Here is a 57,671-nt window from a genome sequence, read left to right on the forward strand (position 1 = left end):
GAGGAACTTGACCACAACCGCAGATCCGAAACATACCTAGCAGGCGGGTCAATTCTAGGTGGAAACGCCGGGTCAGTTCTCAGTGGCAATCAACACCCTCAGCGATCACAGCCGGATGGATAGGCACCCAGCGGCCTTTGTGGGTCTTGGTGGTGCGCTCGCCCTCGGCTTTGATGTGGACAAACCAGTGGCCTTCGATCTGCTCAAAGTCCTCGGGTCTGAGCTGGGCGGCCTCTCCGACACGCATTCCCGAGTATGCCATCAACCACGGCACCCAACGCCTCTCCGGCTTGGTCTCATTGCGGCTGGCCTTCAGGATAGCTTGGGCCTGTGCGAGGCTGTATGTCCGCTTGGCGCTATTGACCTCCTCTTTATCCGGGAGGTTCAGATGCTCCAGTGGCAGGCCGGTGGGGTAGAGCTGGCCGCTGCTCTGGCGCTGACCCCATTTGCATATTGCTTGGAGTGCAGCTCCCTTGTCCCGCACCGTGGTCCTTGAGGGACGGGGCTCTGCTTTAAACAGGTGGTCCATCCAGCGGGTGACCTCGCCGGGGGTAATGGTGGTGGCGTCCTCGCTATGCCGGTAGGCCGCAAACTCACTGGCGATGCGCCGGTACTTCTTGAGAGTCGCTGCCGACTTGCCCCGACGCGAGGCCATAAGGGACTCCTTGTCCCGGCTCCGCTTTTCCTCTTCGTCTATAATGTCAGAGAAGGTGGTGGTCTTGGTTGCTGCCTTTCGCGTACCCGGCTCGAAAGGTGGCAGTGCCCGCAGGCGCTCCTCCAGTTGATTGAGCTCCCGGTAGTCGAGCCCTAGTGTCTGCTCCAAGCCTCCCCGTGCCTCTGCCAACTGGCTGAGCATGAGGAGGTTTAGCTGGGCCTCATCAACAGCAGTGATGGGCTTGCCGTACTCATCCTTGACCGCTTGGGCTTCAGGGGTGACTTGTTGCTTGAGCCCCTCGGCCAAGGCCGGGGCAATGTCCGTGAGGAAGTAGCCGAACCTTCCGCTTTTTGCGTAGTCGGCTAGCAGCTTCCGGCTTAGCTCGTTGCGTTGCTCATCGTTCGCCGCAAGGAATCGCTTGAGGAATTGCAGGAAGTCAGTCCGCTCCTCTTCTGAGACCGCTTCAAGGGCTGCGCTGGTGTGCTGACCAAAATGGTGAGCTGGTGGCACCTGCAAAGGGAGAGGCGGCGGGGTGAACTCCGGGGTTGCCTTGTGGGTCTCGACAAAGCGCCGGGTGACTTCTCCGACCATCGCGGCCATGTCTGTATGTGTGAGGGTGGGAGGTGCGCCCGCAAGCGTTTGCCGCCAGCTTTCCCAAACTGAGTCCACCGCATCGCGTACTTTGGGGTAACGGCGCTGGGCTTCCTTGGGGTCTCGGGTTTGAAGGGAGCGGTGAACCTCGCCCCTGTATTTGATGCCGAGTGCTTTGAGTCGGCTCTTTGCCCGCTTCAGGTCCGAAGGCGTGTCCCGTCTGAAATAGAAAATTCCAGATTTCGGGTGTCGCCACGGGCCGCTCATGATCCACCTTCGTCGTATCAACACGTAGATGCCTTTCGTAGCAGTCCGGTGTAAGGAAAGCTAACGAAAACACTAACTTATTGCTTTTGAAGGAAGAAAACTGGTGGGCGATGAGAGGCTCGAACTCCCGACATCCTCGGTGTAAACGAGGCGCTCTACCAACTGAGCTAATCGCCCGCCCGTGTTGGTGAGGCGTGAAATAGGCGGATAGGACGAAAATCGCAAGAGGGTTTTTGCCGAATTTGCGTTTTTTTTCAAAAAGCCTGTGAATGACGCAGACGGCCCCGCAGGGCGCAGGAATCGATCCGTGCGGATTCGTTCGCGGGCGAGGGGAAAAGTGCAGTCGGGCGAACCGGAGCCGAGGCCGGTGAACATTTTTTCCGATGAGGATTTTGCCGGTTTTCCGGCCCTTCCAAAGCGGCCCGCGCAAAAAAATCAGAAATGCGAGATATGTCGCTTGACAGTAGCAGGCGTCCCCCTTAAACAGCCGCTCACGCCAGACAGACAAGCGCTCACGAAAACAAGCGCTTGCCCCTGAAACGGCCAAATGCGCGGGTGTAGCTCAGCTGGTTAGAGTGCCGGCCTGTCACGCCGGAGGTCGCGGGTTCGAGCCCCGTCACTCGCGCCATTTTCTCCTTCCCCTTCATGTTTTTCATCTTCTGCTGCATTGCGGCGCGGCAATATGATTTGTCGCGGGCGACTGGTTGGTCCTGTTCGCCAGGGCGCGGCGATTCCCGCGCGAACGAAGTTCGTCCCGGCTGACCTTGGCTCCGGACTTGCGGACCGTCATGGCGGCGTGCTGCGCTTCTTTCAAAGCGCAGCAAATTGCCGCACCTTGTTCAAAAGCCCGCAGGCGACGTAAAACCGCCGCATTCCCTTACCGAAAGATTGTTGCAGCGCCATGAAATGAAGTCGCAATGGCTTGCGCGAGCGCGTCGGCTGCGCTAACCACAACCCCGACATCTATCAATTTTCGGTCTCGCGGTTTATCCTGCGGGGTGCGCTGACCCGGGCGCCACCAAACGGCAAGGGTGTTTTTATGGCTGAAGTCCTCAGTTCCTACGTTCCGATCGTCATCTTTATCGCCATCTGTCTCATCATCGGGCTCGCCCTGATGGTCGCGCCCTTCGCGTTGGCCTTCAAGGCGCCCGATGCGGAAAAGCTTTCGGCCTATGAATGCGGCTTCAACGCATTCGATGACGCACGCATGAAGTTCGATATCCGCTTCTATCTTGTCGCGATCCTGTTCATCATCTTCGATCTCGAAGTGGCCTTCCTGTTTCCCTGGGCGGCATCCTTCGGCGATATCGGCTGGTTCGGCTTCTGGTCGATGATGGTGTTCCTCGGCGTGCTGACGATCGGCTTCATTTATGAATGGAAAAAAGGAGCACTCGAATGGGAGTGAGCCAGGACGAAACGCTGGTCGCGCCGGTTCCCAAGGGCGTGGTCGATCCGATGACGAACAAGCCGGTCGGCGCTGACGACCGCTTTTTCGGCGAAATCAACAATGAGCTTGCCGACAAGGGTTTCCTTGTTACCTCTTCCGCGCAGCTGATTACCTGGGCGCGCACCGGTTCCCTGATGTGGATGCAGTTCGGTCTGGCCTGCTGCGCTGTTGAGATGATGCAGATGTCGATGCCGCGCTATGACTGCGAGCGCTTCGGCTTTGCCCCGCGCGCTTCACCGCGCCAGTCGGACGTGATGATCGTTGCCGGCACGCTGACCAACAAGATGGCGCCTGCGCTTCGCAAGGTCTACGACCAGATGCCTGAGCCGCGCTATGTCATCTCCATGGGCTCCTGCGCCAATGGCGGCGGCTATTATCACTATTCCTATTCCGTTGTCCGCGGCTGTGACCGGGTTGTGCCCGTCGACATCTATGTGCCGGGCTGTCCGCCCACGGCGGAAGCGCTGCTTTACGGCGTTCTCCTTCTGCAGAAGAAGATCCGCCGGACCGGCACGATCGAGCGATAGCGGCGGGAGAGAGTTATGAGTGAAGCTTTGAACGATCTCGGCGCCCATATCCGCGAAGCCTGCGAGGGCGTGACGGATACCCGCATCGCCCATGGCGAGCTGACCGTTTTCACCACGCCGGCGGCGATCGTTGATGTCGCGAAATTCCTGCGCGATGACGGCCAGTGCGCTTTCGTCAACATCATCGATGTCTGCGGCGTCGACTGGCCGGGCAGGGCTCAGCGTTTTGATGTCGTCTATCATCTGCTGTCGCCGACCCAGAACATGCGCATCCGCGTCAAGGTCGCGGTCGAGGAGGATGAAGTGGTCCCCTCGATCACGTCGATCTTTCCGGGCGCCGACTGGTTCGAGCGCGAGACCTGGGACATGTACGGCATTCCCTTCTCCGGCCATCCGGATCTGCGCCGCATCCTGACCGACTACGGTTTCGAGGGCCATCCGCTGCGCAAGGATTTCCCGACGACCGGTTTCGTCGAGCTGCGTTATGACGAGGAAGCCAAGCGCGTGATTTACGAGCCTGTCGAACTTCGCCAGGAATTCCGCAGCTTCGATTTCCTGAGCCCCTGGGAAGGACCCGAATATGTCCTGCCCGGTGACGAGAAGGCGAGCTGAGGAGGGCGTGATGGCTGAACGGCTTTCCGGCGGCTGCATCTGCGGAGCGGTTCGTTTCGCCGCAACACCCGCAAGCGACGAGATGGGGGTCTGCCATTGCAGCCTCTGCCGGCGCTGGAGCGGCGGCGCCGGCTTTCTCGGCGTCGACTGCGGCACGGCCGTTGAGGTCGAAAACGAAGATATGCTTGGCGTCTACAAGTCGTCGGATTACGGCGAGCGCGTTTTCTGCAAGACCTGCGGAACGACGCTCTTCTGGCGCATGCAGGATGGCTCCGATATCGTCGTCTCCGCCCAGGCCTTCGATCAGCCCGAACGCTTCCGCTTCACCAGCGAGATTTTCGTCGACGAAAAGCCGGACAATTACGCCTTCGCCAACGATACCAAGAAGCTGACGTCCGCAGAGTTCTTTGCGGCTTATGCTGCACAACAGGATCCATCGGCATGACTGAACATAATGTCCGCAACTTCACGATCAACTTCGGCCCGGAACACCCGTCCGCCCACGGCGTGCTGCGTCTGGTTCTGGAGCTGGACGGCGAGATCGTCGAACGCGTCGACCCGCATATCGGCCTGCTTCACCGCGGAACCGAGAAGCTGATCGAGACCAAGACCTTCCTTCAGGCCGTGCCCTATTTCGACCGGCTGGACTACGTGGCGCCGATGAACCAGGAGCACGCTTTCGCGCTTGCCGTGGAGAAGCTGCTGGAAGTCGAGATCCCGATTCGCGGCCAGCTCATCCGCGTGCTGTTTTCCGAAATCGGCCGCGTTCTCAACCACCTTCTGAACTGCACCACCGCAGCCATGGACGTCGGCGCGCTGACGCCGCCGCTCTGGGGCTTCGAAGAGCGCGAGAAGCTCATGGTGTTTTACGAGCGGGCCTGTGGCGCGCGCATGCATGCGGCCTATTTCCGCCCGGGCGGCGTGCACCAGGACCTGCCGCCAGAACTCGTCGAGGATATCGGCAAATGGTGTGAACAGTTCCCGGCCAAGCTCAACGATATCGAAGCGCTTCTGGCGGGCAACCGCATCTTCAAGCAGCGCAATGTCGATATCGGCAATATCACGCTCGAGGACGCTTTCGCCTGGGGCTTTTCCGGCCCGATGGTGCGCGGTTCGGGCGCTGCCTGGGACCTCAGGCGCGCGCAGCCCTATGAATGCTATTCCGATCTCGATTTCGACGTGGTGATCGGCAAGAACGGCGACTGCTACGACCGCTGGGTTCTGCGCATCAACGAGATGCGCGAATCGGTGAAGATCATGAAGCAGTGCGTCGAGCGCCTTCTGGGCGATGCCAAGACCGGCCCGTTCAATTCGATGGACGGCAAGGTCGTGCCGCCGAAGCGGGCGCAGATGAAGCGTTCGATGGAAGCGCTGATCCACCACTTCAAGCTCTATACCGAGGGCTATCACGTGCCGGAAGGCGAGGTTTATGCCGCCGTCGAGGCGCCGAAGGGCGAATTCGGCGTCTATCTCGTTTCCGACGGCACCAACAAGCCTTATCGCTGCAAGATCCGCGCCCCGGGCTTTGCCCATCTTTCGGCGATGGACTTCATGTCGAAGGGCCATCAGCTTGCCGACGTCACCGCCATCATCGGGACGCTCGACATCGTGTTCGGTGAGGTGGACCGGTGAGCGCTGACGCCTTTCAAATTTCAAGAACCGCTTTTTGCTGTCCCGGACCGGTTGAAGGCCGGTGCCAGAACATGGGATATGCGAAAGCCGTGACCAGAACCTCCGAAGAGGTATAAGAGAGCATGTCCGTTCGTCGACTAGCCGATGAGAATGTCCAGCCTGCCGCTTTCGCGTTTTCAGACGAGAATGCCCGCTGGGCCGAAGCCACGATCAAGAAATATCCCGAAGGCCGCCAGCAGTCCGCCGTGATCCCGCTTTTGATGCGGGCGCAGGAGCAGGAAGGCTGGGTCACGCGCGCGGCGATCGAGAAGGTCGCCGACATGCTGTCCATGCCGCTGATCCGGGTGCTCGAAGTCGCGACCTTCTATACCCAGTTCCAGCTGAAGCCGGTTGGCACCAAGGCGCATATCCAGGTTTGCGGCACGACGCCCTGCATGCTGCGCGGCGCGGGAGACCTGATCAATGTCTGCAAGAAGAAGATCGGCCCCGCAGCGCTCGAGCCGAATGCCGAGGGCACGCTTTCCTGGGAAGAGGTCGAGTGCCAGGGCGCCTGCGCCAACGCGCCGATGGTGATGATCTTCAAGGATGCCTATGAGGACCTGACGCCGGAACGGCTGGAGGAAATCATTGATGCCTTCGAGGCAGGCCGCGGCGATGAGATCAAGCCCGGACCGCAGATCGACCGCTGGTTCTCCGCGCCGGAAGGCGGGTTCACCTCGCTCACGGACGATGATGATGATGACGCCGGTGCGGACGACGAGACCGATGAGGGCGCCGGTTCGCCGGAAGCGCTCGACGGCGCTGAAGGCGATCGTCCCCCGGCTGCCGACCAGAAGCCGGAAGAGCCCGATGACCTGAAGATGATTTCCGGCGTCGGTCCGAAGATCGAGAAGCTTCTGAACGATATCGGCATCTACAAATTCGAGCAGATTGCCGCATGGACGCCGGGCGAATGCGCCTGGGTGAATGCCTCGCTGAAGCTTGGCGGCCGCATCGAGCGCGATGAATGGCTGCGCCAGGCGAACGTTCTCGCCAAGGGCGGGATCGAGGAATATGAAAAAGTGTTCGGCAGAACAGCGCGCTAGGAGTGAAGCATGTTAAAAGACAAGGACCGCATCTTCACCAACCTCTACGGCCATCGCGACAAGTCGCTGAAGGGCGCCATGGCGCGCGGCTCGTGGGACAATACCAAGGCGCTGGTCGACAAGGGCCGTGACTGGATCGTCCAGGAGATGAAGGATTCCGGTCTGCGCGGTCGCGGCGGCGCGGGCTTCCCGACCGGTCTCAAATGGTCGTTCATGCCCAAGGATGACCGTCCGCACTATCTCGTTGTGAACGCTGACGAATCCGAGCCCGGCACCTGCAAGGACCGCGAGATCATGCGTCATGATCCGCATCACCTGATCGAGGGCTGCCTGCTTGCCGGCGTCGGCATGGGCGCGCATACGGCCTATATCTACATTCGCGGCGAATTCATGCGCGAGCGTGAGGCGCTGCAGGCGGCGATCGACGAGTGCTACGCGGCCGGCCTTCTCGGCAAGAACAACAAGTGCGGCTGGGACATGGACGTTTATGTCCATCACGGCGCTGGCGCTTATATCTGCGGCGAGGAAACGGCGCTTCTGGAAAGCCTGGAAGGCAAGAAGGGCCAGCCGCGGCTGAAGCCGCCGTTCCCGGCCAATATGGGCCTCTACGGCCTGCCGACGACGGTGAACAATGTTGAGTCGATCGCTGTCGCGCCGACGATTCTGCGCCGTGGCGCAAGCTGGTTCTCATCCTTCGGCCGTCCGAACAATGTCGGCACCAAGGTGTTCATGGTCTCCGGCCATGTGAACCGTCCCTGCGTGGTCGAGGAAAGCCTCGGCATCACCTTCCGCGAACTGATCGAGAAGCATTGCGGCGGCATTCGCGGCGGCTGGAACAATCTTCTGGCGGTCATTCCCGGCGGCGCGTCCTGCCCGGTGGTCAAGGGCGAGGACATGATGGACGTGCAGATGGACTTTGACGGTCTGCGCGAGGTCAAGTCCTCCTTCGGAACCGGCGGCGCCATCGTCATGGACAAGTCGACCGACATCATCAAGGCGATCGCGCGTCTGGCGGAATTCTTCAAGCATGAGAGCTGCGGCCAGTGCACGCCGTGCCGCGAAGGCACCGGCTGGATGTGGCGCGTGATGGAGCGCATGGTCGAAGGCCGCGCCCAGAAGCGCGAGATCGACATGCTGTTCGAAGTCACCAAACAGGTTGAAGGCCACACGATCTGCGCGCTCGGCGATGCCGCAGCCTGGCCGATCCAGGGCCTGATCCGCAATTTCCGTCCGGAAATCGAAAAGCGGATCGACCAGTACACCGCCAACGCCACGTCGGACGGCGCGGTGATGGAAGCGGCCGAATAAGAACATGATTGCCGGTCCCGGTCGGGCGGGGCGGGCGCAAAACCTTGAAAGCCGGTGCGGAGCACGGGCGAAGCGGGAAGAACGGATATGGTAAATCTGATTGTAGACGGCAAGGAAATCGAGGTTCCCGACCACTACACGCTGCTGCAGGCGGCTGAGTCGGCGGGCGCCGAAATCCCGCGCTTCTGCTTTCACGAGCGGCTGTCGATTGCCGGCAATTGCCGCATGTGCCTCATTCAGGTGAAGGGTGGACCGCCGAAGCCGGCAGCCTCCTGCGCCATGGGGGTCAAGGACATTCGCGGCGGACCGGACGGTTCTCTGCCGGAAATTTATACCAAGACGCCGATGGTGAAGAAGGCGCGCGAAGGGGTGATGGAGTTCCTGCTCATCAACCATCCGCTTGATTGCCCGATCTGCGACCAGGGCGGCGAATGCGACCTGCAGGACCAGGCCATGGCCTTCGGCATCGACGCCTCGCGCTATCAGGAAGACAAGCGCGCCGTCGAGGACAAGTATATCGGCCCGCTGGTGAAGACGGTGATGAACCGCTGCATCCACTGCACGCGCTGCGTCCGCTTCACCACGGAAGTGGCCGGCATTTCCGAGCTTGGCCTGATCGGCCGCGGCGAGGATGCCGAGATCACCACCTATCTGGAACAGGCGATGACGTCGGAACTGCAGGGCAATGTCGTCGACCTCTGCCCGGTTGGCGCGCTGACCTCCAAGCCCTTCGCCTTCACCGCCCGTCCGTGGGAGCTGAACAAGACCGAGTCCATCGACGTGATGGATGCCGTCGGTTCCGCGATCCGCGTCGATACGCGCGGCCGCGAAGTGATGCGCATCATGCCGCGCGTCAATGAAGAGGTGAATGAGGAGTGGATCTCCGACAAGACCCGCTTCATCTGGGACGGCCTGCGCACCCAGCGCATCGACAAGCCCTATATCCGAGTCAACGGCCGCCTGCAGGCATCGAACTGGAATGATGCCTTCGCCGCCATCAAGTCGGCGGTCGACGGCGTTGCCGGTGATCGCATCGGCGCGATTGCGGGCGATCTGGCAAGCGTCGAGGAAATGTACGCGCTGAAGGGCCTGATGGCTTCGCTCGGCTCGGCCAATATCGACTGTCGTCAGGATGGCACGAAGCTTGACCCGGCCAATGGCCGCGCGAGCTATCTCTTTAACCCGACGATCGAAGGCATTGAAAATGCTGACGCTCTTCTGATCATCGGCGCAAACCCGCGCTTCGAGGCTTCGGTGCTTAACGCCCGGATCCGCAAGCGCTTCCGCAAGGCCAATTTCCCGATCGCCGTGATCGGCGAGCAGGCGGACCTGCGCTACGATTATGAGTATCTCGGCGCCGGCCCGCAGACGCTGTCGGATCTCGCCTCCGGTTCGCTCGCCTTCCTCGATGTGCTGAAGAAGGCCGAACGTCCGATCATCATGGTCGGGCAGGGCGCGCTTTCGCGCGAAGACGGCGCGGCCGTGCTGGCCAAGGCGGCTCAGCTTGCCGGCGATGTCGGCGCCGTGACGGCGGACTGGAACGGCTTTGCCGTGCTGCATACCGCGGCCTCGCGCGTCGGCGGCCTCGACATCGGCTTCGTGCCGGGCGAAGGCGGCAAGGATGCGGCCGGGATGCTCGGCGATACGGATGTTCTCTTCCTGCTCGGCGCCGACGAACTTGATTTCTCCGCCAAGAAGGCCGGCTTCACCGTCTATATCGGCTCGCACGGCGATGCCGGCGCGATGAATGCCGATGTGGTTCTGCCGGCGGCAACCTATACGGAAAAATCGGGAACCTACGTCAATACCGAGGGTCGCGTGCAGATGACCAACCGCGCCGGCTTTGCGCCGGGTGACGCGCGCGAGGACTGGGCCGTGCTCAGGGCGCTTTCGGGCGTCCTCGGCAAGACGCTGCCTTACGATTCACTGATGGCGCTGCGGGCAGCCCTTTACGGCGAGTATCCGCACCTCGCCGCGCTTGACGCGATCGCTGACGCTGATATCAAGGCGGTCGAAACGGCGGCATCGAAGGGTGGGGATCTCGCAGAAGCCGGTTTCGTCTCGCCGATCACCGATTTCTACCTGACCAACCCGATTGCCCGGGCCTCTGCCGTGATGGCCGAATGCTCGGCGCTGGCGCGCAATAATTTCAAGGCAGCGGCGGAATAAGGACCGAACAATGGATTCTTTTGTCTCAACCTATCTCTGGCCCGGACTGATCATGGTCGGTCAGTCGCTGCTGCTGCTGGTCCTTCTGCTTGTCGGTATCGCCTTCATCCTGCTCGCCGACCGCAAGATCTGGGCTGCCGTGCAGATGCGTCGCGGCCCGAATGTGGTGGGTCCCTTCGGCCTGTTCCAGTCCTTTGCCGACCTGTTCAAGTTCGTGCTGAAGGAGCCGATCATTCCGGCGAGCGCCGACAAGGTCGTGTTCCTGCTGGCGCCGCTGATCTCGGTGACGCTGGCGCTGGCGACCTGGGCGGTGATGCCGGTTGCGGACGGATGGGTGATCGCCAACATCAATATCGGCATCCTGTATATCTTCGCCATTTCCTCGCTTGAAGTTTACGGCGTGATCATGGGCGGCTGGGCGTCGAACTCGAAATACGCCTTTCTCGGCTCGCTGCGTTCGGCGGCGCAGATGGTGTCCTATGAAGTCTCGATCGGCCTCGTCATCGTCACCGTGTTGCTGACCGTCGGATCGCTGAACCTGTCGGACATCGTCTTCGCCCAGACGACTGGCCTCGGCACCATGCTTGGCCTGCCGAACTCGTTCCTTGACTGGAACTGGCTGGCGCTGTTCCCGATGTTCATCGTGTTCTTCATCTCGGCGCTGGCCGAAACCAACCGTCCGCCCTTCGACCTTCCGGAAGCCGAATCCGAACTCGTCGCCGGCTTCATGGTCGAATACGGCTCGACCCCGTACATGATGTTCATGCTCGGCGAATATGCGGCCATCGTGCTGATGTGCGCGCTGACGACGACGCTGTTCCTCGGCGGCTGGCTGCCGATCATCGATGTCGCGGTGCTGAACTGGATCCCGGGCGTCATCTGGTTCCTGATCAAGGTTTGCCTCTGCTTCTTCATGTTCGGCATGGTGAAGGCATTCGTGCCGCGCTACCGCTACGACCAGCTGATGCGTCTCGGCTGGAAGGTCTTCCTTCCGCTGTCGCTCGCCATGGTCGTCATCGTGGCCTTCGTTGTTAAACTGACCGGCTGGGTGGGCTGATTGATGGTGCTTTTCGAAGTGCCGGATTGGAGAATTTGAAATGGGTTCTGTTGCTCAGGCTTTCAATGCCGTCTTCCTGAAGGAGTTCGTCGGCGCGTTCTTTCTGACGATGCGCTACTTCTTCGCCCAGAAGTCGACGGTCAACTATCCCTTCGAGAAGGGACCGGTGAGCCCGCGCTTTCGCGGCGAGCATGCGCTGCGCCGTTATCCCAACGGCGAGGAACGCTGCATCGCCTGCAAGCTGTGCGAGGCGATCTGTCCCGCCCAGGCCATCACCATCGAGGCCGGTCCGCGCCGCAATGACGGCACGCGCCGCACGGTGCGCTACGACATCGACATGGTGAAATGCATCTATTGCGGTTTCTGCCAGGAGGCATGTCCGGTGGAAGCCATCGTCGAGGGGCCGAACTTCGAGTTCGCCACCGAGACGCGCGAAGAACTTTACTATGACAAGGAACGTCTCCTCGCCAATGGCGACCGGTGGGAGCGCGAGATCGGGCTCAACATCGCGATGGACGCGCCCTACCGCTGAGACGCGAGCAAATACATGGCCGGGCGGCGTGAAGCCGGCCGGTGAAACGATCTGAGAACGGAAAGCCTGGCCAGTCGGCCGGTTTTTCAATGAGACGCGTCCGGGGTTTCCGCGACGTACAGGAAGAGAAGGCACCAAGATGGGTCTCCAGGCTCTTTTTTTCTATATTTTCGCGTTTATCGCCGTGGCCTCGGCGTTCATGGTGATTTCCGCGCGGAACCCGGTCCATTCGGTCCTGTTTCTGATCGTGGTGTTCGTGAATGCCGCTGCGCTGTTCATCCTGGCCGGCGCGGAATATCTCGGCCTGTTGCTGCTCGTCGTCTATGTCGGCGCTGTCGCGGTGCTGTTCCTCTTCGTGGTGATGATGCTGGACATCGACTTCACCGCGCTCAGGTCCGGCATATTGCGCTACGCCCCGGTCGGCGCGCTGATCGGCGTTGTGCTTCTGGCCGAACTGATCGTGGTTGTCGGCGGCACCTTCATCTCGCCGGAGATCGCATCCAACACGGCGATGCCGATGGACCCCTTGTCCGAAACATCGAGCGTTCAGGCGATCGGCGACGTGATCTACACGCATTACGCCTATTTCTTCCAGGTCGCGGGGCTGATCCTGCTGGTGGCCATGATCGGCGCGATCGTGCTGACGCTGAAGCATCGTACGGACGTGAAGCGCCAGAACATCGGCAAGCAGGTGGCGCGTACGCCCGAGACGGCGCACGAGGTCGTCAAGGTCAAGCCCGGCCAGGGCCTATAATTTACGAGAATTCAGCAGGGATACGGACTCAAGGACAGAGCAATGGAAATCGGACTTTCCCACTACCTGACGGTCAGTGCCATACTTTTCACGATCGGCGTTTTCGGCATCTTCCTGAACCGGAAGAACGTCATCATCATTCTCATGTCCATCGAGCTGATCCTGCTTTCGGTCAATCTCAACATGGTCGCCTTCTCCGCCTTCCTGAACGATCTGGTCGGCCAGGTCTTCGCGCTCTTCATCCTCACGGTGGCGGCGGCGGAAGCGGCGATCGGACTGGCGATCCTCGTGGTGTTCTATCGTAACCGCGGCTCGATTGCGGTCGAAGACGTCAATATGATGAAGGGCTGACCTCCAGATGATCTACAAACTCATCATTTTCCTGCCGTTGCTCGGCTTCCTCATCGCGGGCCTCTTCGGAAACCGGATCGGCGCCAAGGCGACCGAATGGGTGACCATCGCCTTCATGGCGGTCGCCGCCATCCTGTCCTGGTACGTCTTCATCTCGGTCGGTTTCCTTTCTCACGCCGAGGATCTGGTGATCCAGGTTCCGGTGATGCAGTGGATCTCCTCCGGCGACATCGACGTCGCCTGGTCGCTGAGGATCGATACGCTGACGGCGGTCATGCTGGTCGTGGTCAACACGGTCTCCTGTCTCGTCCACCTCTATTCGGTGGGCTACATGCACGATGACCCGCATCGTCCGCGTTTCTTCGCCTATCTGTCGCTGTTCACCTTCGCCATGCTGTCGCTGGTGACCTCCGACAATCTCCTGCAGATGTTCTTCGGCTGGGAAGGCGTCGGTCTTGCCTCCTATCTGCTGATCGGTTTCTGGTACAAAAAGCCGTCGGCATGCGCCGCCGCGATGAAGGCTTTCATCGTCAACCGTGTCGGCGACTTCGGCTTCCTGCTCGGCATTGCCGGCCTGTTCTTTCTGGCGCACACGATCAATTTCGATCCGATCTTTGCCGCCGCCGAGCGCATCGCCGACAATCATGAGGCTGCGGTTGCGGCCGGCGAGCAGGTGCCGGTGCTGCACTTCCTCGGCATGGACCTGACCCTGATGCATGCGATCACCGCGATCTGCCTGCTTCTGTTCATGGGCGCGATGGGCAAATCGGCGCAGTTCCTGCTGCACACCTGGCTGCCTGACGCCATGGAAGGCCCGACGCCTGTTTCGGCCCTTATCCATGCCGCGACCATGGTGACGGCCGGCGTCTTCCTGGTCGCGCGCATGTCGCCGCTGTTTGAACTTTCTCCCTCGGCACTGACCTTCGTGACGCTGATCGGCTCGATCACCGCGCTCTTTGCGGCAACCATCGGACTGGTGCAGAACGACATCAAGCGCGTGATCGCCTATTCGACCTGTTCGCAGCTCGGCTACATGTTTGCCGCACTCGGGGCAGGGGCCTACGGCGCTGCCGTCTTCCACCTCTTCACCCACGCCTTCTTCAAGGCGCTCCTGTTCCTTTGCGCCGGTTCGGTCATCCATGCCGTTTCCGGCGACCAGGACATGCGCCGCATGGGCGGCCTCAGGAAGCATATCCCGATCACCTTCTGGGGCATGATCTTCGGCACGCTTGCCATCACCGGCGTCGGCATTCCCGGCACTGTCATCGGTGCGGCCGGCTTCTTCTCCAAGGATGCGATCATCGAGGCGGCCTTCGTTTCGGCAAGCCCGCTGGCCAACTTCTCCTTCTGGGCGCTGGTCATCGCCGCCGTGCTGACGGCCTTCTACTCATGGCGTCTGATCTTCATGACCTTCTTCGGCAAGCCGCGCGCTTCTTCCGATGTCATGCATCATGTTCATGAATCGCCCTGGGTCATGCTGATCCCGCTGATCGTGCTTTCGGTCGGTGCGCTCTTCGCCGGTGTCGTCTTTGCCGAGTTCTTCTACGGCCATCACTATGCCGAGTTCTGGAAGGGGGCGCTGTTCACCGGACCGCATAACGAGGTTCTGGAAGAGCACCATCATGTTGCTCTGTGGGTCAAGCTCTCGCCGTTCTTCGCCATGCTGATCGGTACGGTTGTCGCGATCTACATGTACCTGATCAAGCCGGCATCGGCGCCGGCGATGGCGCGTGCCTTCCCGCGGATCTACGCATTCCTGCTCAACAAGTGGTATTTCGATGAACTGTACGACTTCCTGTTCGTCCGTCCCGCCAAGAAGCTCGGGCACTTCCTGTGGCAGAAGGGGGATGTGGGCGTGATTGACCGGTTCGGACCCAATGGCATTGCCGCGCTTGTGGTTGATGTCACCAACCGGGTGGTCAAGCTGCAGTCCGGTTATGTTTACCACTACGCGTTTGCCATGCTGATCGGCGTTGCCGCTCTCGTAACGTGGATGATGCTCGGAGGGGCGCTGTAATGAGCGACTGGCCAATTCTCTCAACAGTCACCTTCCTGCCGCTCGTCGGTGTGGTGCTGATCCTGTTTACCCGCGATGACAACGAGACGGGCCTGCGCAACATCCGCAATGTTGCGCTGCTCACGACGCTGTTCACCTTCGTCGTATCGCTGTTCATCTGGGTCAATTACGATCCGGCGGATCCGAACTTCCAGATGATCGAGAACCACGCGTGGCTCGGAACCGGTATCTCCTACCATCTCGGCGTTGACGGCATCTCTATGCTGTTCATCCTGCTGACGACGGTGCTGATGCCGCTTTGTATCCTCGCATCGTGGGAAGCCATCACCTATCGGGTGAAGGCCTATATGATCGCCTTCCTCATTCTGGAAACGCTGATCATCGGCGTGTTCGTCTCACTCGATATCGTGATGTTCTACATCTTCTTCGAGGCAGGCCTGATCCCGATGTATCTGATCATCGGCATCTGGGGTCACGACCGGCGCGTCTACGCCTCGCTGAAGTTCTTCCTCTACACCTTCGCCGGCTCGGTCTTCATGCTGTTGTCGATCATGGCGATCTACTGGGTGACGGGCACGACCAGTGTTCCGGTGCTCCTGGAATATGATTTCCCGGTGAACCTGCAATACTGGCTGTTCCTCGGCTTCTTTGCATCGTTCGCGGTCAAGATGCCGATGTGGCCGGTGCACACCTGGCTGCCGGATGCCCACGTGGAAGCGCCGACGGCGGCCTCGGGCGTGCTGGCAGGCGTGCTGCTGAAACTCGGCGGCTTCGGCGTGTTGCGCTACTCGATGCCGATGTTCCCGGACGCGTCCTATTACTTCGCGCCGCTGATCTTCGCGCTGTCGATCATCGCCATCATCTACGCCTCGCTCGTGGCGCTGATGCAGACCGACATGAAGAAGCTGATCGCCTATTCATCGGTCGCGCATATGGGCTACGTGACCATGGGCATGTTCTCGGCAACGACAGAGGGCATCGAGGGCTCGATCTTCCTGATGTTGTCGCACGGCATCGTTTCGGGCGCTTTGTTCTTCTGCGTCGGTATCGTCTACGACCGCATGCATACGCGTGAGATCGCGGCCTTCGGCGGTCTGGTGAACAACATGCCGAAATTCGCTGTCGCCTTCATGATCTTCACCATGGCCAATGTCGGGCTTCCCGGCACGTCGGGCTTCATTGGCGAATTCCTGACGGTGATCGGCGTGTTCCAGGTCAATACCTGGGTGGCCGTGTTTGCCGCCACCGGCGTCATCCTTTCCGCCGCCTATGCGCTCTGGCTTTATCGCCGCGTGATCTTCGGCGCACTGGAGAAGGACAGCCTCAAGGCGCTGCTCGACCTTTCCACGCGCGAGAAGTTCGTTCTCTACCCGCTGATCATCCTGACGATTTTCTTCGGTGTCTATCCGGAGCCGATCTTCGCGGCGATCCACGGCCCGGTAGCCCAGATCGTTCAACACTATGACGCTGTTCTGGAATCCACCAAGAACATCGCGCTGCCGGTATACTGAGACAGGATCTTTTGGACATGACCTCGGAACTCCTACTTTCAAGTCTGAAGCTGATCATGCCGGAGCTGATCCTTTCGATCGGCGCCATGGTCCTGTTGATGATCGGAGCCTTTGCCGGTCGCAAGAGCGGTCCGGCGATCGTCGGGCTTTCGGTCTTTCTTCTGATCGCGGCTTTCGGCGCTCTGTTCTGGGCGGGCTCGGGCACGGCCTTCAACGGGTCGCTCACCTTCAACGCCTTCACCCGTTTCATGCAGGTGCTGGTGCTGATCGGCGCGGCCTTGTCGATGATCCTGTCTGTCGGCCATGAGGAGCCGGAATATCTCGATCGCTTCGAGTTTCCGGTGCTGATGCTGCTGTCGACCACCGGCATGATGCTGATGGTTTCGGCCAACGACATGCTGGCCTTCTACATGGGCCTCGAACTGATGTCGCTGCCGCTTTATGTGATCGCGGCGATCAACCGGGACAGCCTGCGTTCCACGGAAGCGGGCCTGAAATATTTCGTTCTCGGCTCGCTGTCGTCCGGCATGCTGCTCTACGGCATTTCGCTGATCTACGGCTTTACCGGCAATATCGGTTTTGAGGCGATCGCAAACCAGATCTCGCTCGGCGAGACCGGTCTCGGCTTCATCTTCGGCATGGTCTTCGTGCTGGCCGGCATCACCTTCAAGATTTCCGCCGTTCCCTTCCACATGTGGACGCCGGACGTCTATGAGGGCGCGCCGACGCCGGTCACGGCCTTCTTCGCATCCGCGCCGAAGGTTGCCGCCATGGCGATCATCATTCGCCTGCTGATTGATGCCTTCGGCCCGGCCGTCGACCAGTGGCGCCAGGTCGTGGTGTTCATCGCCATCGCCTCCATGGTGCTCGGCGCCTTTGCCGCGATCGGTCAGCGCAACATCAAGCGTCTGATGGCCTATTCCTCCATTACCCATATGGGTTACGCGCTGGTCGGTCTTGCCGCGGGCACGGAAGTCGGCGTCAGCGGCGTTGCCATCTACATGGCGATCTACCTGTTCATGACGCTGGGCGCCTTCGCCATCATCATGGCGATGCGGCTGAAGGAAGGCGGCAATGTCGAGAACATCGACGATCTTGCCGGACTGTCGCAGACCAAGCCGGTCATGGCCGTGGTGCTGACGGCGCTGATGTTCTCGCTTGCGGGCGTTCCGCCGCTGGCGGGCTTCTTCGGCAAGTACTTTGTCTTCCTGGCGGCGATCAACGCGCATCTTTATACGCTGGCGATCATCGGCGTGCTCTCCTCGGTCGTTGCCGCGTTCTACTATCTGCGCATCGTCAAGGTGATGTGGTTCGATGAGCCGACCGTAGAATTCTCTCGGGTCGCCGTGGAGCTGCGCTTCGTCTTCGGTCTGAGCGGTCTCTTCGCCATCGGCTATTTGCTGTTCGGCGGTCCGTTGAACACGGCTGCGCAGTCCGCCGCAGCGGCGCTGTTCTAGATGGCGGCGGGAAACCCCGCCGCTGCCTATCGGCATGAGGCGCTTGGTTCAGTCGCCTCGACCAATCTTTCCGCGATGGAGCGGGCCGAGGCCGGTGACCCCGGCCTTCTCTGGATCACGGCGGACGAGCAGACAGGCGGACGGGCACGGCGCGGCCGCAACTGGATTTCCGAGCGGGGCAATCTCTATGCCTCGCTTCTGCTTGTTGATCCGGCGCCGTTTTCATCCCTGTCGTCCTTGCCGCTGGTCGCCGCCGTAGCGGTCCATGGCGCCATCAGCAGCATGATGGCCGGTAATGGCAGCGAGGTCGCGATCAAATGGCCGAATGACGTGCTGATCGACCGGAAGAAGGTTTGCGGCATTCTGCTGGAAGCGCGCAAACTTGCCGATGGTCGTTCCGCGGTTGTCATCGGTATCGGGATCAATGTTGGATTTTCGCCGGAAGGAACCCCATATCCGGTGGCAAGACTGGCCGATTATGTTGCCGGCGCCGATCCCCAGGTTCTTTTTGCCCATCTGTTCTCGATCATGGCGGATGAGCTTTCGATCTGGGATGGCGGGCGTGGCGTCGGCCGGACCGTTTCCCGCTGGCGCGCTGCCGCCTGCGGCATCAATGAACGGATCACCATCAATCTGGCCCGCGAGCAGGTCTCCGGGCTTTTTGCCGGCATCGATGATTCCGGCATGCTGAAACTTGAAACGGAAGAGGGTTCGCGCACCTTTGCTGCTGGCGATGTCTTCTTCGAAAACAACAAGAACGGATAACGCTTAAATGGCGGACAATAAGAACGAACTGGTTTTCCTGCCCCTCGGCGGGCTCGGTGAAATCGGCATGAACCTCGCGCTATACGGCTATGGCCCTGCGGAAAAACGCGAATGGATCATGGTCGATTGCGGCGTCACTTTTCCCGGGCCCGAACTGCCCGGCGTCGACCTGGTGCTGCCCGATATCGAATTCGTGCGCGAACAGCGCGCCAATCTGAAGGCGATGATCATCACGCACGCGCATGAGGATCACTACGGCGCGATCGCGACGCTGTGGCCGGGCCTCAATGTGCCGATCTACGCTTCGCCCTTCACCGCGGGCCTGCTGGAGGCCAAGCGCGAATATGAAAGCTGGATGCGCGAAATCCCGGTGACGATCTTCAAGGCCGGCGACACCATCAATGTCGGGCCGTTCACGGTGGAGGGCGTGCCCGTCAACCACTCGATCCCGGAACCGATGGCGCTTTCGATCCGCACCCCGCTCGGCAATATCGTCCATACCGGCGACTGGAAGATCGACCATGCGCCGACGCTCGGCCCCAAGACCGACGAAGCCCGGTTCCGCGCCATCGGCGACGATGGCGTGCTGGCGCTGATGTGCGATTCCACCAACGCCATGCGCGACGGCGTGTCGCCTTCCGAAGAGGAGATTTCGGCAAGCCTCAGAACGGTCATTGAAAACGCGGAAGGCCGCGTCGCGCTGACCACGTTTTCTTCCAATATCGGCCGCATCCGCTCGATCGCCAAGGCCGCCGACGAGGCGGGCCGCCAGGTGCTGCTGCTCGGCTCCTCGTTGAAGCGCGCGGTTGCCGTCGCCCGTGATCTCGGCATGATGGAGGGCGTGAAGCCGTTCGTCGACGAGGACGAGTTCGGCTATATCCCGCGCGACAAGGTGGTTGCGATCCTGACCGGTTCGCAGGGCGAGCCGCGCGCCGCCCTTGCCAAGCTCTCGCGCGACGAGATGCGCAATGTGGCGCTTGCCGCCGGCGATCTGGTGGTGTTTTCCTCGCGCGCCATTCCGGGCAACGAGAAGGCCATCCAGGACATCAAGAATGGTCTGGTCGAGCAGGGCGTCCATATTCTCACCGACAATGAGGCTCTGGTTCATGTCTCCGGCCATCCGCGCCGCAATGAACTGCAGCAGATGTATGATTGGATCCGGCCCGAAATTCTTGTACCGGTTCACGGCGAGGCCGCCCATCTGATCGCCCAGAAGGAGCTGGCCGAACAGAGCGGCATTTCCCAGGTCCCGCGCGTACGCAACGGCGACATGCTGCGCCTTGCGCCGGGTCCGGCCGAGGTGATCGGCCATGTCGAGGCGGGCCGCGTGTTCAAGGACGGCAAGCTGATCGGGGACTTTGACGAAATGGGCATCGGCGAGCGTCGCAAGCTCTCCTTCGTCGGCCACGTCTCCGTCAATGTCATACTGAATTCGAAGTTCGAGTTTTCCGGCGATCCCGACGTCGTGCCGGTCGGTCTTCCGGGCTTTGACGACGACGACGAGAAAATGGAGGACGTGCTGTTCGACGCCGTTCTCGGCGCTGTCGAAAGCATTCCGCGCTCGCGCCGCAAGGATCTCGGCATGGTCAAGGAAGCCATCCGCCGATCTGTGAGGGCCGCTGCCAATGAATGCTGGGGCAAGAAGCCGGTGGTAACGGTTTTTGTGAACAAGCTGAACTGACAGCACCGTCTACGCCGTGTTTGATCCGCCAAGGGGAGCGGGTCTGAGGGCCACATTTGCGGTGGTTGCCAGCCTGCGTGCAACGGCAGAGAACGCGCGGAAAGAGGCAGAACCCGCCGCTGCCTCCGGCGTTTCCGTGGCGCGCGGTCTTGTGGCATGGAGCTTTGTGCGGACGCTTGTCGGCCTGGGCGGCCGGCAAGGCTTGGATTGAAAACAGCTTTGGCGGTCGTTCGCCGGCATTTTGCCGCGCGTTGCATGCGTCACGCTGCAGCGAAGACCATGCGACGCGGTTGCCGCATGGTCTTGTCTCCATACTGGGATAGGCCGCTGTGGGCGGTGAAATATCATTTTTGCCGAACGGGGCATCTCTCGCTTCACTCATCGCGTTCGATGCACTAAGATCAAATTTTGTTGTATGTTTCACCTTTTTGGGTCGCTCTGGTTGCCAGCCTTGCGACATTTGATTTTTCAGTTTTCATACTTCGAGGTTCGGCATGTCTCTCCGCTATCGTCCAGAAATCGATGGACTTCGTACTATAGCTGTCATTTCCGTCATTGTTTACCACCTGAAAATTCCTTTTCTTGAAGATTATTTTCTTTCCGGGGGCTTCCTCGGCGTCGACCTTTTCTTTGTACTTTCCGGGTACCTGATTACGGGAATTATTCTCACCGAACTGGAGAGTACGGGCCGGTTCAGTTTTACGAAATTCTATATGCGCAGAGCGAGACGCATTCTCCCGCCCTTGTTGCTGGTCATGGCTGCAATGATACCGCTTGCCTTGTGGATCTTGTTGCCCAGCGAATTGATCCGGTTCGGTAATTCACTCGTTGCCGCATTGGGTTTTTACAGTAATGTCTACTGGTTCTTCGAGTTGGGAGAGTATGGTGCGCAATCAGGGCTATTGCAGCCGTTCCTCCATACTTGGAGCTTGTCCATTGAAGAACAGTTCTACCTGATTTTTCCGCTTGTCCTGCTCGCACTGTCGAAAATTCGCTCCGCCCGTTGGATGGGGCTGGTTCTGATCGTATTGCTGATCGTGAGCTTCGTGCTGGCCCAGGCGACGACTTACTTCAAGCCTCCGCTTTCCTTTTTCTCGCCGGTTAGCCGTGCATGGGAACTGCTCGCTGGCGCATTGCTGGCGCTGGTGGCGCTGAAGCGGCCTGATTTTCTGCGCGCAAGCCGGGCCGGGCTTTTTGTTCCCGCCGCCATGTTGGCGCTGTTGCTCTACACAATCTTCACGACACGTCTTGCTGAGGCTGAACATCCGGGCCTTTCGACAATACCGGTTATCCTGGCGACATGCGGGCTGATCTGGTTTGCCGATCCGCGTGAACCGGTCACCAGGCTGTTGTCGACACGTGGATTTGTGATGATCGGCAAGCTCTCCTATTCTCTTTATCTCTGGCACTATCCGATATTCGCCTTCGGGCGCTTGCGTTCAATTGAAGAGCCGACCTGGATTGCAATGACGTCTTGGGTTGTTTTGACGTTTGCGTGTGCCTGGGCAGGCTACGCTCTGATCGAAAAGCCCTTCAGGTTCCGGGTGTCCACGCGGCTCTTCATCCCCACGCTCGCTTGTTTCGTGATTGGCATCGTTGGCTTTTCGTTTGCGTCGGATCGTTTCGCGGGCTTCCCCGGTCGTTATTCCGACCTCGCCGAGCGCTACGGCGAGAATCAATTCGATCCCGATCTGATGTCGGAGGAGTCCATGAGTATTCTCGACCAGCTGGCCGTGAACGAAACCATTGGCAGATGGAACGCCGGCAAACGCTCCAAACACGGATTGGAGGACATTTGGTACACGGACCCCGAGAAGAAGAATGTGCTTCTGGTTGGAAACTCCCACAGCAAGGACCTGTTCAACGCTTTATATTTGAATCGTGACAAGATTCCGGATTACGAGTTCGCGCGTCTGGCATATACGGCCGATTTCAATCAGCCGGAAATCGAGGAAATGTTCGATGTTCCAAACTTCAAAGAGGCTGATGTCGTCGTATTTGCGCCAAAATACCGCTCAACGTCCATCGACGCCGTCAAGCAACTTGTTCCAAGGCTGAAGGATTTGGGGAAGGAAGTCATTATCGTCGGAAATACGGCCGAATTCATTTCGCCAAGCCGAATGTCGATTTTTGACTGGTACCTTCTGCGTCACAAGGGCGACGTGGATCTTACCGAGATCAACAAGCTGGGCTATCGTTTCGAAGCCGTGGAGGCTCAGGTCTATAGCCGCATCCTTGCCGAGATTGCTGATACGAACGGTGTGAAATTTTACGACAGGCGCGCTCTGCTGTGTGATGATGAAGCGCGAACCTGCACGCTCGTGCGCGAAGATGGGCGCCGGACCATGTACGACGACACGCATTGGACACTCGAGGGCGCAGAACTTTTCGGAAAACGAGCCGTGGAAGCGGGCTGGTTCCAGAACGAGCAGCCGTCTGGCTAACTGCCACGCGGCGGACAGGTCAGGAGCGGTTCAGCCTTTCACCGAGACGCAGAACCGCTCTTTCTTGTTTGACGCATTTTCGCGGACGTCGGCTTCTTTCATCTGACTGCGAAACGCCCTTGGCCAGCTTCTTCGGGCCAGCTTCTTCGGGTCACCTTCGTCGGGCCTCCGGATCGGTTTGTGTCCGATGGGGACCTTGTCGGGTGCCGCGCCCACGGGAGCCCGCGTCAAAGGGCCGGAAAATACTTCGTCAGATAGTGCTCCTGGACAATCAGCCCGGCCGCCTGAACAGTCGGCTCTGTTCGAACAGGCCCTCCAACTGGCTGATGCGCTGGCGGGTCTTGTCCCAGCTTTTTGCCTGGACCGCCTCGATCAGCGCTTCCACCACAAACAGCGTCACGACGGACGAATCCCAGGCCGACGGCACCTCGATATGGACGCGGAAGGTGTGGCGGGCAAACTTGGTCACGGGCGAGGCCCACTGGTCGGTGAAGAGGATGATCTCGACGCCGTTCTCGCTTGCCACGCGCGCCAGCGTCGCCATGTCCTGCTCGTAGCGGCGGATGTCGAAGATCACCAGAACATCGCCCTTGGCCATGTTCAGCATGTGCTGCGGCCATGAGCCGGAATTGGACGACATCAGCGTCGTTTTCGGCCTGATGACCTGCATGTGGGTGTAGAAATAGCCCGCGATTGCCCCTGTGATGCGTCCGCCGACGAAATAGACGGCGCGGTCGAGGTCCGAGAGAAGGGCAGCCGCGCCCCCGAATGTTTCCTGGTCAAGCTGTGACAATGTGCGGCGCATATTGTCCATCGCCGCCTCGCCGAACCGGTTCAGGATATGCGTGTCCGGCACATTGCGCGCCAGCCGGTCGTGTTTGGCGATCGGATTGGAGAGCGTGGCCTCCAGTTCCTGGTGCAGGCGCGCCTGAAATTCGGCATATCCCTTGAAGCCCAGCTTCTGCACCATGCGCGCGACCGTCGGCGTCGATACGTCGGCATTTTCGGCAAGCGTGGTGATGCTGCCGAGGCCTGACACCGGGTAGTTCTCGCTGATCGTGTCGGCGAGGCGCTTTTCCGAGCGCGTAAGTTCGCCGTAGCGCCCGGCGATGATGTCGGCGACTGTTCTGGACCCGTCGGTCAATCTTCGTCTCCTGTTTTCCCGGCATTTAGGAACGGCGCGGCCCATCCGTCAACGGCAAAAATGAATAGAAGTTTTCAAAGTGTGATTGACAGCGCGCGAAATCTGAAGAACTATTTACAAAACCAAGAATTGCAGAAAATGCAGGGGAACAGATGTTGGGAAAGCCGGGGCTGTTGAGCGCCCGAGAAGGCGCGCCTGTGATTGTCGAGCGCGCATCGGGTCCAAGCGAGGTCGTGCTGGTCTGCGAGCATGCCGGCCGTGCCATACCCGATTGCCTTGGCGACATGGGCCTTTCCGCCGAACTTCTGCAAAGCCATATCGCATGGGATCCGGGCGCGCTTGCGGTTTCGAAGCTGTTGAGCGAGGCGCTCGACGCCACGTTGGTCCACCAGCGCTTCTCCCGTCTTGTCTATGACTGCAACCGCCCGCCGGAAGCCGTCGACGCCATTCCGGAAATCAGCGAGATTCACGCGGTTCCCGCCAATCGCGGGCTTGGCCCGGTGGCGAAGGCCGAGCGGGCGGAGGCGCTCTATCTTCCGTTTCACGAGCGTATCGATGCCGTGCTGGACGAACGTCTCGGGCGTGAGACCGTGCTGGTCACGATCCATTCCTTCACCCCGGTGTTCAAGGGGCAGAAGCGGGACGTCGAAATCGGCATCCTGCATGACGCCGACCGCAGGCTTGCCGATTGCCTGCTCGAGAAGGCAAAGGCTGCCGGCGGCTATGATGTGCGCCGCAACGAACCCTATGCGCCGGTCGACGGGGTGACCCACACGCTGCGCCGCCACGCATTGCCGCGCAAACTTCTCAACGTCATGATCGAGATCCGCAATGACCTGATCGCCGATGCGGCAGGGCAGGGCGCGGTCGCGGGCTTCATCGCCGGCCTTCTGAGCCAGTGCCTCGACGGCAGGCAGGAGGTGGCCTGATGCCTGAGGCAATCAAGACCTATGTCCGCTACGTCGATGGTTTCAACCGCGTGGTCGGCCGCATCGCCATGTGGCTGATCTTCGTGATGATGGGCATTCTGCTCTGGTCATCGGTGTCCAAGACCTTCTTCAACCCGTCGCTATGGACGCTGGAAATGGCGCAGTTCGTCATGACGGCCTATTACCTTGTCGGCGGCGCCTATTCGCTGCAGCTCGACAGCCATGTGCGCATGGACCTCGTCTATGGCCGCTGGACGCCGCGCCAGAGAGCCATTGTCGATGCGATCACCGTGTTCATGCTGTTCACCTATCTGATCTTTCTTCTGATCGGCGGCGTGTCGTCCACCAGCTACGCGCTGAAATACGGCGAGACCTCCTATTCGAGCTGGTCGCCCTACATGTCCCCGATCAAGATCACCATGGTCTTCGGCATTTTCCTGATGTTCCTGCAGACCACCTCGATCTTCTTCAAGGACCTTGCAAAGGCGCTGGGGAGGCCGATCGCATGAACCTCTCCTATGAAATGATCGCGCTTCTTCTGTTCTTCTCGATGATGCTGACCATGCTGACCGGCCAGCGCGTCTTTGCCGCGATCGGCTTCGTCGGCGTTGTCGCCTCGGCCCTCTTGTGGGGTACGGGCGGCTACGAGATCGGATTTTCCGCCGGCATGAAGCTGATGAAGTGGTATCCGATGCTGACGCTGCCGCTCTTCATCTTCATGGGCTACATGCTGTCGGAATCGGGCATTGCCGAGGATCTCTACAAGGCGTTCCACGTCTGGATGGGCGGTCTGCCGGGCGGTCTTGCCGTCGGCACGATCGCGCTGATGGTGGTGATCTCGGCCATGAACGGGCTTTCCGTCGCCGGCATGGCCATCGGCGCGACCATCGCGCTGCCGGAGCTTCTGCGGCGCGGCTATGACAAGATCATGGTTTCGGGCGTCATCCAGGCAGGGTCTTCACTGGGCATTCTGGTGCCGCCGAGCGTCGTTCTGGTGCTTTACGGCATGATCGCCCGCCAGCCCGTCGGCAAGCTCTGGGTTGCCGGTGCGCTGCCCGGTCTGCTGCTGGCGGCGATGTTCATCATCTACATCATCATCCGCTGCCGCCTGAACCCGGCGCTTGGCCCTTCGCTACCGAAGGAAGAGCGCGACATGCCGCTCGGCGAGAAGCTGAAGCTCCTGCGCGCCGGCATCATCCCCTTCCTCATCTTCTTCCTGATGATGGGCCTGTTCCTGATGGGGGGCACCAGCCTTACGGAAAGTGCCGCCATCGGCGCGCTGTCCGCGCTCGTCGCCGCGCTGATCAAGAAGCGGCTGACGTGGAAACTCCTGAACCGCACCATGGAGCAGACGCTCGGCATTTCCTGCATGTTCATGTGGATCATCCTGGCCGCACTCTGCTTCGGCGCGGTGTTCGACGGGCTTGGCGCGGTGCGGGCGCTGGAACATCTGCTGCTCGATCGATGGGATCTCGGCCCTTGGGAAATCCTGATCATGATGCAGATTTCCTACATCATCATGGGCACGTTCCTGGATGATACGGCGATGCTGGTGATCGTCGCGCCGCTTTACGTGCCGCTGGTCGGCCATCTCGGCTTCGATCTCGTCTGGTACGGCGTGCTCTACACCATCACCTGCCAGATCGCCTACATGACGCCGCCGTTCGGCTACAACCTGTTCCTGATGCGGGCCATGGCCCCGCGGGAGATTTCACTGACCGACATTTACCGCTCCGTCTGGCCGTTCGTGATCATCATGATCCTCGGCCTGGCGATCGTCACGGCATTTCCGCAGATTGCCCTGTGGCTGCCGAACCTGGTCTATGCGCGCTGAGGGGAGTGGCTGAGGCGCGTTGGAGTGCGTCCGGTTTCAGCGGACGTTTGGAAACGGAGGGCCCGGCATGCGGTCGGGTCACACAAGAGCTGATGAAGCAAAACAGAGGGAAGCAGCAATGACCAACAGACGCAGTTTTTTGAAGAATGCGGGCCTTGCGACCGCAGCAGGCGCCACGGCGCTTGCCGCGCCCGCCGTCACCCGCGCCCAGAGCAAGATCACCTGGCGCCTGCAGACCTATGCCGGGCCGGCGCTTGCCGAACACGTCATCAAGCCGTCGATCGAGGCCTTCAACACGGCCGCCAATGGCGAGATGGAGATCCAGCTGTTCACCGCCGACCAGCTGGTGCCGACGGGCGAACTGTTCCGCGCCATGCAGCGCGGCACGATCGATGCCGTGCAGTCGGACGACGACTCGATGAACTCGCCGCTCGATATCAAGGTGTTCGGCGGCTATTTCCCCTTCGCCTCGAAGTTCAGCCTCGACGTGCCGACGCTGTTTTACGAATACGGTCTCGCCGAGATCTGGGAGAAGGCCTATTCGGAAGTTGGCGTGCAGTGGATTTCCGCTGGCGCCTGGGATCCGTGCAACTTCGCCACGGTCAATCCGGTGACGAGCCTTTCCGATCTTGAGGGACTGCGCATCTTCACCTTCCCGACGGCCGGCAAGTTCCTGTCGCAGTTCGGCGTCGTGCCGGTGACGCTGCCCTGGGAAGACGTGCAGGTCGCCATGCAGACGGGCGAGCTTGATGGTCTCGCATGGTCGGGCATTACCGAGGACTACACCGTCGGCTGGGCGGATGTGACCAACTACTTCCTCACCAACAACATCTCGGGCGGCTGGTGCGGCTCGTTCTTCGTCAATTCCGACAAGTGGGCGGAAGTGCCGGAGCATCTGAAGGTGCTGTTCCGCATGTGCACGGACAGTTCGCACCTGCACCGCCTGCACTGGTACTGGGGCGGCGAGGCGCGGCTGCGCGCCCATGGCGACAAGCTGAAGCTGACGACCATTCCCGATGCGGAATGGAAGACGGTGGAAGATGCCGCCGATACCTTCTGGGACGAGATCGCCGCCGAGACCGAGCGCACGGCCGAAGTGGTCAAGATCCTGAAGCAGTATCAGGCTGACATGAAGGCCGCCGGCCCGCCCTACCGCGCGGGCTGATTGACGTCGTGGCCAGAGGCGGGCGCATGTCAAGCAACCCAGCCTCTCCTCTGCGTCACCCTCGGGCTTGACCCGAGGGTCCAGGCAAGGTTCTCCGTGTCGCCTGGATACTCGGGTCAGGCCCGAGTATGACACCCTAAGGGGCAGGGCAAAGGAGGCTTCTGCCGCCGACGCCGACACTGTTGACAAGGATCGTCCGGAGCGCGTTTGCTCCGGGCGGTCGCACATGAAGGACGCCAGAGCCGCGTCCGACAACCGATGGGAAGAGCCTGATGAGCGCAAGCTACACATTCGATGAACTGAAGCGGGATGTTTCGGAGGGACGGATCGATACGGTTCTGGCCTGCCAGGTGGATATGCAGGGCCGGCTGATGGGCAAGCGCTTCCACGCCGAATATTTCGTAGAGAGCGGCTTCAGGGAAACCCATTGCTGCAATTATATCCAGGCCACCGACATGGAGATGAACACCGTCTCCGGCTATGAGTCGACAAGCTGGGCGGCGGGATATGGCGATTATACGATGAAGCCGGACCTTGGCACGCTGCGGCGCATTCCCTGGCTGGAAGGCACGGCGCTGGTGCTTTGCGATGTCGAGGACCATGCGACCCACAGCGAAGTCGCCCATTCGCCGCGCGCGCTCCTGAAAAAGCAGATCGGTCGTCTCGAGGCGCTTGGCTTTCGCGCGATGATGGCGACCGAGCTTGAATTCTTCCTCTTCAATCAGTCATTCGAGAGCGCCGAGGAAGCCGGTTATCGCGGGCTGAAGCGCTCGAGCGCCTATAACGAGGATTACCACATCTTCCAGACCACCAAGGAGGAGGATGTGATGCGGGCAATCCGCAACGGGCTGCAGGGCGCGGGCATCCCGATCGAAAATTCCAAGGGCGAGGCGGATGCGGGCCAGGAAGAACTCAATGTACGCTATGCCGACGCGCTGACCATGGCCGACCGTCACGCCATCATCAAGAATGCCTGCAAGGAGATCGCCTGGCAGAAGGGCAAGGCCGTCACCTTCATGGCCAAGTGGAATTATGATGCCGCCGGCAACTCGTCGCATGTGCATCAATCGCTCTGGAGCGCCGATGGCGCGAAGCCGCTGTTCTTCGATCCCGACGGGCCATACGGCATGTCGAAACTGATGGAGCATTATGTGGCGGGCCTGCTCGCCCATTCCGCCGAAATCACCTATTTCCTGGCGCCCTATATCAATTCCTACAAGCGCTTCATGGCCGGCACCTTCGCGCCGACCAAGGCGATCTGGTCGCGCGACAACCGCACGGCCGGGTTCCGCCTTTGCGGGGAAAAAACCAAGGGCATCCGCATCGAATGCCGCATCGGCGGCGCCGATCTCAATCCCTATCTGGCCTTCGCCGCGCAACTGGCCGCCGGTCTCGATGGCATTGAAAAACAGATGACGCTGGAAGAGCCCTATGTGGGCGATGCCTATGGCGCGGGCAGCGATATCCGCGAAATCCCCAAAACCTTGCGCGCGGCAGCAAGCGCCATGGATGGCTCCGATTTCCTGCGCGCAGCTTTCGGCGACAGCGTCATCGACCACTATTGCCGCGCCGCCGAATGGGAACAGGAAGAATATGACCGCCGCGTTACCGACTGGGAGATCGCGCGCGGATTTGAGAGGGCTTGAAGGAGAATGCTGCCGGCCCTGTGCGGGACCGCAGCGAAATTTCTTGAGCGACAATTGCAAATGACAGGATGTTGATCATGACGATGATCCAATGTATTTCGCCGGTCGACGGATCGGTCTATGCCGAGCGGGAGGCGGTTTCCGCCGCCACCGCTAGCGCCGCCGTTGCAAGGGCACGGGCTGCCCAGAAGGACTGGGCGAAGCGGCCGCTTGAAGAGCGGGTCTCGCTGGTTCAGGCCGGTATCAAGGCGCTCAATGCCATGAGCGACGAGGTGGTGCAGGAAATTGCCTGGATGATGGGCCGGCCGGTGCGCTATGGCGGCGAGTTTGGCGGCGTCAACGAGCGCGCCGACTATATGGGAAGCGTTGCGGCGGAAGGCCTTGCGCCGATCGCGCTGGAGGATAGCGGCACTTTTCGCCGTTATATCGCCCGCGAGCCGCACGGCGTCGTCTTCGTCATCGCGCCGTGGAACTACCCCTATCTGACGGCGATCAACACCATCGTTCCGGCGCTGATTGCCGGCAACGCAGTGATCATAAAACATGCCAGCCAGACGCTTCTGGTCGGCGAGCGCATCGTCAAGGCCTTCGTTTCGGCAGGCATTCCGGAAGACCTGTTCCAGAACATCTTTCTCGATCATGCGACGAGTTCCGAGCTGATCGCCGCAAAGAGCTTCGACTTCATCAACTTCACCGGATCGGTGGAAGGCGGACGCCAGATCGAGCGCGCGGCGGCCGGCACCTTCACGCCGCTCGGGCTGGAGCTTGGCGGCAAGGATCCGGGCTATGTGATGGAGGATGCCGATCTTGAAGCGGCGGTCGCGACGCTGATGGATGCGGCAATGTTCAATGCCGGCCAGTGCTGCTGCGGTATCGAGCGCATCTATGTCACCGCAAGCCTCTATGACGCCTTCGTCGAAAAGGCGGCGGCCTTTGCCTCGGCCTACAAGCTCGGCAATCCGTTTGATGAGGCCACGACGCTCGGGCCGATGGCCAACAAGCGCTTCGCCGCCGTGGTGCGCAAGCAGATCGAACAGGCAATTGCCGCAGGCGCCAAGCCGCTGGTCGATCCGAAACTGTTCCCGGAAGATGATGGCGGTGCCTATCTCGCGCCGCAGGTTCTCGTCAATGTCGACCATTCGATGGACGTGATGCGCGAGGAGAGTTTCGGCCCGGTTGTCGGCATCATGAAGGTCTCCTCGGACGAGGAAGCGCTTTCCCTGATGAATGACAGCCAGTACGGGCTGACGGCATCGCTCTGGACCGCCGACCCCGAACGCGCGGCAGCCCTTGGCGCCCGGATCGAAACCGGCACCGTGTTCATGAACCGCGCGGACTATCTCGATCCGGGCCTTTGCTGGACGGGCTGCAAGAACACCGGCCGCGGCGGTTCGCTCTCCATTATCGGCTACCACAACCTGACCCGGCCGAAGTCGTACCATCTGAAGAAAGTCACACAATGAGCTTCACAGCCAACTGGAGTTATCCGACCACGATCAAGTTCGGCGCAGGCCGCATCGCCGAACTTGCCGATGCCTGCAAGAGCCTCGGCATGACCAATCCCCTGCTGGTGACCGACAAGGGGCTGGCCAGCCTGCCGATCACGAAAGATGCGCTGAGGATTTTGACCGAGGGCGGTCTTGATACGGCATTGTTCTCCGATGTCGATCCCAATCCGAACGAGAAGAACCTTGCCGCCGGCATCGCCGCCTTCAAGGAGGGCGGCCATGACGGCGTGATCGCCTTTGGCGGCGGCTCCGGTCTCGATCTCGGCAAGCTGGTGGCGATGATGGCGGGCCAGACCCTGCCGGTCTGGGACTTCGAGGATATCGGCGACTGGTGGACGAGGGCCGATGCCTATGCGATTGCGCCGATCGTGGCGGTGCCGACAACGGCGGGTACGGGCTCCGAGGTCGGCCGGGCAGGGGTGCTGACCAATTCTGAGACCCATGTGAAGAAGATCATCTTCCACCCGAAGCTTCTGCCTGGCGTGGTGATCTGCGATCCGGAACTGACGGTCGGCATGCCGAAGATCATCACCGCCGGCACCGGGCTTGATGCCTTTGCCCACTGCCTGGAGGCCTATTGCTCGCCGCATTATCACCCGATGTCCCACGGCATCGCGCTCGAAGGCATGCGGCTGGTGAAGGACAATCTGCCGCGCGTCTACAACGATCCGGAAGACCTGGAGGCACGCGCCGAGATGATGAGCGCCGCCGCCATGGGCGCGGTCGCCTTCCAGAAGGGGCTCGGCGCGATCCACGCGATCTCGCATCCGCTCGGTGCCGTCTACAACACCCATCACGGAATGACAAACGCCGTGGTCATGCCGCCGGTGCTGCGCTTCAACCGCGAGATGATCGCCGACAAGCTGAAGCTTGCCGCTGACTATCTCGGCATTTCGGGCGGCTATGACGGGTTCTACAACTTCGTGCTGGAGTTCCGGGCCGAGCTTGGCGTGCCGAAGAACCTGAGCGAAATGGGGATAGCCCCCGACCGGATCGACGAACTCGCCGTGATGGCGCTGGACGACCCGAGCACGGGGGGCAACCCGGTCGAGATGACGCTGGAAAACACCAAAGCGCTTCTGGCCGATTGCTTCTGAGAGGCTTTCGCCTCGTTTTCGAAGGGCGTCGCTGTCGCGGCGCCCTTTTTCGTTATCCGGCCGCCTCCAGAATATCGTCCTTCGCCTTGTCGAGGTCGCTCCGCACCAGTGCTGTCAGAAGGCGAGGCAGTGCCTTCCTGCTACCGGCAAGGGATGCCAGGCTGTCGGCGTTTGCCGGCAGGCCGAGGCTTTCGGCGGCCTTTGCCGCGCGGGCGTCGCAGAACGGATAGTGTTCCTCCCAGGCGAGCTGGACCTCGCGGAAGAAGATATCCGCGCCGGTCTCACCAATGCCCTTGAACGCCTTCAAGCGCTTGCGCTCTTCAGAAGGCTCACGCCCGGCATCGTCCCTCAGCCTGCGCAGATCGCCGCCATAATTCTTGTCCAGCAGGTCGAGCGTGTCGGCCAGATAGCGCGCCGTGCTTTCGTCATAGCGCGCATAGCCGTTCTCGTTCAGCACCTTCACCCGCTCCTCCCAGGAGGTGGCGGCCATCTTGTCGGGTGTTGTCCAACCCGCATCGAAAAGGGCTTTGGTGGCTTCCTGTGCCTTGTCCGCGCCGATCCGCGCACTCATCAACAGCGCGCAGACGAGCCACTGGAACAGCGGCGCCGGTGTGTTCTTCGCCACATCGATTCCGAGCATTTCGGCATGGCTCTCCGGATAGCGGTCCAGAACCGCCTTCACGATTGCTTTCTCCTGCGCATTCGCTGCCATCTCCTGCTCTCCTTGAACCATGACTGCGTGTGCGGGCATAGCCCGCGCTTTTCCGTCCAACACACGTGAGCGATGGATGTTCCGGCGGAAGAGTTGCATCCGACCTTCGAAACAGTCTAGATCACCGGGCGGCTAATCTTAACCGCCCGGTGATCTAGCTCTTTGTTTTACGCATCGGGTTATCGAAAAACCGGTAGCCACTTTTTCGCCCGATGCTCCAGGTGTCGTCGAGGCGCAATGTCAGGAGGGAGGAAATCTTGTCGCTGTTTTCCGCATTCGCGGTCTATTTCGTCATCTGGTGGATCACGCTGTTTGCGGTCCTGCCCTTCGGCCTGCGTACCCAGGACGAGGAGGGCGAGGTCGTGCCCGGCACCACGGCAAGCGCGCCGCACCGCTTTCGCCCGTGGCGCGTGGTCTTCTGGACCTCGCTGGTGGCGGCTGTCGTCTTCGCCGCTTGGTATGTGGTGGTGATCGTCCTGGGCTACGGGCTCGAGGACCTCTCAGCCCTGTTCTGGACGCCTTGAGCTAGAACCGCATGCGCAGGAATGCGCTGCCGAGGCCGTAATCATAGTCCCTGGCTCCGTTGTCGCCGGTCGACTGCCCGTATTCGAAGCGCGCGCCGAGTTCGAGGTCGGTGGGGAAGAACTTGATGCTGGTCTCGAGACCGCCAAAGAAGGCGCCGCTGTCGATGTCGGTCGGCGAGAAACGGGTGTTGTTCTCGATCCTGACATCGCCATAGATCTGCCGGTAGCCGGCATAGGGCGAAAGCGTGACGAGGCCGAGATTGCCCTTGGCCGCGACATATGCCCCGAGAGAACTGAGCTGCGTATCCGTCTTGCCGCCGCCGGTTCGCGTCTCGATCTCCTGCGTGGTGCCGCCGAGCGAGACGTAGCCGGTCATGCCCGCGCAGAAATTGACCGGTCCCTTGCTGCAGATGCCGAGCCGGCCGTCGATGCCCCAATAGGTATCGGCGATGATGTCGTCGAGCGCGTCTTCGTTCATATGCAGCATGAGGGCGGCGGGACCGCCGGAAAGGTCGAGATAGAATGCATCGGAAAGATCGGCGGCTTCGGCGGATGCCGGAAGGGCGGCAAGGCCTGCGAGAGCCGCCATGGCGGCAATCGATGGTAACTGGTTGCAGGTCACGGCCGTTCATATCCTCTCACGCGAAATCCTCAGGCCGTTTTCCGGCAATCGGTGAAAGGGGTCAATGCGCGCGGGCATCACGCTTCAGGGTGTGGCAAACAAAGTATTAAAAACGCCTGGCTCTACGAAGTTTTCAAAGAACAAAAAAAAACAAGGCCTCAGGCCTTGTTTTTCAAGTATCGCGTGATCCGTTCCGTTGCCGGGGCTGCGAACAAGCGCGCCAGGATCGATCCTCCCAAGACTTGACCGCGAAGAAAAGGCAAGAATTTAAGCTCCCTGCCTGTTTTATGGGCTTAACCTAGCCCAATGATTGGGCTTTGTCATCCCTTATTTTGCATTTTTGCGACAGTCCCAAAGGTTTTTCAGTTTGACAATGACTTTATTGTGTTCTGCAACGTTTCAAGTGCTTGACATTCGTCAGGGCGCGTAAATCGCCTCCTTCTCGCCAGATGTTCGCAAGAAGTTTCGCGGCTTTAATTCTGAGGAAGAAGTCGCTAAAAGGGCCGGGAATAAAACCAATATGCAATCGATTCCCGGCATGCCGGGATGGCGACAAGAAAGCAGCCTCAGATGCGTCTTTCCCGTTATTTCCTGCCGATCCTGAAGGAAAATCCCAAGGAGGCGGAAATCGTCTCGCACCGCTTCATGCTGCGTGCGGGCATGATCCGCCAGCACGGGCAGGGGATTTATTCCTGGCTTCCGCTCGGCAAGCGGGTCCTCGACAAGGTCAACCGCATCATCCGCGAAGAACAGGACCGTTCCGGCGCTGTCGAGCTTCTGATGCCGACCATGCAATCTGCCGATCTTTGGATCGAGAGCGGGCGCTACGAGGCCTATGGCAAGGAGATGCTGCGGATCACCGACCGGCAGGATCGCGCCATGCTGTTCGGCCCGACCAATGAGGAGATGATCACCGAGATCTTCCGCTCCTCGGTTAAGTCCTACAAGCAGCTGCCGCTCAATCTCTACCACATTCAGTGGAAGTTCCGCGACGAGATCCGCCCGCGTTTCGGCACCATGCGCTCGCGCGAATTCATGATGAAGGATGCCTATTCCTTCGATCTGACGCGCGAGGGGGCCGAGCATTCCTACCGCAAGATGTTCGCCGCTTATCTCAGAACCTTTGACCGGCTTGGCCTGCGCGCCATTCCCATGCGCGCCGATACAGGTCCCATCGGCGGCAATCTCAGCCATGAATTCATCATTCTGGCCGAGACCGGTGAATCGGAAGTCTTCTGCCACCGCGATTTCGTCAAGTTCGACATTCCGGCCGAAGACCTCGACTTCGACAATGTCGAAAAGCTGCAGGGCATTTTCGACCAGTGGACCTCGCTTTATGCCGCCACCGACGAGATGCATGACGCGGACGCCTTCGATGCGCTGCCGGAAGGTGAGCGGCTTTCCGCGCGCGGCATCGAGGTTGGTCACATCTTCTATTTCGGCACCAAATATTCCGAGCCGATGAACGCCATGGTCCAGGGCCCCGACGGCAAGGAGCATCCCGTCCACATGGGGTCCTACGGCATCGGCCCGACGCGCCTTGTTCCCGCCATCATCGAAGCCTCTCATGACGAGAACGGGATCATCTGGCCGGACTCGGTTGCGCCCTTCGACGCGGTGATCATCAACATGAAGGTGTCTGACGAGGCCTGCGGCTCCGTTTCGGAACGGCTCTACGAGGCGCTTTCCAATGCCGGCCTCGATGTCCTCTATGACGATACCGATGAGCGCGCGGGGGCGAAATTCGCGACCGCCGACCTGATCGGCGTGCCGAACCAGATCGTTGTCGGCCCGCGCGGCGTGGCCGCCGGCGAGGTCGAGGTGAAGAACCGCAGGTCCGGCGAACGCGTGGCGATGTCGGTGGATGCCGCGATTGCCAGGCTGACCGCCGGGCGCTAGCGCATCGGCCCGAAAACCGGAATCGATTTTCGGAAAGCACGATGCGTAGTTTCAATAGGTTAGAGCGTCCTTTGTGCGTCCGAATGGACGCACGGCGCTCTAGGGAGTGAGACCAGATGGCCTCGGCCGACAAGGCAATTGACGACATCCCCGCGAAAGCGAAGCCGTTTTCCGTTTTCGAACGCATGGTGGCATGGCGCTATCTTCGCTCGCGCCGCAAGGAAGCCTTCATTTCGGTGATCGCCGGCTTCTCCTTCCTCGGCATCATGCTCGGCGTTGCCACGCTGATCATCGTCATGGCGGTGATGAACGGGTTTCGCACCGAGCTCGTCAGCCGCATTCTCGGCATCAACGGCCATATCGTGGTGCTGCCGGCGGGCGAACCCTTTCCCGATTACGCCGCACTGACCGAGCGCCTTGAGGGCGTCGACGGGGTGCGGCTCGCCTTTCCGCTTGTGGAAGGCCAGGCGCTCGTCTCCGGCGTGCGCGGGGCGGGCAGCGGCGCTCTGGTGCGCGGCATCAGGCCCGACGACATGCTGAAGCTCAGCACGGTCTCCGACAATATCGTCGAGGGCGACATGGTCGGCTATACGGCCGGCGAGGGGGTTCTCATCGGCTCGCGCATGGCCGCTTCGCTCGGGCTTTTCGCCGGCGACAAGATCACGCTGATCTCGCCGGAGGGCGACGTGACCCCCTTCGGCGTCAATCCGCGGGTCAAGGCCTACACGATCTCCGGCGTTTTCGAGATCGGCATGTCGGAATATGACGCCTCGATCATCTTCATGCCGCTTGCGGAGGCGCAGGCCTATTTCAACGCCGGCGGCCATGTGCAGAGCATCGAGGTGTTCGTCGATCATCCCGATGACGTCGATCAGGTGATCCCGAAGCTGCGCGAGGCCGCCGGCGAGGACATCGTGATCACCGACTGGCGACAGACCAACCAGACCTTCTTCTCAGCACTTGAGGTGGAGCGCAATGTCATGTTCATGATCCTGACGCTGATCGTGATCGTCGCCGCGCTCAACATCATTTCCGGACTGATCATGCTGGTGAAGGACAAGGGCCCCGATATCGCGATCCTGCGCACGATGGGGGCGACCTCGGGCGCGATCATGCGCATATTCTTCATGACCGGGGCTGCGATCGGCATTGTCGGCACGCTTGCGGGCGTGTTTCTCGGCGTCATCGTCTGCCTCAACATCGAATCGATCCGCCAGTTCTTCTCCTGGGTGACCGGCACGGTGCTGTTCGATCCTCAGCTCTATTTCCTTTCCACGCTTCCGGCGGAAATGAGCCTCGGGGAGACGATGACGGTGGTGATCATGTCGCTGACGCTTTCCTTCATCGCGACGATCTTTCCGGCCTGGCGCGCCTCCCGGCTCGATCCGGTCCAGGCGCTGCGCTACGAATAGCGGGAGAATATTTTGGCCAATCCGTCTCTGGAACTGAAATCGATCGTGCATGAATACGGGCAGGGCGACAGCGTGCTGCAGATTCTGAAGGGCGCTTCGATGAAACTGATGCCAGGCGAAATGGTGGCGCTGGTGGCGCCTTCTGGAACCGGCAAATCAACCCTGCTCCAGATCGCGGGGCTGCTGGAGAAGCCGACCTCGGGCGAGGTTTTTCTTAACGGGCGCGAGGCGAGCGCGCTGGATGATGACGCCCGTACCGCCTTCCGGCGCAATGATGTCGGCTTCGTCTACCAGTTTCATCATCTCCTGCCGGAATTCACCGCGCGCGAAAACGTCATGCTGCCGCAGCTGATTGCCGGTCTCTCCCCGCGCGAGGCGGCCGAGCGCGCCGACCAGATGCTCGATTATCTGAAGATCGGCCACCGCGCCGATCACCGCCCGGCCGAGCTTTCCGGCGGCGAACAGCAACGCGTCGCGATCGGCCGCGCCGTTGCCAATGCGCCGCGCCTTCTGCTTGCCGACGAACCGACTGGCAATCTCGATCCCGGCACGGCCGGTTATGTTTTCGAGGCGCTCGAGGCGCTTGTCCGCCAGTCCGGCCTGTCGGCGCTGATCGCCACGCACAATCTTGAGATCGCCGCGCGAATGGACCGGCGCGTGACCCTTCAGGACGGTCTGGTCGTTGATCGCGACGCCGACTGAAGCATCGGGCTTCGGACCCGCTCCTCACCTTTTTTCCGCGAACTCCGCCAAGCGCCCGGTGTGTGTGCTTTCTTTCCGGACGGGCGGCCCGCCCTGCCAGTCCCGGTTCGTCCGTCTTGGCCTCCTCCCGAGCGGCGAAGGTGAGGACAAAACACATTTTTCTTTATTGTCTCCTTGCTAAATAGGAAAATTATCCTATATTGCCAAACACAACCTATGGTTAAAGTGATTCAAATGAGCCAGCATTTCGGGTGTCATAAGTGGGCACGCAGTAAAGTTTAAGATAATGTCGTGCGTTAGTGAAAAACATGTAACGAATATTTGTCGAAATAAAAATGTGTATTTAAATCATATCGGAAATTTTATATTTACTAGTAATGAATATATATATGGATTTTTCATAGTTTCTACATGTAATAATATAAAAATATTCGTATTTACTTTGATGATACTGTAGTTATAATTGTAATAGTAATGAGTGCTCGTAACGGTTGGTGAGGCTTCAAAACAAGAGAGGTTTTGGCATGAGACAAGGCGGGATGGATAAGGACAACCGGAAAACCGAACGCTCCGAAGAGGAGCGGACTGCCTGGAACCGCTATATGCGGAATTTCAGGCGCAGCTTCAAGGATAGGGGACTGACCAGTCTATCAACGGTTATCACAACGGAGCATGCTGAATTCATTGAACGATTCGGCCGTGAAAGGGCATGTCAATCGAAGCGTGAGGCATTGATGATGATCATCGAGGATGTCAAGGAACGTTACGAAACCGACGCGGATGAAGGGGCCCGATATTGACGGCCGTCGCTTGTTTTCCTGCGGGAGACTCGGCCGCGAATATCCGTCGCGGCCGGGCTGATGTGGGGGTAGGTTCTTTCTGCTACCATAGATTGCAGTCGAGCAAAGCCTGCAGTTATGATGGTATAATTTCGCCATGCCGATCTGTCTTTCGGACGCAACTGGTTTCGGCGATCGCCAGGCTCGCGTGTGGCGGGTCTCCAGCTTGAACGCGCAATGGAACAGACAGGAACCTGCGCCCTGTTCGGCCAGCCTGACGGCGTTAAAAAAGCTTGGCGTGAGAAAACGGGCTCTGTTGCATCTGTCCGTCCGCTCGCCTAAGAGAGACTGGCCGGTTTTCGAAGCCGGTCACGGCGCGTGTGGCGGAATTGGTAGACGCAGCAGGTTTAGGTCCTGCCGCCGCAAGGTGTGGGGGTTCGAGTCCCTCCACGCGCACCATTTGATTTTCAGTGTAGCGTGACGCTCGGTTTTGCAATTTTGACTGTAGCGTGACGCGCGGTGTAGCGTTGTAGCGTGACGCGCGGTGTAGCGTGACGCGCGGTTTTGCAATTTTGACAGCTGGTTTTGCAGTAACCAGTTTTCTGCCTTGCTCGATGACTGCCCGCAAAGTAGGAATTTTGGGTCGCTCTTGAAGCCTCTTCAAACCCGCTTCACATGCGCATTAATAGCACACGTGTGTTTTTGGAATTGGCATCTTTTGTGTCTCAGAGTGATGTCTAAAACTATCTCTCGGCGCTGCAAAGACGACTTGCGCTCTCAGGACTTCAGGGTGCGACGTGATCGTCGGCTTGTTCGCCTCAGTCCTGACTTTTCAAGAGTCCGATTCCAGTCAAATTCGGTGTAGCGTGACGCGCGGTTTTGCAATTTTGACAGCTGGTTTTGCAGCAAACAGTTTTCCAGAGGCACTGAAAACACTTGTGAAAGACAAACGTCTTCGACATTCAAGTCTTCGTATTGGGCAGATGACGGCCGACATGCCCTATAGCCATCTTTTTGCGTACGGAATCGAAAAGGAAGTGAATGGACGCGCAGGAATTTGTGTCGCCGGCGCCAATCGTTATATGGGGCTCGAAGAGCTCTTTTTTGCCGAGATATTCAAACTCATAGTTGGCCTTGTATTTTCCTTTCGTCGTATCCGAAATGTGCATACTACTCCGTTTGCCCCACCCTCTATTTCTCAGGTGCTGTAGAAGATCACCACCGCTTCCCTTTTCACGGCGGTTTCGCTCCCAATCTTCAACTATTTCACTAAGGTCGTTGAGCGCCCTGTATATATCGTCCGGGCGCTGAAATGGAAAGTTCTCGGCTGATGAGAGTGCTGATGGCAAAATTTCCAAGTTATCAAAATCTTGGGCAGCTGCTTGTGTTGCCTCTGCCACGGATCGGAAAGAGACGATATCGTCGCCTCCGCTATCAAGCTTATCACCAGGCCCATCTTCCAGTGAAAAGAAGACTTGCTGATTTGCTTTCAGGTTTGCATTCTCCGCCTCGAGTTGCTCGATTTTCTGTTCTGCTAAATCAAGGCGTTTGAGGTCACGTTCGTAGTCCGCCCAAAAATTCTCCCCGGTCTCTCTCTTTTCCGAAAAGAGCCTTTGTCGCTCTGCCGCCTCAACCCTTCTAATAAGATCGGCTATGCGAGGATCAGGAATATAGCGGAAGGCTGTAACGGCAAATATCGGCTGTTCGATTGCGCGGGAGGCAAAATTTGAGCCGACTTGATCAATCCAGCTTCCCAGAAACAAACGATGGCTGCGAGGAGACGATTCTTTCGAAAAACCGGGCCAGTAAATCCGTGCAGCGCCGTTGAAGCATGAGAGTTCTCGACCAACCTCGTCGACAAAATCCCAAGTTAGCTCAGGGTCATCAATCCAAACAACAACGGCCACCCCTGCCAAATTTCGGGCGAGTTTTTGGGCATCAATTTGATTGACATCACCTCTAGCGTAAGGAGAGAGGAGCACGATAGGCAGCTTCCTAAGTTCGCTATTCAATAAGATCAGGAAATCTTGCAGGCTTTCACGCCTAAGAGTATAGGGCTCGGCTTGAATTTGCATATCGCCCACAAAAGCGGGAGATCGTGAGCAAATATCCCGAACAACTCTCGGCGAACCGAAAGCCAAACGGGCCGGCGAAACGCTATATTCCACAGACTCAATCGAAATTAGGTGTTCAACACCACACCGGTCGCCAAATTGTCCTATTCGGATTTCGTTTAGCCACCTAAGCCCCGTATCTTGATCGTGAGGCAGAACCCACCTTATACGCACAGCACGCTCGTCACCGTCCTGAAACAAAGAGGAGGAAAGGTCGTGTCCTTTCGGGAGGGCCATGACAGGTTCTGGCGAACCGGGGTCAAAATTAAACTCGGGCATACTCCTCCAGTCCCGATAGTGTCCAACTATCCAGTCACGATAGCCAGAAAGCACTTCCTTCATGCCTGCTTTCGTCTGAACTTCAAAACGAGATGCATATACGAGTCTTGGCATTTCCCCCTCCCGAGAAGTAGATTCTTTCCGCGTCTGATCCGGGAATACTGTGGGTCAAGTATTTTTGACGCAACATGTAATTTGTCTAATTTACTAAAGTATTTTCATCCGACGATAATAACCTCCTTCACGCCCTTCCCATTACCCTCCGATATCGAATAGGTGCAGTCGACCTCCTCGATGGCGAACCGTGAGAAGGTTTCGAAGACGCCTTGAACGGCGTTTAAGGACAGGATGAAAGTGCCTTGAAGGCCGCTAAGGACCTTCGCCATCGCCTCGAAATCCGCCCGGCCGAAGACGCCCGCGCCGTAGTCGGCCTCGTTTCCCCAATAGGGCGGGTCGAGATAGAACAGCATGCCCGGCCGGTCATAGCGGCGGATGAAGTCTTGCCAGGGCAGGCACTCGATGACGACGCCGGAAAGGCGCTCGTGGATGTCCTCCAGCGTGGAGGCGAGTTTCACCAGATTGAAGCGGGCGCCGGTGGTCTTGCTGACCCCAAAATTCCGGCCGGCGACCTTGCCGCCGAAGGCGAGACGCTGGAGATAGAGGAAGCGGGCGGCGCGTTCGAGATCGGTCAGCGTCGTCGGGTCGGTCTTCATCAGCCGCTCGAACTCCCGCCGCCCGGAGATCTGGAAGCGGAGCGTATCCATGAACTGCGGAAAGTGCCGCTGCAGGATACGGAAGAAGTTGGCGACGTCGCCGCTGATATCGTTGATCACTTCCGTCCTCGGCTGGCGATCACGGCGCAGGAACACGCCGCCCATGCCGACGAAGGGCTCAGCGTAGCCGTCATGGTCGATCGCATTGATCTTGCGGATGACGGTCTTCGAGAGGATGCGCTTGCCGCCGATATAGCCGGCCGCGGGAGAGACCGGGGCAACCGGGCGCTGATTTACCATTTCAAATATCTTTCGAGTCAGACACACTCGCGCCGCCCCTAACGGGGTGCGGGTGTGGCAGTTATCGAAATGTGCTGCCCGGCGGGTTCGGTCGCCAAACTAGACCCCGCCGCGCCAGAGCCGTGAGGCCCTGGCCACCTGCCTGCGTCCTGTCTTTGCTCAGGCAAACCTTTCGGCCGGCGTTGCCGGTTCCGGCGCGACCTCGAAGTCAACGAGCGCCGCCGGCAGCGCCGCGCCATCGGCCATGCGGAGATTGACGTGGAAGCCCACGACGGCTTCCATCAACGGATATTGCCTGCCCTCGCCATCTGTCGCGGTCTCGCCGGTCGGGGCATAGACCAGACCGTCGCAAGCGGCTCCGACCGGTTTGAGCGCCAGAAGCCCCTCCGGCAGGCCGGCGTCGAGATAGGCAAGTTTGCCGGCGGGCACTGTCACGCCGATCGCCTCAAGCGCCGACAATGCCTCGGCGTGATCTGCGAATTTCAGGAAATGGTCACGCATAGGGCACCGCCTTTGCCGCAAGGTAAAATATCCCTGCTCGGCTTTGCCGGGCGCGTCCGTCCCGACATAGACATGGAAGACGCTGGTATCGGTTGCCAGGCACAGGTTTTCCCGACAGCACTCATCAATCACCGCCGGCACGCGGAATTTGCGGGAGGCGCCGAAGCTGCCCGGCCGGAAATCGAGTGACCTGCGGGCAGCGGCGAAGAACAGCCTGTCGCCGGCGCTACGCCCCGCCGGCGTCTGAATTAGGCGGCTCGACACTGCGCGCCGACCGACGTTCAACGAGGCTGACGGGAATAAAATGGTGGGAGCAGGGGGCGTTGGCCGGTCCGGTGATCGCCTTCAGCGTCGCGCTCGTAAGTGAGGACAGCGACTGCCGGATGGTGGTCAGTTGATGCGAGGACCAGTCGGAGATCGGAGCGTCATCGAACCCGATCACCGAGACATCGTTCGGAACCGACAGGCCCAGTTCGTGTCGGGCCGTATTCATCACCCCGAGCGCGATTTCGTCGGTCACTCCGAAGATCCCGTCGATGCCAGGCTTGGCGAGCAGGCCGCGGGCGGCCTCAATGCCGGTCTCGTAGGTGTTTCGTCCCTGGCTCCACTGCGTGACCGGCACGTGATGTTGCTCCATCACGGCGATGAAGGCCTCCGCGCGCGCCAGTTTCGCCGAGGTGCGGGATTCCGACAGGACGACGGCCACGTTGGTGCAGCCAGCCGCAAGCAATCGTCGCGCGGCAAGCGCGCCGCCGGCTGCAGAATCCGCCTCGATCTGGTCCACAAGGCCGATATTCTCGGGCAGCGGGCGGTTGATGAGAACGAGCCGTGTGCCATTGGCCGCCGCCAGACGCATCAGCGTGTCCGGAACGGCGCCCGACAGGAGGACCACCGTTCGCACCCGGTATTCGAGAAGCTTTGCCAGCGCATTTTCGATGTCGTCCTGCGCGCGCGCCAGATTGAGCAGCATGCATTGCAGTCCGTTGTCGTAAAGCGCAGCCGTCAGCGCATCGACCTGGGCGGAGATATACGGGTTGGAAAGGTTGGCGCCGACCAGGCCGACGAGATCGGAGCGTTCCTTGTGTAGCGTGCGGGCGAGAAGGTTGACGCGGTAGCCTAGCTCTTCCGCTGCCTTCATCACACGGGCACGGGTTTTCGGGGCGACGCTGGCGCCCTCCGTGAAGGTGCGCGAGACGGCGGAGCGGGAAACGCCGGCCAGACGGGCGACGTCGGAGGCGGAGACAAACTTTTCGGCCATGTCCTGCCTAGGGTTTCGTTGCCATGCCGAGAAGGTTGCGCATCCGAACCTCTTCGGCAAGGGCAAGCATCGGCGGCAATGGGTAATTCTCGTCGAGACCGCGCAGGGCGCGCAGATGGGCCAGTGCCGCATCGAAGCTCTCGAAGGCGTCGCGCGCGAAACTCGACAGCCAGAGCGCGATCAGGGCGACGGACCGCGAACGTCCGCCGCGGCAATGGACCAGAACATGGCCCTTGCGATGCTTCGGATAATGCGGCTTTGCCGGAACATAGCCGCGCATCAATCCTTCGACGGTGTAGACGGCAGCGGCGAGAAGATGCGGGTCGTTGCCCTCGCCGTCGATCATGCCGAGCTGGTAGCGGCGGATATGCGTGCCGTCGGAAAGCGTCAAAGGACCGGGAAACATGTTGATCGAAACATTGAGTGTTTCCGTGATCCCGGCCTCAAGCAGGCATTCGGGGTCTTCGGCGGCCGCGAGATTGCCGAGAAAAAGCGATTTCGCATGCGGGCCGAAACCTTCGAGCACCGGAAAGAGGAGGGGAACCGTATCCTCCCGCGCTTCCTCTTCGGGTACAAGATCGGGAACGCCGAGTCGTTTCTCTGTCATGGTCTATATCTCCGTCTCGCGTTCCAGTCTTAGGCGCGGGCCAAGGGCACGGGCAAGTTCGGGCGCCGTGGTCATGTCGACAAAGGCGGGGAGAACCTGCCGGGCTCCGCAGTGATCGGCAAGCGCGAGGACATCGTCCTTTCGCGGATGGACATTCCACGGCAGCCAGACGGCCTCATCGCGCTCGATCAGGTCCGCAGCCGGGGTGCCATTGGGCACATGGCTGGAAAAGATGAAGCGAAATCCGCCCCGTTTTAGAAGTTTGGCGGAAAGCCCGGCCTCGGCGTTCGATTCCGTTGCGACAATCACCTGATGTGGTTCGGCGCTTTGGCTATTCACGACAGGGAATTTCCGCCCGGTCGCCGCCTCGACTTCTCGACCGATCACGTCGCTCACATGCACCGCGTGACCGTGTGAGGCCATTGCGAGTGCCATATCGGTACCCCGGCCGGCAGCGGGACAGCACAGCACGGCGCCACCGTTGGCAAAATCGGCCATCACCGATATCTGATCTTCGAGATCCTGCTTGCGGTCCCCATAGGAAGCGTCGACCAGAAGGGTCGATGCCGGCGGCGGCGGATCGAAAGGCATGCCGCGCGATTCGAGGCTGATATCGCCGGTATAGACGAAGCCGCCTTTCTCCGTCTGCATATGGAACCAGACACCGCCCGGCGCATGGCCGCAGCGCCCGGTTGAGAAGCGCAAGCTGGCGACATCGAAGCCGCCCGTTTCGGGAATCGCATGGGCCGATCTGCCGAGAACGCCGCCGGGAAGGAACCCCAGTGTCTTCTCCGTGGCAAAGACGGGAGGGGCTCCGATCTCGTTCAGGCGACCGAGAGAACCGGCGTGATCCGTATGCGCGTGGCTGAGGAGAACGGCATCCACGGCGCCGATATTGTCCAAATCGGGGTGCTCGCCTGCTTCCAGACCATCGCCGAAGTCGAACAGGACACGCTGTCCGTTCGCTTCCACAAGGAATATGGCGGCACTCTTGCGGTTCAGACCGCTGATGACTGTCAGTCGTGCCAAGGCAATACACCCTGCGGAAGTCTTCTGGCGAAGGTCAGGCTGACAAGCATCAGCATAAGGATGACCGCGACCATCAGGCAGCCGACGGCGGCGGCCAGCGTCGACGACCCGGCTTCCTCGAGGAAGATGATCATCGGTCCGATCGTCTGCGCCCGTGATGAGACGAGCAGGACCGATGTCTGGATCTCGTTGATGGCGGTCATGAAAACAAGGATGGCGGAGGCCGCCGCCGCCGGCGCAAGAACCGGCAGAATGATGTCCCTCAGCCTGCGGAAGACGCCGGCCCCGACCACCTGCGCGGCCTCATCCAGCGACCGTTCGATCTGCGCGAAACCGCCCAGGATCGGCTGCAGCGCCAATGCCAGGAAATTCGAGAGATAGGCGGCGAGGATGACCCAGACCGTGCCGTAGAGGCTGGATCCGAGCCCCGGCAGGGGCTTCAGGAAAAACAGGATCATCGCCACGCCGATGATGATACCGGGAAGCGCATAGGCAAGCTGCGAGGAGAGATAGAGCAGGCGCGGGGTTACGCCCTGACGCCAGCTGAGAAAATAGCCGAGCGCAACCGAAACCGGAATGAGGACGGCAACGGCAAGCCCCGTCAGCCACAGGCTGGTAAAGAAGGCCTCGCGGATACCTTCGTGATGGAAAAGCGCGTTTGCAAAATTCTCGAAGGTCAGTGTTTCCGCATTGAGCGGTTGTCCGTAGCCGCGCACAAGCGCCGATCCGGCAAGGGCTGACAGCGGCAGAGCCAGGGCAAGCACAAGGTAGCCCCAGGCCAGAGCGGTGACCGGGAGGCGAAAGCGGGAAAGCGGGAACTTGAATGGCTTGGATGCGCCATCGACGCGTTGGTCGCCCATCCGGCTGAGAAAGCCGGCAATGCCCATGCCGAGAATGGTCAGGGCAGCCAGCAGCAGGGCCAGAAGCGCCATGTCGTTCAGTGCCGACGGACCATAGGAATTGAGCTGCCGATAGATGAGCGTGATCAGCGTCGGGACGCGGGCCGGAATGCCGAGCATGGCCTGAATGCCGAAATTGCCGATCGACGAGACGAAGGCAAGTGCTGCGCCTGCGAAAATACCGCCACGGATCAGGGGCAGAATGACACCGAGTGTTGCGCGGAGAGGCGAGGCGCCGACCGCCCGAGCCGCTTCCACTAGATCGGCCGGGACACGGCGCAGATTGGCGCGCACGGCAAGGAACACCAGCGGCGCGTTGTAGAGGCCGAGCAGGATGACGATGCCGCCGGCAGAGTAGAGCGGATGTCGCATGCCGGGTTGAAGGCTGACCCCCAGAAGGTTCATCACCGGGCTTGCCGGCGAGAAGGCCTGGATCCAGGCGAGCGCGATGACCTGGGGAGGGATCATCAGCGGCAGTACGAAGCCGAACACCCACGCCGTCCGCCCGTGCATGTCACTCACACCGACGAGAAGTGCGGCGAGCGTTCCGGCGACCGTGGCAAGCGCGGTGGCGGCGAGCGAAATCCAGATCGTGTTGACGGTCGCCTGGAAAACGCGGCGGCCGCCCAGGACATCGGCGATGCGGTCAAGCTCGAACCCCGTGCTCGTTACGAAGGCAGCGTAAACGAGCCGCCCGAGCGGCAGAATCGACAGGATGCCGACAAACAGCGCTAGCGCCAGCATCAGCGCGCGCTCGTTGCGCAACAGGTTGCCGAGGGAGGAGAGCGTCCAGATCGGACGCTCTCCCGTGGCTGTGGTCGAAAAGGACATTGTGATTACAGACCGAAGATATCAGCGAACTGTTCACGCGCCTGATCATTGTTCTTGACTGCATCATCGACATCATAGCCGATCAGCTTCATCGAGGAGAGATCGGGATAGCCCTCGGGTGCTGCGACGCCCGGCAGAAGCGGGATATTGCCCTGGGCGGCAACCAGTTCCTGTCCTTCCTGCGAGAGCAGGAAATCGACGAACTTTTTCGCGGCTTCCGCGTGTTCGGTCGTGCTCATGATGGCGACCGGCTCGCCGATGAAGGACACGCCTTCCTGCGGCGCGATATAGTCGACGGGCGAGCCGTCGGCCTTGGCGCGCAGCGTGTTGGCATCGACGATGATGGCGTATTTGGCCATGCCGGAGGCAACCGCCTTGGTTGCCGGACCGTTGCCGCCTTCGGGCACGATGTCGAGATCATTCAAGCCTTCATAGAAATCCCAGCCGATTTCCGGCGTGTTGATCAGGGCATGGAGGTGGTTGAGGGCAGCGCCCGAATAAAGCGGGCTCGGAACAGCGATCATGCCGCGATTGTCTTCGACCAGGAGGTCGTTCCAGCTTTCGACCGGTTCGGCGATCTCGGTATTGTAGGCAATGCCGGTGGTGATCGCCTTGGTGCCGAAGAAGGTCATGTCCTTGTCGTAGGCGGCCTTGTCATAGCCGTCCACGGGCGCTTCCGGATAAGCCATCAGATGACCATCGGCCTTCAGCGTGCCAAGGTTGATCGGATCGGCGACGAGAAGGACGTCGGGCTGGATATTGCCGGCTTCGATTTCGGCGCGCATCACGTTCATCAGCGCCGAGGTGCCGTTGCGGGTCCAGTTGACCTTGATGTCCGGGTTGGCGGCCTCGAACGCGTCGACGGTTTCCTGGGCCTGTTCCGGCGGCTGGCTGGTGTAAAGCGTGATGGTTTCCTCGGCATGGGCGGCCGTGAAGACCAGCGTGCTGACGGTGGCAAGGGCAAGCATGGAGAGTTTCATCGGGGATTTCCTCGATTGTTGGTGCTCAGTGGGAGGCTTCTTCTGCTTTCGGGTCCGGCAGGACCCAGCCGTCTGCAAGCGTGACGGCTACGCGCTGCCCGGTTTCGATGCGTGCCGGGGCAGGGACGTTCATGAAAAAGGTGTGCTCATCGGGACCGAGCGAAAGCTCGACCCGCAAGATGTCGCCGCGATAGGTGATGCGGCGGATGGTGGCGCCAAGGCCGCCGGTTTCGCTCAGCTTCAGATCGCCCGGATGAAAGGCGACGCGCGCCGTGGCGCGGGGCTCGGCCGAGGGCCGGCTGCGCACCCGCACCTGCTCGCCGAAGAAACGGGCGAAACCATAGCCGCTGCGATCGGGCTGAAAATCCGTAATCGGCGCGATCTGGCCCTCGCCGATAAAGGTCGCGACCATGTCATTTGCCGGTTGGCTGTAAAGTTCGGAAGGGCTGGCGAACTGGCTGATCCTGCCCTTGTCCATCACGGCGACCCGGTCAGCCAGCGCAAGCGCCTCCGACTGGTCATGGGTGATGTAGAACATCGTCGCGCCCGACGTCTTGTGGAAGCGGGCGAACTCTTCCTCCATCTCGCCGCGCAAATGCACATCCAGATTGGCAAGCGGCTCGTCAAGAAGAACGAGGCCGGCATCCATGGCAAGGCAGCGGGCGAGCGCCACGCGCTGGCGCTGTCCGCCTGAAAGCGCGGCCGGCCGGCGGCCCGCGAATTCCGTCAACCCGACCGTCTCGAGAACGCGGGCCGTGCGCTGTTCCCGTTCGCCGCGTCCGAGCCCCTTGATCTTCAGACCATAGGCGACATTGCCGGAAACCGTCATATGCGGCCACAGCGCATAGCTTTGAAACACCACGCCGATGCCGCGCTCTTCCGGCGCGACATGCCGTCCCTTTCCGGACAGGAGCGTGTCGCCGATCCGGATCGATCCGCGGTCGATTGGCTCGAAGCCGGCAAGCGCACGCAGCAGAGTGGTTTTGCCACATCCCGAAGGGCCGAGCACCGCGACGAACTCGCCGGATCGGATGGAAAGAGAAATGCCGCGCAACACGCTGGTTTTGCCGAAAGACTTGTCGACGGTTTCGATTTCGATCGCGCTCATGCGTTCTTTTCCGAAATGGCGGCCGCAGACTGGAAATCCGTCCGAAGACCGTGGGACAAACGTCTTGCACTGCTGTGCAATCTTCGCCGCCATCAATGCACCGGGCGTGTGACAGTTCTGTTTCAGTGCGTTTTCGGTTTTATGAAAATTGAACTTTCAAGGACGCGGAACTGGCCGCCGATGGAGAAACGGAATGCGGATCGTCACTGGCGCCTCGGGTCAACTCGGCCGAGAGTTTGTGAGTAATCTTCTTCATCATGTGCCTGCCGAAAGGATAGGCATCAGCGTTCGCGATGCCGAAACGGTTTCTGACCTGAAGGCGGCCGGCGTTCGTCTGCGCCAGGGCGATCACGATGACGCCGAAAGCCTGCGGTTTGCCTGGCAGAGCGCCGAACGCCTGTTGCGTGTCTCCTCGAATGCGGCTGCAGCGGGTGGGCGACCGTGTCCGGAGAGAGTTTGGGTTTCGGGGGCCATTTCTCGGTTGAAACGCCGGGTTACGTCATAGCGGAGTGACCAGTCATCATGCGATTGACATCGGTCGACTTTACTATATTGTCCAAATTAGTAAAATTGGTAGGAAGCGCATGGAAGCAACGAACAACCCGCGCCGGGAAGCCATACTCGCCGAAGCGGTGCGGGTATTCGGCCGGTTCGGCTACAAGAAAACGGCTGTCCAGGATCTGGCGGATGCGGCGGGGCTTTCCAAGCCTGGTCTCTATCTGCACTTCGCAAGTAAGGATGAGATTTTCCGCGCGGCGATGGAGAAGTATCTCTTGGACGCACTGGACGATGTCAAAAATCTGCTGACGCAGCACGAAGTTCCCCTGGATGAACGCGTGCTCGGCGCGATGGAGACCTGGTTCGGGCGGCATCTGAGGACCTTCACGCCTGAAGCCTTTGACGTGATCGCCGCGGGCGATCGTCTGTCTTTCAAGGAAGTCGAAGGCATCAAGCAGTCGCTTGTGCAGCTTTTCGCCGAGACGTTTCAGCAGGCCGGTTTCAATCCATCGGATGCGGCAAACCGGGCGCAGGTCCTTTTCCTGTGCGGCCTGAGCTGGAAGCAGCCGGGCATGACACCACAAGCCTTCCTGTCGGCGATCAGACCCTGCGTTCAGGTTTGCTGCGAGGGCGCATCCGGAGCCAATGGAGACGAAATCAAATGAGCAAGGTACTTGTTACCGGCGGTACGGGATTTCTCGGGGCGCATATACTGGTGCAGCTCCTGAATGAAGGGCATGACGCACGCGCGACCATCAGGAACATGGACAAGAAAGACAAACTCCTGAAAATGCTGCAGGCGGGCGGCGCCCGCTCCGAAGCGCTTCAGCTTTTCGAAGCCGACCTTGAAGACGACAATGGCTGGGCGGACGCGATGGCGGACTGTGATTATGTCTTGCATGTTGCATCGCCATTTCCTGCCGGAAGCCCCGATGACGAAGGCGCGCTCATCCGCCCGGCGCGAGACGGCACCATTCGGGTGCTGCAGGCAGCGCGTGCGGCCGGTGTCAAACGCGTCGTCATGACGTCTTCATTTGCCGCCATTGGTTACGGTCATCCGTCAAGACGCGAAGCCTTCACCGAAACCGATTGGTCGAACCTCGATGCGCCGGACGTTTCCGCCTACATCAAATCGAAGATACTGGCCGAACGCGCCGCGTGGAAATTTACGGAGCTGGAGGGCAAAGCTGCTGAGCTGTCGGTTATCAACCCGACCGGAATTTTCGGTCCGGTTCTGGGGCCGGACTATGCGAGTTCCATCAGCCTGATTGATGCCATGCTTGAGGGGCGGATGCCATTTGCGCCGCGTATCTTCTTTGGCGTGGTCGATGTCAGGGACGTGGCTGCGCTGCATCTTCTGGCCATGAATGCACCCGAGGCCGCAGGACGACGGTTCATTGCCGCTTCCGGCGAGCCCGTTTCGATGATTGCCGTCGCGCAGATATTGCGCAGTTACCTCGGACCGGAAGCGGCAAAGGCCCCGCGACGCCAGCTTCCCGATTGGGTTTTCAAGGCGATGGCCCGGTTTTCGCCGTCGTTGCGAGAGTTGACGCCGCAACTCGGCAAGTTTCGGAGGGCCTCGAACACGAAAGCCAGGGAGATGCTTGGCTGGTCTCCGCGCAGCGCGGAGGAGACCATTCTGGCGACGGCGCGAAGCTTGCTTGAATTGAGAAGCTGAGGTGTTGTGACAAAACGGGAGCAGTTGGTGCTCTCGAAAGCCTGCTGTTTTACTTTCCTCTGCACTCTTCCTTGGGCAAAGGCTAAGCGGCTCGGCGGCCGCTTCTCCTTCCTGCCGAACCACGCCTGCCGCAAAGCTTTGAGGCGCGGCAGACCGATCGACAGCGTCGATCTCATACCAAGGTTTCGGCCACTCAACCGAAAAGCCAGCGCGTTCGGCCGCATGTATGATTCCTGCGGCGACCGCAAAACCCGACAATTCGATCAGATGAACCGGCCCAGGCAATGCTTCGCCTGTTCCCGGTCGTTCGGGCAAACGCCGCTGCGTATCGCCTGAGCGTGCCGGTAGGCGTTGCCGTCAAGGCGGCTTGGCCTGAGCCACATGCAGCTCTTTGTCTCGAAGCGAAAGGAAGGCCTCCCATGCGCAGCTATAACCGGACCGCCATGTTTGCGGTTGTCTTGATCGCGGTCGTCACGACGACGGCCGCCAAAAGGGCGGAAGCCCAGTCTGACCCCTATGCGGGAATTGATGTCTCCGAGGCGTCCCTCGTCGGCGAACTTTCCGGATTTTCCGAGGGCTTTGCCAAGGTCAATGGTATTCGCCTTCATTATGTCGAGGGCGGCGAGGGGACGCCTGTCGTTCTGCTGCCGGGCTGGCCGCAGACATGGTGGGCCTATCACAAGATCATGCCCGCTCTTGCCGAACGCTACCACGTCATTGCCGTTGATATCCGCGGCATGGGCGCCTCGGACAAGCCCGAGGGCGGCTACGACAAGAAAAACATGGCCGTCGATGTCTTTGAACTGATGGAAAGTCTCGGCTATGAGAAGGCGCATATTGTCGGCCACGACATCGGTTCACAGGTCACCTACGCCTTTGCCGCGAACTATCCTGATGCGACGCTCTCTGCGACGTTTCTCGATGTGCCTGGCCTCGATGACGCGGTTCTCGGCCTGAAGCTCCTGCCGGAGCCCGGCGGCATGAGCGAGAAGGCAACGCCTGAAAACTTCTTTCTCTGGTGGTTCGCCTTCAACCAGGTCAAGGACCTGCCTGAGGACCTGATCGCGGGCCGCGCGCATCTCTATGAAGACTGGTTCTTCAACTACCTGATGGTCGATCAGTCGGATATGAGCGAGCGTGACCGTGCCGTCTATGCGCATGCCTATAATTCACGCGATGCGATCCGTGCCGGCAACGGCTGGTACCAGGCCTTCCCGCAGGACATCGTCGACGCCCGAGACTACTCGGATCTGGAGATGCCGACGCTGGGGCTCGGCGGCTTTGGCTACTACTGGATTGCCAACTTCCTCGAGACGCACGCCGAATCCTACCAGATCGAGCAACTGGAAGGTGTTGGCCACTACGTCATGGAAGAAGCGCCTGATGCCGTGACCGGATACCTGCTCGAATTCCTTGAAGATGCTGAGACCAACTAGCCGATCGCCATCTTCCCACCTGCGTCGCAAGACGGCGCGGGGATAGCGGGGAGGTCGCCTCCTCGTGGCCTTCCACGCTCAAACGCAACCTCATTTCAAAGGAACCTATGCTATGTCCACTGTCACCACTACCGACAACGTCGAAATCTACTTCAAGGACTGGGGGCCAAAAGACGCCCGTCCGATCGTCTTTCACCATGGCTGGCCGCTCAGCTCGGATGAGTGGGATGCGCAGATTCTCTACTTCCTTTCCAAGGGGTATCGGGTAGTCGCGCATGATCGGCGCGGGCATGGAAGGTCCGCCCAGGTCGATCACGGGCATGATATGGACCACTATGCCGCAGACGCCTTTGCGGTGACTGAGGCGCTGGATCTGAAAAACGCGGTCCACATCGGTCACTCGACGGGTGGAGGCGAAGTGGCGCGCTATGTCGCCAGGCACGGCCAGCCGGCCGGGCGCGTTGCCAAGGCCGTACTGGTCGCAGCGGTGCCGCCTCTGATGATGAAGACCGATGCCAATCCCGAAGGACTGCCAAGGGACGTCTTTGACGGTTTCCGCCAGGCCCTTGCCGCCAGCCGCGCGCAGTTTTTCCGCGATGTCCCTGCCGGGCCGTTCTACGGCTTCAACCGCGATGGCGTTAAAATGCAGGAAGGCGTCGTTCAAAACTGGTGGCGTCAGGGCATGATGGGCGGCGCCAACGCGCATTTCGATGGCATCAAGGCGTTTTCGGAGACAGACCAGACCGAGGATCTGCAGGCCATTTCGGTGCCGACACTCGTCATGCACGGCGAGGACGACCAGATCGTTCCGATTGTCGCTTCCGCGTACAAGGCTGTGAAGCTGCTGCAGAATGGAAGCCTCAAGACCTATCCCGGCCTCTCGCATGGGATGTTGACGGTGAATGCCGACATTCTGAACGCGGATCTGCTTGCTTTCATCGAGAGCTGACCGTTCCTTAAGACCGCGACGACCTCAGTTTGGTTGTACTTGATACAATCTCTTCCAGGGCATGATCCGGCTTCGCCAGGGTCATGCTTTTCTTTTTTATCAGTTGCTGTAGGGTTTACCGAAAAGGCCCGATTAGAAGACCAAGACCGGTCCTGACTGCGCGATCGGCCAACGCGACTATACGATCCGGAACGAAGCAGGACTGCGCCGTTTTCGATCTGGCCCGACGAAAAGGCCGGATAGGGGGAACTTTGTGTTAGAGGCCTTCGAGGAGGGCGCGTGTCACCACTTATCTTCGCTCGTGCCGCATTCTTCTCGGCCCCACTCTTTCTTCTGCTGTTCTCCATTGGCTGGACGGGGAAAGATATGCAGTTGCCTTTCGCCGCCAGCATCTTTTGCATTGTCATCATGGTTGTCGGGCAAGCGATATTGAAGGCAAATCTCTTCCGGTTTCTTGCTGCGCTCTCCACGCTTTCTGCCGCTCTTATTCTTGTGGCTGTTCCCCTTCAACAAAGCGTAGGCGGAGAGTGGGTTGCTGCGGCAGTACTGTCTTTCGTGGGCGTGGCGCTGAGCGCTGTCTTTCTCGATCGCCGCAGCAGAGAGATCGGTCGCCTTCTCGAGCTGGAAACGCTCACGGATACTGTTCCAGCCTTGCTCTGGACGGCGGACGGGGAGCGCGGCGTCGATTATGTGAACCAACGCTGGCAGGATCTGGGCTGGACCTATGAAGACCTCTCCGGACACAACTGGGGCGTGATGATGCATCCCGATGATCTCCCGCGGCTGCGGAGGCAATGGCAGGCCTCGGTCGATACAGGGAAGGGGTATGAAGAGACCATGCGCGTGCGCAAGCCATGGGGAGATTACCGCTGGATGGTTATCCGCGCGACGCCCGAGCGTGACGAAAACGGTGCTGTGCTTCGCTGGTGCGGCATTGCCAGCGACATTGATGATTTGAAGAAGGCAGAGGATCGTCTGGAGGTGATGCGCAATGACCTTGCGCGCGTCACCCGCGCCAACACGATGGGAGAACTCACGGCCTCGATCGCGCACGACATCAACCAGCCGCTGACGGCTGCAGTGACCAATGGTCAGGTCGCTTTGCGGTGGCTTTCCTCCGATGCGCCCGATCTGGGCGAGGTTGTGGAGGCCGTCGAGGAATCCGTGGCCGGGGCGAAGCGTGCCAGCGATGTTGTCGAGCGGCTTCGCAACCTCTATCAGAACTCGGAGATAAAGCCGGTCGCCGTTGATGTTCGCTCGGTCATTGAGGATTCCGTGTCGTTGGTTTCCGCCCTGGCCCGGCGCTCGGACGTGGCCTTGCAGGTGGAGCTCGCCGCTGAACTCGCGCCAATCCTTGGCGATCCGATCCAACTGCAGCAGGTTGTCATCAACCTGGTTGTCAACGGCATCGATGCCACCAAATCGGTTGACCGTCCGTCCGGAACCATCGTGATACGGGCCTCGACCGACCCCGATGGTCGCGTGGCGATCGAAGTGGAGGATGAGGGCATGGGCATTTCTCCGGAGATTGCCGACCGCCTGTTCGATGCCTTCTTTTCAACCAAGTCCTCGGGTCTCGGCATGGGGCTGGCAATTTGCCGTACGATTATCGAGCGACTGGGCGGGACGATAACCACCCGAAATGCTCCGAACGGCGGTGCGATCTTCCGCGCGTGTCTGCCTCCGGTCAAGGAGCGGGAAGAGGTGTGAAGCGCTGCTGTTCGCCTGCGCCGGCAAGCGCTTCGATCAGACGTTTGCCCAACTCGGTCTGGCGAGATGATCGGCCAGAAACGCCGCCAGAGCGTCGACCTTGGCGGGCCTGGATCGCGCCGTCGGCGTCAGAAAGTAAAGTCCCCCCTCAGGCAGGGTCCAGTCTTTTAGGACGGCCTGCAGGCGCCCGTCTGCCAGATATTCGGCTGCGATGAAATCCGGAAACTCGGCAATACCGATGCCTTCCAGAACAGTCGGTATGAGCGCTTCCACATTGGTGACGCGCAGCGGCCCGCTCGGCGTGACGATCACCTCTTCCCCAGCATGGTTGGAAAAACGCCAGACATCGCGACGGGCGCGGTAGGCGTAGCCGAGACAATCATGCGCCGCGAGTTCGCTCGGATGGCGCGGCTCGCCGTGCCTGGCAATATAAGCCGGCGCGGCTGCCACGACCGGCCTGACGGGACATAGTTTTCGGGCAACGAGCGAGGAATCCCGAAGGTCGCCGATGCGCAGCGCTGCGTCGAACCCGTCTCCGACGAGATCGACCAGATCGTCGCTCAGGTGAAGGTCCACTGCGACATCGGGATACATTCGGAAAAACTTGGGCAGGATCGGCGCGACCCAGCGCAGGCCGAACGCCATGGGGACCGCAAGACGTATGGTGCCGCGCGGCCTGCTGGAAAGCTCGCGCGCCGCGCTTTCAAGATCTTCGGCGTCAAGGCAGACCTGAATTGCCCGTTCGGCCAGTCCACGCCCGAATTCCGTAAGCGCCAATTGCCGTGATGTCCGGTTGAAGAGGCGCGCGCCCAGCCTGTCTTCCAACCGGCTGACCCCGCGCGACACGGTTGCGACCGACACGCCGAGTGCGCGTGCTGCCGCAGCAAATGAGCGTTCTTCCGCGACCTTGGCGAACATTGCCAGGCCTTCGAAATCCGGAATCTTCGACATGCGCCTTCCTGCAATGATTTCTGGGTTTTATTTCGATATTGCGTGGTGATGAATGCCGGCACAAGGCCTCCAACATACTTTGGTTTGGCTTTGTTCAACTAAGAGAGGTCATCAGCTTCTTTCGTGTGATTTTCTCGCTCCCGCATTTCCCCGATAGTTCGAACACCGGCCCAGAAGCAGCCCGATGGGTCGGAGAAGCCGAACCTGACGGGGAGTCCGATCCCTCCTCCCCAAGCAAGTGTTCGACGCTTTCGGGGTCGCGGCTGCCGCGCGACCCCGAACCGACAGCGCCAGGCGGTCCCTCCTCGGGTGTCCCCTCCGCCTCCGCAACCGCCTGGCGCCGTCGGCAATCCAAGGCATTGCATATATGCAATGATAAGTTTCAATCATTGCTATTTTGAGAAAATGCGCAACGCGATAGCAGTGAACCCAACCGCAATACAAACGGAGACAAGCAAATGACACAGAAACTTGAAGGCAAGATCGCCGTCATCACAGGCGGCACTTCGGGCATCGGCCTTGCGACCGCAAAGCGTTTTGCCGCTGAAGGCGCGCATGTTTTCATCACCGGTCGGCGCGAAGCCACGCTCGAGCGCGCGCTGGCCGAAATCGGACCCAACGCTACTGGCATCAGGGCCGACTCTGCCAGCACGGCCGACCTTGATACATTGTTCGACACGGTGAAGTCGGCCAAGGGCCGCATCGATGTCCTGTTCGTGAGTGCAGGCGGCGGCGATATGGCGCCCTTGGGTGCAATCACCGAAGAGCAATATGAGAGCACTTTCGGCCGGAACGTGAAGGGTCTGATCTTCACGGTTCAAAAGGCTCTTCCGCTTATGGCTGACGGCGGTTCGGTGATCCTGACCGGGTCGACGACGGGCGTCGCAGGCACCGCCAATTTCAGCGTCTACAGCGCCTCGAAAGCCGCCGTGCGCAACCTCGCAAGGAGCTGGATCCTCGACCTGAAGGGTCGTGAGATCCGGGTGAATTTGGTC

Annotated in this window: 51 protein-coding genes, 3 tRNA genes and 1 pseudogene (1 of these 55 running past the window's edge); 39 read left to right on the plus strand and 16 right to left on the minus strand. The window is 60.1% G+C overall.

Annotation, left to right across the window (positions count from 1 at the left end; genetic code table 11):
- Window positions 1-79: 79 nt before the first annotated feature.
- Both GGR30_RS00005 and GGR30_RS00010 read right to left on the minus strand, forming a co-directional pair.
- Window positions 80-1,513: a DUF6538 domain-containing protein gene (locus GGR30_RS00005; RefSeq protein WP_183480833.1), complete on the minus strand. Its 1,434-nt coding sequence runs from the start codon at window positions 1,511-1,513 to the stop codon at window positions 80-82.
- A 101-nt stretch (window positions 1,514-1,614) separates the two neighbouring features.
- Window positions 1,615-1,690: transfer RNA gene (locus GGR30_RS00010), tRNA-Val, on the minus strand.
- Window positions 1,691-2,064: 374 nt separating this feature from the next.
- Here GGR30_RS00010 and GGR30_RS00015 point away from each other — a divergent pair.
- The 19 genes from GGR30_RS00015 to GGR30_RS00105 all read left to right on the plus strand — a co-directional run bounded on the left by GGR30_RS00015 (window position 2,065) and on the right by GGR30_RS00105 (window position 22,862).
- A tRNA-Asp gene (locus GGR30_RS00015) sits at window positions 2,065-2,141 on the plus strand.
- Window positions 2,142-2,552: 411 nt separating this feature from the next.
- Window positions 2,553-2,918, plus strand: a complete 366-nt coding sequence (locus tag GGR30_RS00020) for an NADH-quinone oxidoreductase subunit A (RefSeq protein ID WP_024707025.1) — start codon at window positions 2,553-2,555, stop codon at window positions 2,916-2,918.
- Complete coding sequence (locus GGR30_RS00025; RefSeq protein ID WP_024707024.1) at window positions 2,909-3,487, plus strand: NuoB/complex I 20 kDa subunit family protein; 579 nt, start codon at window positions 2,909-2,911, stop codon at window positions 3,485-3,487. The genes GGR30_RS00020 and GGR30_RS00025 overlap by 10 nt, the downstream gene beginning before the upstream one ends.
- Before the next feature lie 15 nt (window positions 3,488-3,502).
- On the plus strand, window positions 3,503-4,099 hold the full coding sequence (locus GGR30_RS00030) for an NADH-quinone oxidoreductase subunit C (RefSeq protein WP_183480836.1): 597 nt from the start codon (window positions 3,503-3,505) through the stop codon (window positions 4,097-4,099).
- Between the two features lie 10 nt (window positions 4,100-4,109).
- Window positions 4,110-4,544, plus strand: a complete 435-nt coding sequence (locus GGR30_RS00035; protein ID WP_183480839.1) for a GFA family protein — start codon at window positions 4,110-4,112, stop codon at window positions 4,542-4,544.
- Entirely contained in the window at window positions 4,541-5,731 is a 1,191-nt protein-coding gene (locus GGR30_RS00040; RefSeq protein ID WP_138748491.1) for an NADH-quinone oxidoreductase subunit D, read from the plus strand. Before GGR30_RS00035 ends, GGR30_RS00040 begins: the two co-directional genes overlap by 4 nt.
- 122 nt (window positions 5,732-5,853) lie before the next feature.
- Window positions 5,854-6,816 (plus strand): NADH-quinone oxidoreductase subunit NuoE, encoded by a 963-nt coding sequence (gene nuoE, locus GGR30_RS00045; protein ID WP_183480842.1) that lies wholly within the window; start codon window positions 5,854-5,856, stop codon window positions 6,814-6,816.
- Between the two features lie 9 nt (window positions 6,817-6,825).
- The gene (gene nuoF / locus GGR30_RS00050; RefSeq protein WP_183480846.1) at window positions 6,826-8,124 is read left to right on the plus strand and encodes an NADH-quinone oxidoreductase subunit NuoF; all 1,299 of its coding nucleotides are present in this window, start codon (window positions 6,826-6,828) and stop codon (window positions 8,122-8,124) included.
- 87 nt (window positions 8,125-8,211) lie between these two features.
- Window positions 8,212-10,293, plus strand: a complete 2,082-nt coding sequence (gene nuoG / locus GGR30_RS00055; protein WP_183480849.1) for an NADH-quinone oxidoreductase subunit NuoG — start codon at window positions 8,212-8,214, stop codon at window positions 10,291-10,293.
- Window positions 10,294-10,303: 10 nt separating this feature from the next.
- Complete coding sequence (nuoH, locus tag GGR30_RS00060; RefSeq protein WP_183480852.1) at window positions 10,304-11,350, plus strand: NADH-quinone oxidoreductase subunit NuoH; 1,047 nt, start codon at window positions 10,304-10,306, stop codon at window positions 11,348-11,350.
- A 40-nt stretch (window positions 11,351-11,390) separates the two neighbouring features.
- Window positions 11,391-11,882, plus strand: a complete 492-nt coding sequence (gene nuoI, locus GGR30_RS00065; protein WP_183480855.1) for an NADH-quinone oxidoreductase subunit NuoI — start codon at window positions 11,391-11,393, stop codon at window positions 11,880-11,882.
- Between the two features lie 139 nt (window positions 11,883-12,021).
- Complete coding sequence (locus tag GGR30_RS00070) at window positions 12,022-12,636, plus strand: NADH-quinone oxidoreductase subunit J (protein WP_183480858.1); 615 nt, start codon at window positions 12,022-12,024, stop codon at window positions 12,634-12,636.
- Window positions 12,637-12,678: 42 nt separating this feature from the next.
- The gene (nuoK, locus tag GGR30_RS00075; protein WP_024707013.1) at window positions 12,679-12,987 is read left to right on the plus strand and encodes an NADH-quinone oxidoreductase subunit NuoK; all 309 of its coding nucleotides are present in this window, start codon (window positions 12,679-12,681) and stop codon (window positions 12,985-12,987) included.
- A gap of 7 nt (window positions 12,988-12,994) precedes the next feature.
- Window positions 12,995-15,004: an NADH-quinone oxidoreductase subunit L gene (gene nuoL, locus GGR30_RS00080; RefSeq protein WP_183480861.1), complete on the plus strand. Its 2,010-nt coding sequence runs from the start codon at window positions 12,995-12,997 to the stop codon at window positions 15,002-15,004.
- On the plus strand, window positions 15,004-16,515 hold the full coding sequence (locus tag GGR30_RS00085) for an NADH-quinone oxidoreductase subunit M (RefSeq protein WP_183480864.1): 1,512 nt from the start codon (window positions 15,004-15,006) through the stop codon (window positions 16,513-16,515). The genes nuoL and GGR30_RS00085 overlap by 1 nt, the downstream gene beginning before the upstream one ends.
- Window positions 16,516-16,532: 17 nt before the next feature.
- Window positions 16,533-17,972 carry an NADH-quinone oxidoreductase subunit NuoN gene (nuoN, locus tag GGR30_RS00090; RefSeq protein ID WP_183480867.1) on the plus strand — a complete coding sequence of 480 codons (1,440 nt, stop codon included), beginning with the start codon at window positions 16,533-16,535 and terminating at the stop codon, window positions 17,970-17,972.
- Window positions 17,973-18,737: a biotin--[acetyl-CoA-carboxylase] ligase gene (locus GGR30_RS00095; protein ID WP_183480870.1), complete on the plus strand. Its 765-nt coding sequence runs from the start codon at window positions 17,973-17,975 to the stop codon at window positions 18,735-18,737.
- A gap of 7 nt (window positions 18,738-18,744) precedes the next feature.
- Window positions 18,745-20,418: a ribonuclease J gene (locus GGR30_RS00100; RefSeq protein WP_183480872.1), complete on the plus strand. Its 1,674-nt coding sequence runs from the start codon at window positions 18,745-18,747 to the stop codon at window positions 20,416-20,418.
- Between the two features lie 494 nt (window positions 20,419-20,912).
- Window positions 20,913-22,862: an acyltransferase family protein gene (locus GGR30_RS00105; RefSeq protein WP_183480875.1), complete on the plus strand. Its 1,950-nt coding sequence runs from the start codon at window positions 20,913-20,915 to the stop codon at window positions 22,860-22,862.
- Window positions 22,863-23,133: 271 nt separating this feature from the next.
- Here GGR30_RS00105 and GGR30_RS00110 read toward each other — a convergent pair whose 3' ends face one another.
- The gene (locus tag GGR30_RS00110; protein ID WP_183480877.1) at window positions 23,134-24,006 is read right to left on the minus strand and encodes a MurR/RpiR family transcriptional regulator; all 873 of its coding nucleotides are present in this window, start codon (window positions 24,004-24,006) and stop codon (window positions 23,134-23,136) included.
- Window positions 24,007-24,158: 152 nt separating this feature from the next.
- Here GGR30_RS00110 and GGR30_RS00115 point away from each other — a divergent pair, with 152 nt between their 5' ends.
- The 7 genes from GGR30_RS00115 (at window position 24,159) to GGR30_RS00145 (ending at window position 32,185) form a co-directional block, all read left to right on the plus strand.
- Window positions 24,159-24,935 (plus strand): N-formylglutamate amidohydrolase, encoded by a 777-nt coding sequence (locus tag GGR30_RS00115; protein WP_183480881.1) that lies wholly within the window; start codon window positions 24,159-24,161, stop codon window positions 24,933-24,935.
- Window positions 24,935-25,444 (plus strand): TRAP transporter small permease subunit, encoded by a 510-nt coding sequence (locus GGR30_RS00120; protein ID WP_183480884.1) that lies wholly within the window; start codon window positions 24,935-24,937, stop codon window positions 25,442-25,444. The genes GGR30_RS00115 and GGR30_RS00120 overlap by 1 nt, the downstream gene beginning before the upstream one ends.
- Entirely contained in the window at window positions 25,441-26,769 is a 1,329-nt protein-coding gene (locus tag GGR30_RS00125; protein ID WP_183480887.1) for a TRAP transporter large permease, read from the plus strand. Before GGR30_RS00120 ends, GGR30_RS00125 begins: the two co-directional genes overlap by 4 nt.
- 118 nt (window positions 26,770-26,887) lie before the next feature.
- Window positions 26,888-27,934 carry a TRAP transporter substrate-binding protein gene (locus GGR30_RS00130; protein ID WP_183480890.1) on the plus strand — a complete coding sequence of 349 codons (1,047 nt, stop codon included), beginning with the start codon at window positions 26,888-26,890 and terminating at the stop codon, window positions 27,932-27,934.
- A 272-nt stretch (window positions 27,935-28,206) separates the two neighbouring features.
- Window positions 28,207-29,580, plus strand: a complete 1,374-nt coding sequence (locus tag GGR30_RS00135; RefSeq protein WP_183480893.1) for a glutamine synthetase family protein — start codon at window positions 28,207-28,209, stop codon at window positions 29,578-29,580.
- Between the two features lie 77 nt (window positions 29,581-29,657).
- A complete protein-coding gene (locus tag GGR30_RS00140) occupies window positions 29,658-31,043 on the plus strand; it encodes an aldehyde dehydrogenase family protein (protein ID WP_183480896.1) in 1,386 nt (461 codons plus the stop codon).
- The gene (locus tag GGR30_RS00145) at window positions 31,040-32,185 is read left to right on the plus strand and encodes an iron-containing alcohol dehydrogenase (protein ID WP_183480899.1); all 1,146 of its coding nucleotides are present in this window, start codon (window positions 31,040-31,042) and stop codon (window positions 32,183-32,185) included. Before GGR30_RS00140 ends, GGR30_RS00145 begins: the two co-directional genes overlap by 4 nt.
- A gap of 52 nt (window positions 32,186-32,237) precedes the next feature.
- Here GGR30_RS00145 and GGR30_RS00150 read toward each other — a convergent pair whose 3' ends face one another.
- Window positions 32,238-32,897: an HhH-GDP family DNA glycosylase gene (locus GGR30_RS00150; protein WP_183480902.1), complete on the minus strand. Its 660-nt coding sequence runs from the start codon at window positions 32,895-32,897 to the stop codon at window positions 32,238-32,240.
- A 257-nt stretch (window positions 32,898-33,154) separates the two neighbouring features.
- On the opposite strand from GGR30_RS00150, the gene GGR30_RS00155 reads away from it, so the two are divergent.
- Window positions 33,155-33,421: a DUF1467 family protein gene (locus GGR30_RS00155; protein WP_183480905.1), complete on the plus strand. Its 267-nt coding sequence runs from the start codon at window positions 33,155-33,157 to the stop codon at window positions 33,419-33,421.
- 1 nt (window position 33,422) lies between these two features.
- Here GGR30_RS00155 and GGR30_RS00160 read toward each other — a convergent pair whose 3' ends face one another.
- On the minus strand, window positions 33,423-34,043 hold the full coding sequence (locus GGR30_RS00160) for a hypothetical protein (protein WP_183480910.1): 621 nt from the start codon (window positions 34,041-34,043) through the stop codon (window positions 33,423-33,425).
- 570 nt (window positions 34,044-34,613) lie between these two features.
- On the opposite strand from GGR30_RS00160, the gene proS reads away from it, so the two are divergent.
- From proS to GGR30_RS00185, 5 genes are all read left to right on the plus strand, one after another.
- Entirely contained in the window at window positions 34,614-35,942 is a 1,329-nt protein-coding gene (gene proS / locus GGR30_RS00165; protein WP_183480913.1) for a proline--tRNA ligase, read from the plus strand.
- A 116-nt stretch (window positions 35,943-36,058) separates the two neighbouring features.
- Window positions 36,059-37,354 (plus strand): lipoprotein-releasing ABC transporter permease subunit, encoded by a 1,296-nt coding sequence (locus GGR30_RS00170; RefSeq protein WP_183480916.1) that lies wholly within the window; start codon window positions 36,059-36,061, stop codon window positions 37,352-37,354.
- A 12-nt stretch (window positions 37,355-37,366) separates the two neighbouring features.
- Complete coding sequence (locus GGR30_RS00175) at window positions 37,367-38,056, plus strand: ABC transporter ATP-binding protein (protein WP_246413474.1); 690 nt, start codon at window positions 37,367-37,369, stop codon at window positions 38,054-38,056.
- A 539-nt stretch (window positions 38,057-38,595) separates the two neighbouring features.
- A complete protein-coding gene (locus tag GGR30_RS00180; protein WP_183480919.1) occupies window positions 38,596-38,856 on the plus strand; it encodes a hypothetical protein in 261 nt (86 codons plus the stop codon).
- A 353-nt stretch (window positions 38,857-39,209) separates the two neighbouring features.
- Window positions 39,210-39,294, plus strand: a tRNA-Leu gene (locus GGR30_RS00185).
- Window positions 39,295-39,797: 503 nt separating this feature from the next.
- Here the strand turns inward: GGR30_RS00185 and GGR30_RS00190 are convergent.
- From GGR30_RS00190 to GGR30_RS00235, 10 genes and pseudogenes are all read right to left on the minus strand, one after another.
- The gene (locus GGR30_RS00190; protein WP_183480923.1) at window positions 39,798-41,342 is read right to left on the minus strand and encodes a hypothetical protein; all 1,545 of its coding nucleotides are present in this window, start codon (window positions 41,340-41,342) and stop codon (window positions 39,798-39,800) included.
- 104 nt (window positions 41,343-41,446) lie between these two features.
- Window positions 41,447-42,241 (minus strand): DNA adenine methylase, encoded by a 795-nt coding sequence (locus GGR30_RS00195; RefSeq protein ID WP_183480926.1) that lies wholly within the window; start codon window positions 42,239-42,241, stop codon window positions 41,447-41,449.
- A 159-nt stretch (window positions 42,242-42,400) separates the two neighbouring features.
- Window positions 42,401-42,742 (minus strand): hypothetical protein, encoded by a 342-nt coding sequence (locus tag GGR30_RS00200; RefSeq protein WP_183482668.1) that lies wholly within the window; start codon window positions 42,740-42,742, stop codon window positions 42,401-42,403.
- 78 nt (window positions 42,743-42,820) lie between these two features.
- A pseudogene (locus GGR30_RS00205) lies at window positions 42,821-42,940 on the minus strand (IS3 family transposase); the annotation flags it as partial.
- A 28-nt stretch (window positions 42,941-42,968) separates the two neighbouring features.
- Window positions 42,969-44,000, minus strand: a complete 1,032-nt coding sequence (locus tag GGR30_RS00210; protein ID WP_183480929.1) for a LacI family DNA-binding transcriptional regulator — start codon at window positions 43,998-44,000, stop codon at window positions 42,969-42,971.
- Between the two features lie 7 nt (window positions 44,001-44,007).
- A complete protein-coding gene (locus tag GGR30_RS00215) occupies window positions 44,008-44,607 on the minus strand; it encodes a dual specificity protein phosphatase family protein (protein ID WP_183480932.1) in 600 nt (199 codons plus the stop codon).
- Window positions 44,608-44,610: 3 nt separating this feature from the next.
- Window positions 44,611-45,636, minus strand: coding sequence for an MBL fold metallo-hydrolase (locus GGR30_RS00220; protein ID WP_183480935.1), 1,026 nt, complete (start codon window positions 45,634-45,636; stop codon window positions 44,611-44,613).
- Window positions 45,624-47,366, minus strand: coding sequence for an ABC transporter permease (locus GGR30_RS00225; RefSeq protein WP_246413475.1), 1,743 nt, complete (start codon window positions 47,364-47,366; stop codon window positions 45,624-45,626). The genes GGR30_RS00220 and GGR30_RS00225 overlap by 13 nt, the downstream gene beginning before the upstream one ends.
- Window positions 47,367-47,371: 5 nt before the next feature.
- The gene (locus GGR30_RS00230; protein WP_246413476.1) at window positions 47,372-48,346 is read right to left on the minus strand and encodes an ABC transporter substrate-binding protein; all 975 of its coding nucleotides are present in this window, start codon (window positions 48,344-48,346) and stop codon (window positions 47,372-47,374) included.
- A gap of 25 nt (window positions 48,347-48,371) precedes the next feature.
- Window positions 48,372-49,454, minus strand: coding sequence for an ABC transporter ATP-binding protein (locus tag GGR30_RS00235; RefSeq protein ID WP_183480938.1), 1,083 nt, complete (start codon window positions 49,452-49,454; stop codon window positions 48,372-48,374).
- A gap of 193 nt (window positions 49,455-49,647) precedes the next feature.
- On the opposite strand from GGR30_RS00235, the gene GGR30_RS00240 reads away from it, so the two are divergent.
- From GGR30_RS00240 to GGR30_RS00265, 6 genes are all read left to right on the plus strand, one after another.
- On the plus strand, window positions 49,648-49,959 hold the full coding sequence (locus GGR30_RS00240; RefSeq protein WP_183480940.1) for an NAD(P)H-binding protein: 312 nt from the start codon (window positions 49,648-49,650) through the stop codon (window positions 49,957-49,959).
- Window positions 49,960-50,038: 79 nt separating this feature from the next.
- Window positions 50,039-50,617 (plus strand): TetR/AcrR family transcriptional regulator, encoded by a 579-nt coding sequence (locus tag GGR30_RS00245; protein ID WP_183480943.1) that lies wholly within the window; start codon window positions 50,039-50,041, stop codon window positions 50,615-50,617.
- On the plus strand, window positions 50,614-51,630 hold the full coding sequence (locus GGR30_RS00250) for an SDR family oxidoreductase (protein ID WP_183482589.1): 1,017 nt from the start codon (window positions 50,614-50,616) through the stop codon (window positions 51,628-51,630). The genes GGR30_RS00245 and GGR30_RS00250 overlap by 4 nt, the downstream gene beginning before the upstream one ends.
- Before the next feature lie 419 nt (window positions 51,631-52,049).
- A complete protein-coding gene (locus tag GGR30_RS00255; protein ID WP_183480946.1) occupies window positions 52,050-53,066 on the plus strand; it encodes an alpha/beta fold hydrolase in 1,017 nt (338 codons plus the stop codon).
- A gap of 112 nt (window positions 53,067-53,178) precedes the next feature.
- Window positions 53,179-54,015 (plus strand): alpha/beta fold hydrolase, encoded by an 837-nt coding sequence (locus GGR30_RS00260; RefSeq protein WP_183480949.1) that lies wholly within the window; start codon window positions 53,179-53,181, stop codon window positions 54,013-54,015.
- A gap of 279 nt (window positions 54,016-54,294) precedes the next feature.
- A complete protein-coding gene (locus GGR30_RS00265; RefSeq protein WP_183480952.1) occupies window positions 54,295-55,725 on the plus strand; it encodes an ATP-binding protein in 1,431 nt (476 codons plus the stop codon).
- 36 nt (window positions 55,726-55,761) lie between these two features.
- On the opposite strand, the gene GGR30_RS00270 is transcribed toward GGR30_RS00265, so the two are convergent.
- Window positions 55,762-56,676, minus strand: a complete 915-nt coding sequence (locus GGR30_RS00270) for a LysR family transcriptional regulator (RefSeq protein ID WP_183480955.1) — start codon at window positions 56,674-56,676, stop codon at window positions 55,762-55,764.
- Between the two features lie 458 nt (window positions 56,677-57,134).
- On the opposite strand from GGR30_RS00270, the gene GGR30_RS00275 reads away from it, so the two are divergent.
- Window positions 57,135-57,671, plus strand: partial view of an SDR family oxidoreductase gene (locus GGR30_RS00275; RefSeq protein ID WP_183480958.1) — the 5' portion only. It continues 219 nt past the right edge of the window; only the first 537 of its 756 coding nucleotides appear in the window; the start codon lies at window positions 57,135-57,137; its stop codon lies off the right edge, out of view.

Source organism: Martelella radicis (assembly GCF_014196625.1).
Lineage (GTDB): Bacteria > Pseudomonadota > Alphaproteobacteria > Rhizobiales > Rhizobiaceae > Martelella > Martelella radicis.

Coding starts and splice junctions, on each gene's coding strand:
- GGR30_RS00025 (WP_024707024.1), top strand. CDS start 2,909: ATGGGAGTGAGCCAGGACGAAACGCTGGTCGCGCCGGTTCCCAAGGGC.
- GGR30_RS00150 (WP_183480902.1), bottom strand. CDS start 32,897: ATGGCAGCGAATGCGCAGGAGAAAGCAATCGTGAAGGCGGTTCTGGAC.
- GGR30_RS00260 (WP_183480949.1), top strand. CDS start 53,179: ATGTCCACTGTCACCACTACCGACAACGTCGAAATCTACTTCAAGGAC.
- GGR30_RS00115 (WP_183480881.1), top strand. CDS start 24,159: ATGTTGGGAAAGCCGGGGCTGTTGAGCGCCCGAGAAGGCGCGCCTGTG.
- GGR30_RS00240 (WP_183480940.1), top strand. CDS start 49,648: ATGCGGATCGTCACTGGCGCCTCGGGTCAACTCGGCCGAGAGTTTGTG.
- GGR30_RS00225 (WP_246413475.1), bottom strand. CDS start 47,366: ATGTCCTTTTCGACCACAGCCACGGGAGAGCGTCCGATCTGGACGCTC.
- GGR30_RS00195 (WP_183480926.1), bottom strand. CDS start 42,241: ATGGTAAATCAGCGCCCGGTTGCCCCGGTCTCTCCCGCGGCCGGCTAT.
- GGR30_RS00210 (WP_183480929.1), bottom strand. CDS start 44,000: ATGGCCGAAAAGTTTGTCTCCGCCTCCGACGTCGCCCGTCTGGCCGGC.
- GGR30_RS00035 (WP_183480839.1), top strand. CDS start 4,110: ATGGCTGAACGGCTTTCCGGCGGCTGCATCTGCGGAGCGGTTCGTTTC.
- nuoH (WP_183480852.1), top strand. CDS start 10,304: ATGGATTCTTTTGTCTCAACCTATCTCTGGCCCGGACTGATCATGGTC.
- GGR30_RS00230 (WP_246413476.1), bottom strand. CDS start 48,346: ATGAAACTCTCCATGCTTGCCCTTGCCACCGTCAGCACGCTGGTCTTC.
- nuoE (WP_183480842.1), top strand. CDS start 5,854: ATGTCCGTTCGTCGACTAGCCGATGAGAATGTCCAGCCTGCCGCTTTC.
- nuoF (WP_183480846.1), top strand. CDS start 6,826: ATGTTAAAAGACAAGGACCGCATCTTCACCAACCTCTACGGCCATCGC.
- GGR30_RS00005 (WP_183480833.1), bottom strand. CDS start 1,513: ATGAGCGGCCCGTGGCGACACCCGAAATCTGGAATTTTCTATTTCAGA.
- GGR30_RS00095 (WP_183480870.1), top strand. CDS start 17,973: ATGGCGGCGGGAAACCCCGCCGCTGCCTATCGGCATGAGGCGCTTGGT.
- GGR30_RS00270 (WP_183480955.1), bottom strand. CDS start 56,676: ATGTCGAAGATTCCGGATTTCGAAGGCCTGGCAATGTTCGCCAAGGTC.
- GGR30_RS00200 (WP_183482668.1), bottom strand. CDS start 42,742: ATGCGTGACCATTTCCTGAAATTCGCAGATCACGCCGAGGCATTGTCG.
- GGR30_RS00145 (WP_183480899.1), top strand. CDS start 31,040: ATGAGCTTCACAGCCAACTGGAGTTATCCGACCACGATCAAGTTCGGC.
- GGR30_RS00235 (WP_183480938.1), bottom strand. CDS start 49,454: ATGAGCGCGATCGAAATCGAAACCGTCGACAAGTCTTTCGGCAAAACC.
- GGR30_RS00100 (WP_183480872.1), top strand. CDS start 18,745: ATGGCGGACAATAAGAACGAACTGGTTTTCCTGCCCCTCGGCGGGCTC.
- nuoK (WP_024707013.1), top strand. CDS start 12,679: ATGGAAATCGGACTTTCCCACTACCTGACGGTCAGTGCCATACTTTTC.
- GGR30_RS00135 (WP_183480893.1), top strand. CDS start 28,207: ATGAGCGCAAGCTACACATTCGATGAACTGAAGCGGGATGTTTCGGAG.
- GGR30_RS00020 (WP_024707025.1), top strand. CDS start 2,553: ATGGCTGAAGTCCTCAGTTCCTACGTTCCGATCGTCATCTTTATCGCC.
- GGR30_RS00140 (WP_183480896.1), top strand. CDS start 29,658: ATGACGATGATCCAATGTATTTCGCCGGTCGACGGATCGGTCTATGCC.
- GGR30_RS00030 (WP_183480836.1), top strand. CDS start 3,503: ATGAGTGAAGCTTTGAACGATCTCGGCGCCCATATCCGCGAAGCCTGC.
- GGR30_RS00245 (WP_183480943.1), top strand. CDS start 50,039: ATGGAAGCAACGAACAACCCGCGCCGGGAAGCCATACTCGCCGAAGCG.
- GGR30_RS00125 (WP_183480887.1), top strand. CDS start 25,441: ATGAACCTCTCCTATGAAATGATCGCGCTTCTTCTGTTCTTCTCGATG.
- nuoN (WP_183480867.1), top strand. CDS start 16,533: ATGACCTCGGAACTCCTACTTTCAAGTCTGAAGCTGATCATGCCGGAG.
- proS (WP_183480913.1), top strand. CDS start 34,614: ATGCGTCTTTCCCGTTATTTCCTGCCGATCCTGAAGGAAAATCCCAAG.
- GGR30_RS00040 (WP_138748491.1), top strand. CDS start 4,541: ATGACTGAACATAATGTCCGCAACTTCACGATCAACTTCGGCCCGGAA.
- GGR30_RS00170 (WP_183480916.1), top strand. CDS start 36,059: ATGGCCTCGGCCGACAAGGCAATTGACGACATCCCCGCGAAAGCGAAG.
- GGR30_RS00085 (WP_183480864.1), top strand. CDS start 15,004: ATGAGCGACTGGCCAATTCTCTCAACAGTCACCTTCCTGCCGCTCGTC.
- GGR30_RS00070 (WP_183480858.1), top strand. CDS start 12,022: ATGGGTCTCCAGGCTCTTTTTTTCTATATTTTCGCGTTTATCGCCGTG.
- GGR30_RS00215 (WP_183480932.1), bottom strand. CDS start 44,607: ATGACAGAGAAACGACTCGGCGTTCCCGATCTTGTACCCGAAGAGGAA.
- GGR30_RS00255 (WP_183480946.1), top strand. CDS start 52,050: ATGCGCAGCTATAACCGGACCGCCATGTTTGCGGTTGTCTTGATCGCG.
- GGR30_RS00120 (WP_183480884.1), top strand. CDS start 24,935: ATGCCTGAGGCAATCAAGACCTATGTCCGCTACGTCGATGGTTTCAAC.
- GGR30_RS00250 (WP_183482589.1), top strand. CDS start 50,614: ATGAGCAAGGTACTTGTTACCGGCGGTACGGGATTTCTCGGGGCGCAT.
- GGR30_RS00180 (WP_183480919.1), top strand. CDS start 38,596: ATGGATAAGGACAACCGGAAAACCGAACGCTCCGAAGAGGAGCGGACT.
- GGR30_RS00190 (WP_183480923.1), bottom strand. CDS start 41,342: ATGCCAAGACTCGTATATGCATCTCGTTTTGAAGTTCAGACGAAAGCA.
- nuoI (WP_183480855.1), top strand. CDS start 11,391: ATGGGTTCTGTTGCTCAGGCTTTCAATGCCGTCTTCCTGAAGGAGTTC.
- nuoL (WP_183480861.1), top strand. CDS start 12,995: ATGATCTACAAACTCATCATTTTCCTGCCGTTGCTCGGCTTCCTCATC.
- nuoG (WP_183480849.1), top strand. CDS start 8,212: ATGGTAAATCTGATTGTAGACGGCAAGGAAATCGAGGTTCCCGACCAC.
- GGR30_RS00130 (WP_183480890.1), top strand. CDS start 26,888: ATGACCAACAGACGCAGTTTTTTGAAGAATGCGGGCCTTGCGACCGCA.
- GGR30_RS00105 (WP_183480875.1), top strand. CDS start 20,913: ATGTCTCTCCGCTATCGTCCAGAAATCGATGGACTTCGTACTATAGCT.